This is a genomic window from Paraburkholderia denitrificans (assembly GCF_042655705.1).
In the GTDB taxonomy this organism is placed as follows: Bacteria; Pseudomonadota; Gammaproteobacteria; order Burkholderiales; family Burkholderiaceae; genus Paraburkholderia; species Paraburkholderia denitrificans.
Window position 1 is genome coordinate 114,203 of sequence record NZ_JBHSMP010000007.1, and the last position, 53,291, is coordinate 167,493.

General features: G+C 63.1%; 64 protein-coding genes, 1 tRNA gene and 2 pseudogenes (2 of these 67 running past the window's edge). 21 read left to right on the plus strand and 46 right to left on the minus strand.

Annotated features, from left to right (window positions below):
* Together ygfZ and ACFPTO_RS03735 are read left to right on the plus strand one after the other, a co-directional pair.
* Window positions 1-87, plus strand: partial view of a CAF17-like 4Fe-4S cluster assembly/insertion protein YgfZ gene (gene ygfZ / locus ACFPTO_RS03730; protein WP_377709549.1) — the 3' portion only. Its footprint begins 945 nt before the window's first position; only the last 87 of its 1,032 coding nucleotides appear in the window; its start codon lies beyond the left edge, outside the window; the stop codon is at window positions 85-87.
* A 141-nt stretch (window positions 88-228) separates the two neighbouring features.
* Window positions 229-1,089, plus strand: a complete 861-nt coding sequence (locus ACFPTO_RS03735) for an NRDE family protein (RefSeq protein WP_377709550.1) — start codon at window positions 229-231, stop codon at window positions 1,087-1,089.
* A 54-nt stretch (window positions 1,090-1,143) separates the two neighbouring features.
* Here ACFPTO_RS03735 and ACFPTO_RS03740 read toward each other — a convergent pair whose 3' ends face one another.
* The 9 genes from ACFPTO_RS03740 to ACFPTO_RS03780 all read right to left on the minus strand — a co-directional run bounded on the left by ACFPTO_RS03740 (window position 1,144) and on the right by ACFPTO_RS03780 (window position 11,174).
* Entirely contained in the window at window positions 1,144-2,106 is a 963-nt protein-coding gene (locus ACFPTO_RS03740; protein WP_377709551.1) for an alpha/beta hydrolase, read from the minus strand.
* An 11-nt stretch (window positions 2,107-2,117) separates the two neighbouring features.
* A complete protein-coding gene (locus ACFPTO_RS03745) occupies window positions 2,118-2,996 on the minus strand; it encodes an SDR family oxidoreductase (RefSeq protein WP_377709552.1) in 879 nt (292 codons plus the stop codon).
* Window positions 2,997-3,103: 107 nt separating this feature from the next.
* Window positions 3,104-4,102, minus strand: a complete 999-nt coding sequence (locus tag ACFPTO_RS03750) for an NADP-dependent oxidoreductase (protein WP_377709553.1) — start codon at window positions 4,100-4,102, stop codon at window positions 3,104-3,106.
* Window positions 4,103-4,165: 63 nt separating this feature from the next.
* Entirely contained in the window at window positions 4,166-4,642 is a 477-nt protein-coding gene (locus tag ACFPTO_RS03755) for a PaaI family thioesterase (RefSeq protein WP_377709554.1), read from the minus strand.
* A gap of 8 nt (window positions 4,643-4,650) precedes the next feature.
* Window positions 4,651-4,953, minus strand: a complete 303-nt coding sequence (locus ACFPTO_RS03760) for a Dabb family protein (RefSeq protein ID WP_363928546.1) — start codon at window positions 4,951-4,953, stop codon at window positions 4,651-4,653.
* Between the two features lie 169 nt (window positions 4,954-5,122).
* Window positions 5,123-6,301 (minus strand): acetyl-CoA C-acyltransferase, encoded by a 1,179-nt coding sequence (locus ACFPTO_RS03765; protein WP_377709555.1) that lies wholly within the window; start codon window positions 6,299-6,301, stop codon window positions 5,123-5,125.
* A 151-nt stretch (window positions 6,302-6,452) separates the two neighbouring features.
* Window positions 6,453-7,088 carry a bifunctional nicotinamidase/pyrazinamidase gene (gene pncA / locus ACFPTO_RS03770; RefSeq protein ID WP_377709557.1) on the minus strand — a complete coding sequence of 212 codons (636 nt, stop codon included), beginning with the start codon at window positions 7,086-7,088 and terminating at the stop codon, window positions 6,453-6,455.
* A 38-nt stretch (window positions 7,089-7,126) separates the two neighbouring features.
* The gene (locus ACFPTO_RS03775; protein ID WP_377709558.1) at window positions 7,127-9,208 is read right to left on the minus strand and encodes a 3-hydroxyacyl-CoA dehydrogenase NAD-binding domain-containing protein; all 2,082 of its coding nucleotides are present in this window, start codon (window positions 9,206-9,208) and stop codon (window positions 7,127-7,129) included.
* Between the two features lie 286 nt (window positions 9,209-9,494).
* Window positions 9,495-11,174, minus strand: a complete 1,680-nt coding sequence (locus tag ACFPTO_RS03780) for a 3-(methylthio)propionyl-CoA ligase (protein ID WP_377709560.1) — start codon at window positions 11,172-11,174, stop codon at window positions 9,495-9,497.
* Between the two features lie 160 nt (window positions 11,175-11,334).
* Here ACFPTO_RS03780 and ACFPTO_RS03785 point away from each other — a divergent pair, with 160 nt between their 5' ends.
* From ACFPTO_RS03785 to ACFPTO_RS03805, 5 genes are all read left to right on the plus strand, one after another.
* Window positions 11,335-12,957 carry a protein adenylyltransferase SelO gene (locus ACFPTO_RS03785; RefSeq protein WP_377709562.1) on the plus strand — a complete coding sequence of 541 codons (1,623 nt, stop codon included), beginning with the start codon at window positions 11,335-11,337 and terminating at the stop codon, window positions 12,955-12,957.
* Window positions 12,958-13,070: 113 nt separating this feature from the next.
* Complete coding sequence (gene msrB, locus ACFPTO_RS03790) at window positions 13,071-13,490, plus strand: peptide-methionine (R)-S-oxide reductase MsrB (RefSeq protein WP_377709564.1); 420 nt, start codon at window positions 13,071-13,073, stop codon at window positions 13,488-13,490.
* A gap of 132 nt (window positions 13,491-13,622) precedes the next feature.
* Window positions 13,623-14,159, plus strand: a complete 537-nt coding sequence (locus ACFPTO_RS03795) for a septation protein A (protein WP_377709565.1) — start codon at window positions 13,623-13,625, stop codon at window positions 14,157-14,159.
* A complete protein-coding gene (locus ACFPTO_RS03800; RefSeq protein ID WP_377709567.1) occupies window positions 14,156-14,467 on the plus strand; it encodes a BolA family protein in 312 nt (103 codons plus the stop codon). The genes ACFPTO_RS03795 and ACFPTO_RS03800 overlap by 4 nt, the downstream gene beginning before the upstream one ends.
* A gap of 51 nt (window positions 14,468-14,518) precedes the next feature.
* The gene (locus tag ACFPTO_RS03805) at window positions 14,519-15,298 is read left to right on the plus strand and encodes a peptidylprolyl isomerase (RefSeq protein ID WP_377709569.1); all 780 of its coding nucleotides are present in this window, start codon (window positions 14,519-14,521) and stop codon (window positions 15,296-15,298) included.
* 166 nt (window positions 15,299-15,464) lie between these two features.
* On the opposite strand, the gene purL is transcribed toward ACFPTO_RS03805, so the two are convergent.
* Window positions 15,465-19,553, minus strand: coding sequence for a phosphoribosylformylglycinamidine synthase (gene purL, locus ACFPTO_RS03810; protein ID WP_377709570.1), 4,089 nt, complete (start codon window positions 19,551-19,553; stop codon window positions 15,465-15,467).
* A gap of 305 nt (window positions 19,554-19,858) precedes the next feature.
* Between purL and ACFPTO_RS03815 the strand changes: the two genes are divergently transcribed.
* From ACFPTO_RS03815 to pgi, 3 genes are all read left to right on the plus strand, one after another.
* Window positions 19,859-21,154: an FAD-dependent oxidoreductase gene (locus tag ACFPTO_RS03815; RefSeq protein ID WP_377709572.1), complete on the plus strand. Its 1,296-nt coding sequence runs from the start codon at window positions 19,859-19,861 to the stop codon at window positions 21,152-21,154.
* 144 nt (window positions 21,155-21,298) lie between these two features.
* Entirely contained in the window at window positions 21,299-22,870 is a 1,572-nt protein-coding gene (locus ACFPTO_RS03820) for an NAD(P)H-hydrate dehydratase (protein WP_377709574.1), read from the plus strand.
* Between the two features lie 268 nt (window positions 22,871-23,138).
* Window positions 23,139-24,764 carry a glucose-6-phosphate isomerase gene (pgi, locus tag ACFPTO_RS03825; protein WP_377709575.1) on the plus strand — a complete coding sequence of 542 codons (1,626 nt, stop codon included), beginning with the start codon at window positions 23,139-23,141 and terminating at the stop codon, window positions 24,762-24,764.
* Window positions 24,765-24,843: 79 nt separating this feature from the next.
* On the opposite strand, the gene ACFPTO_RS03830 is transcribed toward pgi, so the two are convergent.
* A complete protein-coding gene (locus ACFPTO_RS03830; protein WP_377709576.1) occupies window positions 24,844-25,578 on the minus strand; it encodes an ABC transporter ATP-binding protein in 735 nt (244 codons plus the stop codon).
* Window positions 25,579-25,698: 120 nt separating this feature from the next.
* Between ACFPTO_RS03830 and ACFPTO_RS03835 the strand changes: the two genes are divergently transcribed.
* Window positions 25,699-26,355: an arylesterase gene (locus ACFPTO_RS03835; protein WP_377709577.1), complete on the plus strand. Its 657-nt coding sequence runs from the start codon at window positions 25,699-25,701 to the stop codon at window positions 26,353-26,355.
* A gap of 157 nt (window positions 26,356-26,512) precedes the next feature.
* The gene (locus ACFPTO_RS03840; protein WP_377709579.1) at window positions 26,513-26,872 is read left to right on the plus strand and encodes a hypothetical protein; all 360 of its coding nucleotides are present in this window, start codon (window positions 26,513-26,515) and stop codon (window positions 26,870-26,872) included.
* Between the two features lie 149 nt (window positions 26,873-27,021).
* On the opposite strand, the gene ACFPTO_RS03845 is transcribed toward ACFPTO_RS03840, so the two are convergent.
* The 4 genes from ACFPTO_RS03845 to ACFPTO_RS03860 all read right to left on the minus strand — a co-directional run bounded on the left by ACFPTO_RS03845 (window position 27,022) and on the right by ACFPTO_RS03860 (window position 31,213).
* A complete protein-coding gene (locus tag ACFPTO_RS03845) occupies window positions 27,022-28,959 on the minus strand; it encodes a SurA N-terminal domain-containing protein (RefSeq protein WP_377709581.1) in 1,938 nt (645 codons plus the stop codon).
* A 111-nt stretch (window positions 28,960-29,070) separates the two neighbouring features.
* Window positions 29,071-29,147 (minus strand) — tRNA-Asp (locus ACFPTO_RS03850).
* 656 nt (window positions 29,148-29,803) lie between these two features.
* Window positions 29,804-30,934 carry a hypothetical protein gene (locus ACFPTO_RS03855; protein ID WP_377709583.1) on the minus strand — a complete coding sequence of 377 codons (1,131 nt, stop codon included), beginning with the start codon at window positions 30,932-30,934 and terminating at the stop codon, window positions 29,804-29,806.
* Between the two features lie 129 nt (window positions 30,935-31,063).
* Entirely contained in the window at window positions 31,064-31,213 is a 150-nt protein-coding gene (locus ACFPTO_RS03860; protein ID WP_377709585.1) for a hypothetical protein, read from the minus strand.
* 183 nt (window positions 31,214-31,396) lie between these two features.
* Between ACFPTO_RS03860 and ACFPTO_RS03865 the strand changes: the two genes are divergently transcribed.
* Window positions 31,397-32,350, plus strand: coding sequence for an IS5 family transposase (locus ACFPTO_RS03865; protein ID WP_377709587.1), 954 nt, complete (start codon window positions 31,397-31,399; stop codon window positions 32,348-32,350).
* A gap of 84 nt (window positions 32,351-32,434) precedes the next feature.
* On the opposite strand, the gene ACFPTO_RS03870 is transcribed toward ACFPTO_RS03865, so the two are convergent.
* The 23 genes from ACFPTO_RS03870 to ACFPTO_RS03980 all read right to left on the minus strand — a co-directional run bounded on the left by ACFPTO_RS03870 (window position 32,435) and on the right by ACFPTO_RS03980 (window position 43,489).
* Window positions 32,435-32,791, minus strand: coding sequence for a hypothetical protein (locus ACFPTO_RS03870; RefSeq protein ID WP_377709588.1), 357 nt, complete (start codon window positions 32,789-32,791; stop codon window positions 32,435-32,437).
* Between the two features lie 21 nt (window positions 32,792-32,812).
* A complete protein-coding gene (locus ACFPTO_RS03875; protein WP_377709590.1) occupies window positions 32,813-33,067 on the minus strand; it encodes a hypothetical protein in 255 nt (84 codons plus the stop codon).
* A 14-nt stretch (window positions 33,068-33,081) separates the two neighbouring features.
* Window positions 33,082-33,432: a hypothetical protein gene (locus ACFPTO_RS03880; RefSeq protein WP_377709592.1), complete on the minus strand. Its 351-nt coding sequence runs from the start codon at window positions 33,430-33,432 to the stop codon at window positions 33,082-33,084.
* A 227-nt stretch (window positions 33,433-33,659) separates the two neighbouring features.
* Window positions 33,660-34,424, minus strand: coding sequence for a DUF4145 domain-containing protein (locus ACFPTO_RS03885; protein WP_377709593.1), 765 nt, complete (start codon window positions 34,422-34,424; stop codon window positions 33,660-33,662).
* Between the two features lie 194 nt (window positions 34,425-34,618).
* On the minus strand, window positions 34,619-35,365 hold the full coding sequence (locus tag ACFPTO_RS03890; protein ID WP_377709595.1) for a hypothetical protein: 747 nt from the start codon (window positions 35,363-35,365) through the stop codon (window positions 34,619-34,621).
* Between the two features lie 17 nt (window positions 35,366-35,382).
* Window positions 35,383-35,742: a hypothetical protein gene (locus ACFPTO_RS03895; RefSeq protein ID WP_377709597.1), complete on the minus strand. Its 360-nt coding sequence runs from the start codon at window positions 35,740-35,742 to the stop codon at window positions 35,383-35,385.
* Between the two features lie 43 nt (window positions 35,743-35,785).
* Complete coding sequence (locus tag ACFPTO_RS03900; protein WP_377709598.1) at window positions 35,786-36,151, minus strand: hypothetical protein; 366 nt, start codon at window positions 36,149-36,151, stop codon at window positions 35,786-35,788.
* Between the two features lie 264 nt (window positions 36,152-36,415).
* Window positions 36,416-36,655 carry a hypothetical protein gene (locus ACFPTO_RS03905; protein WP_377709600.1) on the minus strand — a complete coding sequence of 80 codons (240 nt, stop codon included), beginning with the start codon at window positions 36,653-36,655 and terminating at the stop codon, window positions 36,416-36,418.
* Between the two features lie 188 nt (window positions 36,656-36,843).
* Complete coding sequence (locus tag ACFPTO_RS03910; protein ID WP_377709602.1) at window positions 36,844-36,987, minus strand: hypothetical protein; 144 nt, start codon at window positions 36,985-36,987, stop codon at window positions 36,844-36,846.
* A 12-nt stretch (window positions 36,988-36,999) separates the two neighbouring features.
* Window positions 37,000-37,215 carry a hypothetical protein gene (locus tag ACFPTO_RS03915; RefSeq protein WP_377709604.1) on the minus strand — a complete coding sequence of 72 codons (216 nt, stop codon included), beginning with the start codon at window positions 37,213-37,215 and terminating at the stop codon, window positions 37,000-37,002.
* Window positions 37,216-37,353: 138 nt separating this feature from the next.
* Window positions 37,354-37,884, minus strand: coding sequence for a hypothetical protein (locus ACFPTO_RS03920; protein ID WP_377709606.1), 531 nt, complete (start codon window positions 37,882-37,884; stop codon window positions 37,354-37,356).
* 22 nt (window positions 37,885-37,906) lie between these two features.
* The gene (locus ACFPTO_RS03925; protein WP_377709608.1) at window positions 37,907-38,077 is read right to left on the minus strand and encodes a hypothetical protein; all 171 of its coding nucleotides are present in this window, start codon (window positions 38,075-38,077) and stop codon (window positions 37,907-37,909) included.
* A 56-nt stretch (window positions 38,078-38,133) separates the two neighbouring features.
* Window positions 38,134-38,328 (minus strand): hypothetical protein, encoded by a 195-nt coding sequence (locus tag ACFPTO_RS03930; RefSeq protein WP_377709610.1) that lies wholly within the window; start codon window positions 38,326-38,328, stop codon window positions 38,134-38,136.
* A gap of 14 nt (window positions 38,329-38,342) precedes the next feature.
* Window positions 38,343-38,633 (minus strand): DUF2471 family protein, encoded by a 291-nt coding sequence (locus ACFPTO_RS03935; RefSeq protein ID WP_377709612.1) that lies wholly within the window; start codon window positions 38,631-38,633, stop codon window positions 38,343-38,345.
* A gap of 41 nt (window positions 38,634-38,674) precedes the next feature.
* On the minus strand, window positions 38,675-39,073 hold the full coding sequence (locus ACFPTO_RS03940) for a PIN domain-containing protein (RefSeq protein WP_377709614.1): 399 nt from the start codon (window positions 39,071-39,073) through the stop codon (window positions 38,675-38,677).
* Entirely contained in the window at window positions 39,070-39,315 is a 246-nt protein-coding gene (locus ACFPTO_RS03945; RefSeq protein WP_028224935.1) for an AbrB/MazE/SpoVT family DNA-binding domain-containing protein, read from the minus strand. The genes ACFPTO_RS03940 and ACFPTO_RS03945 overlap by 4 nt, the downstream gene beginning before the upstream one ends.
* A gap of 414 nt (window positions 39,316-39,729) precedes the next feature.
* A complete protein-coding gene (locus ACFPTO_RS03950) occupies window positions 39,730-40,386 on the minus strand; it encodes a tyrosine-type recombinase/integrase (protein WP_377709617.1) in 657 nt (218 codons plus the stop codon).
* Window positions 40,387-40,798: 412 nt separating this feature from the next.
* Window positions 40,799-41,299, minus strand: a complete 501-nt coding sequence (locus tag ACFPTO_RS03955) for a hypothetical protein (RefSeq protein WP_377709618.1) — start codon at window positions 41,297-41,299, stop codon at window positions 40,799-40,801.
* Between the two features lie 108 nt (window positions 41,300-41,407).
* On the minus strand, window positions 41,408-41,650 hold the full coding sequence (locus ACFPTO_RS03960; RefSeq protein WP_377709620.1) for a hypothetical protein: 243 nt from the start codon (window positions 41,648-41,650) through the stop codon (window positions 41,408-41,410).
* Window positions 41,651-41,785: 135 nt separating this feature from the next.
* Entirely contained in the window at window positions 41,786-42,097 is a 312-nt protein-coding gene (locus ACFPTO_RS03965) for a hypothetical protein (protein WP_377709622.1), read from the minus strand.
* A gap of 105 nt (window positions 42,098-42,202) precedes the next feature.
* On the minus strand, window positions 42,203-42,487 hold the full coding sequence (locus ACFPTO_RS03970) for a hypothetical protein (RefSeq protein ID WP_377709623.1): 285 nt from the start codon (window positions 42,485-42,487) through the stop codon (window positions 42,203-42,205).
* 80 nt (window positions 42,488-42,567) lie between these two features.
* Entirely contained in the window at window positions 42,568-42,999 is a 432-nt protein-coding gene (locus ACFPTO_RS03975; protein WP_377709624.1) for an Hsp20/alpha crystallin family protein, read from the minus strand.
* A 49-nt stretch (window positions 43,000-43,048) separates the two neighbouring features.
* Window positions 43,049-43,489 carry an Hsp20/alpha crystallin family protein gene (locus ACFPTO_RS03980; RefSeq protein WP_377709626.1) on the minus strand — a complete coding sequence of 147 codons (441 nt, stop codon included), beginning with the start codon at window positions 43,487-43,489 and terminating at the stop codon, window positions 43,049-43,051.
* A gap of 196 nt (window positions 43,490-43,685) precedes the next feature.
* Here ACFPTO_RS03980 and ACFPTO_RS03985 point away from each other — a divergent pair.
* The 4 genes and pseudogenes from ACFPTO_RS03985 to ACFPTO_RS04000 all read left to right on the plus strand — a co-directional run bounded on the left by ACFPTO_RS03985 (window position 43,686) and on the right by ACFPTO_RS04000 (window position 46,121).
* Window positions 43,686-44,309 (plus strand): annotated as a pseudogene (locus tag ACFPTO_RS03985) (diguanylate cyclase).
* Between the two features lie 172 nt (window positions 44,310-44,481).
* Window positions 44,482-44,808 carry a co-chaperone GroES gene (locus ACFPTO_RS03990; RefSeq protein WP_377709627.1) on the plus strand — a complete coding sequence of 109 codons (327 nt, stop codon included), beginning with the start codon at window positions 44,482-44,484 and terminating at the stop codon, window positions 44,806-44,808.
* Between the two features lie 75 nt (window positions 44,809-44,883).
* A pseudogene (locus ACFPTO_RS03995) lies at window positions 44,884-45,877 on the plus strand (TCP-1/cpn60 chaperonin family protein).
* Window positions 45,867-46,121: a hypothetical protein gene (locus ACFPTO_RS04000; RefSeq protein WP_377709628.1), complete on the plus strand. Its 255-nt coding sequence runs from the start codon at window positions 45,867-45,869 to the stop codon at window positions 46,119-46,121. The pseudogene ACFPTO_RS03995 and the gene ACFPTO_RS04000 overlap by 11 nt, the downstream one beginning before the upstream one ends.
* A gap of 185 nt (window positions 46,122-46,306) precedes the next feature.
* Here the strand turns inward: ACFPTO_RS04000 and ACFPTO_RS04005 are convergent, their stop codons facing one another.
* The gene (locus ACFPTO_RS04005; protein ID WP_377709629.1) at window positions 46,307-46,639 is read right to left on the minus strand and encodes a hypothetical protein; all 333 of its coding nucleotides are present in this window, start codon (window positions 46,637-46,639) and stop codon (window positions 46,307-46,309) included.
* A 56-nt stretch (window positions 46,640-46,695) separates the two neighbouring features.
* Here ACFPTO_RS04005 and ACFPTO_RS04010 point away from each other — a divergent pair, with 56 nt between their 5' ends.
* Entirely contained in the window at window positions 46,696-46,899 is a 204-nt protein-coding gene (locus tag ACFPTO_RS04010; RefSeq protein ID WP_377709630.1) for a cold-shock protein, read from the plus strand.
* A gap of 72 nt (window positions 46,900-46,971) precedes the next feature.
* On the opposite strand, the gene rpoD is transcribed toward ACFPTO_RS04010, so the two are convergent.
* The 7 genes from rpoD to infA form a co-directional block, all read right to left on the minus strand.
* Window positions 46,972-48,957 (minus strand): RNA polymerase sigma factor RpoD, encoded by a 1,986-nt coding sequence (gene rpoD / locus ACFPTO_RS04015; protein WP_377709631.1) that lies wholly within the window; start codon window positions 48,955-48,957, stop codon window positions 46,972-46,974.
* A gap of 427 nt (window positions 48,958-49,384) precedes the next feature.
* Window positions 49,385-49,624, minus strand: a complete 240-nt coding sequence (locus ACFPTO_RS04020) for a hypothetical protein (RefSeq protein WP_238466266.1) — start codon at window positions 49,622-49,624, stop codon at window positions 49,385-49,387.
* A 32-nt stretch (window positions 49,625-49,656) separates the two neighbouring features.
* On the minus strand, window positions 49,657-49,926 hold the full coding sequence (locus tag ACFPTO_RS04025) for a hypothetical protein (protein ID WP_377709632.1): 270 nt from the start codon (window positions 49,924-49,926) through the stop codon (window positions 49,657-49,659).
* Window positions 49,927-50,103: 177 nt separating this feature from the next.
* Complete coding sequence (locus tag ACFPTO_RS04030) at window positions 50,104-50,319, minus strand: hypothetical protein (RefSeq protein ID WP_377709634.1); 216 nt, start codon at window positions 50,317-50,319, stop codon at window positions 50,104-50,106.
* A 57-nt stretch (window positions 50,320-50,376) separates the two neighbouring features.
* On the minus strand, window positions 50,377-50,625 hold the full coding sequence (locus tag ACFPTO_RS04035; protein WP_238466261.1) for a hypothetical protein: 249 nt from the start codon (window positions 50,623-50,625) through the stop codon (window positions 50,377-50,379).
* 71 nt (window positions 50,626-50,696) lie between these two features.
* Window positions 50,697-50,987, minus strand: a complete 291-nt coding sequence (locus ACFPTO_RS04040) for a hypothetical protein (protein WP_238466259.1) — start codon at window positions 50,985-50,987, stop codon at window positions 50,697-50,699.
* Window positions 50,988-51,299: 312 nt separating this feature from the next.
* Window positions 51,300-51,566, minus strand: coding sequence for a translation initiation factor IF-1 (gene infA / locus ACFPTO_RS04045; protein WP_377709636.1), 267 nt, complete (start codon window positions 51,564-51,566; stop codon window positions 51,300-51,302).
* 878 nt (window positions 51,567-52,444) lie between these two features.
* Here infA and ACFPTO_RS04050 point away from each other — a divergent pair.
* The 3 genes from ACFPTO_RS04050 to ACFPTO_RS04060 all read left to right on the plus strand — a co-directional run.
* A complete protein-coding gene (locus ACFPTO_RS04050; RefSeq protein WP_377709637.1) occupies window positions 52,445-52,672 on the plus strand; it encodes a hypothetical protein in 228 nt (75 codons plus the stop codon).
* A 49-nt stretch (window positions 52,673-52,721) separates the two neighbouring features.
* On the plus strand, window positions 52,722-52,973 hold the full coding sequence (locus ACFPTO_RS04055) for a hypothetical protein (protein ID WP_238466254.1): 252 nt from the start codon (window positions 52,722-52,724) through the stop codon (window positions 52,971-52,973).
* An 83-nt stretch (window positions 52,974-53,056) separates the two neighbouring features.
* Window positions 53,057-53,291, plus strand: partial view of a hypothetical protein gene (locus ACFPTO_RS04060; protein WP_377709639.1) — the 5' portion only. The gene runs 236 nt beyond the window's last position; the window shows 235 of its 471 coding nt (coding positions 1-235); its start codon is at window positions 53,057-53,059; the stop codon falls past the right edge of the window.

A 53,291-nucleotide genomic window follows, 5' to 3' on the forward strand; every position in this document is an offset into this window, starting at 1 on the left:
GAATCGGGCAGCGTGCATCTGGGCGCCGCGGACGGTCCTGCGCTGCGCTTCCTGCCGCTGCCGTACGCCCTGCCCGACGAGGCCTGACGCGTTGGCGCCGCTCCGTCAGCTTGCGCGTGGCGTGACGGGTGCGTCAGCGGTTGCGCCAGCGTATGTGCCAGCGTATGTGCCAGCGCCTTTACCAGCGCTTGTGTCAAATAAGCCGGCACACGCGCGGGATGTGACGCCGTGTGCCTGATCGTCTTCGACTGGCGTCCTCACGCGCGCGACGGCGCGCTCTTCACGCTCGCCGCGAATCGCGACGAATTCCTGCGCCGCACCGCCGATCCGCTGCACTGGTGGCAAGCGGCACCCGGCGTGCTCGCGGGACGTGATCTGGTGGGCGGCGGAACGTGGCTCGGCATGACGCGCGGCGGCCGCTTCGCCGCGCTCACGAATTACCGCGCGCCGCATGAGATGCGCCCCGACGCGCCCACACGCGGCACGCTCGTTTCGTCCTGGCTCACGGATGCCGAGGGACAGCCGGACACACCGCTCGGCTATCTCACCGAGGTTGCGCGCAACGGCAGCCTGTATAACGGCTTCAATCTGGTGGTGGGCGACTGGACGCGGCGCGAACTGGCCTGGTACTGCAATCGCGGCGATCTCGCGCCCGCGCTGCTGCCGGAGGGCACGCACGGCATTTCGAACGCCGTGCTCGATACGCCGTGGCCCAAGCTTGTCAGGAAGCGCACCGAACTCGCGCAGATCATCAATGGCGCGATGGATGTAACGGACACGACGGAAACTGGCGCCGCAAAGCCCGCACCGCTCGAACGGCTCATCGAGATGATGCGCGACCCGCAAGTCGCCCGCGACGACGAACTGCCCGCCACCGGCATCCCGCTCGCACGCGAACGCGCGCTCTCGGCGGCCTTCATCGACACGCCCGATTACGGCACGCGCGGCACGACCGCACTACGCGTGAGCGTAGAGGGCGAGCACATCAAGGTCGAAGCACTCGAACGCAGCGACGACAACGGCTCGCACCGCATCGAGCGGCCTGGGCACTTCGAGCGCCACGAAGCGTTCGCGATCGTTCTGCTCTGACGGTCCTAACGGCCTTATCGCCGTTCTCATCACCGCCCTCGCCGCCAGGCGCGCTCAGTCGCCAGTCCCGAACGCCTCGCGCAGCGCCTGTGCCGCCTCTGCGTGTGCGCGCCGCGCATCCTCCACGAAACCGCCCATCTTGAAGAACTCGTGGATCATGCCCGGGTAGTGCGCGAGCGTTACTGCGTTGCCCGCATCGCGCAGTTTCTGCGCATAGGCTTCGCCTTCATCGACGAGCGGATCGTATTGCGCAACCGCAATCCACGCGGGCGCGAGTCTTGCGAAACTGGGCGCCTCACGCGTGCCGTCGAGCGGCGCGAAACGCCAGTCGTCGCGATCGTTTGCATCGCGCACATAGTGATTGAAGAACCACTGGATCGTTTCGGCCGTGAGCAGATGGCCATCGGCCAGACGCGCGTGCGAATCCGTGTCCTGATACCCGCTCGTGCCCGGATAGATCAGCAGTTGCAGCACGGGCGCCCTGCCCGCGTCGCGCGCGAGCACCGTGCAGACCGCGGCGAGCGTGCCGCCTGCGCTGTCGCCGCCCACCGCGAGGCGCGCCGGATCGATAGCGTATTCAGCCGCGTGCGCGTGCAGCCAGCTATAGGCGTCGAAGCTGTCGTGGACAGCAGTCGGAAACAGATGCTCCGGCGCAAGCCGGTAATCGACCGACAAGACCGCGCAGTGCGCGTCGCGCGCGAACATGCGGCACAGCGCGTCGTGCGTATCGACACTGCCCACCGTAAAACCGCCGCCGTGCAGATACACGAGCGCGGGCAGCGGTTCGGCCCAGTGCGGCTCGACCGGGTAATACAGACGTGCCCGGATCGTTGCGCCGTCGCGCACCGGCACATCGAGGTCTTCTACCGAATGCATCGGCGCGGAAGGAATCTCCAGCACCGAGGCACTCTTCTCATACGACGCACGTGCCTCGTGCGGCGCGAGCGTGTGATACGGCGCCCGTCGTGCGCGGGCCACCATTTCAAGTACCAACGCAATTTTCGCGTTCAACGTCATGGCTATTCAAATCAGGAAGCGTGCTTCACTTCCGGTTTTAGCGAAAGCGGATCGATGGGGTTGCGCAATGTTTCGATATCCTCATGGCGCATCTTCACCGATGGGAGTATCCCCGGATGCGTGAGGATATAGAAGCGCCCTTCGCGCACGGCCTCGAACGTCTGCGCCGCGACGTCCGCGGGCGTCAGGCGGCCCGAGCGCACCGCGCGCTGCAGTTGCAGATCGGCAGCCTGCTGGGAGCGCGTGAGCGGCGCGTCGTTGCGCAGATCGCCGGGGCGGGAGCGCTCGGCGTTGGCGATGCCGGTGGGCACGAACGCGGGACACAAGAGCGAGCAGCCGACCATCGCGCCAACGCTCTTCAGGTCGTGATAAAGCGTCTCGGTGAGCGAGACGACGGCGTGCTTCGACGCGTTATAGACGCCCATCGCGGGCGGCGACAGGAGTCCCGCTACCGACGCCGTATTGACGATATGCGCCGGTTCGCCCTGCGCGAGCATGATCGGCGTGAAGGCGCGCACGCCGTTGGCGACGCCCATCACGTTGACGCCGAACACCCAATCCCAGTCCTTCGCACTGCTCTCCCACACGAAGCCGCCGGTGCCGACGCCCGCGTTGTTGAAGAGCAGATGCACCTTGCCAAAAGCGTCGAGCGCGGCCCTTGCGAGTGCATCGACTGCTGCCGGGTCGCGCACGTCGGTTGGCACGCCGATCGCTTCGGCGCCCGCCGCACGCATTGCAGCGACGGTTTCATCGAGCGCTGTCTTGTCGACATCGGCGAGCACGAGCTTCATGCCGAGCGTGGCGGCCTGTTCGGCGAACGCGCGGCCGAAGCCGCTCGCCGCGCCGGTGATGACGGCCACGCGGCCGTCGAACTGGAACGGATCAGGCATTGCGTATCCTGCGGTAGGGAGCGTCAATGAAACGGGCCGGCGCGCCTCGCGCCAGCCCGGTCAGGTCAGGTCAGGTCAGGCGATGAATCAGGCTACAAATCAGCGCGTTAGATCAGCTTGACGAGCTGCTTGCCGAAATTCTGGCCCTTGAGCATGCCGAGGAACGCGGCGGGCGCGTTTTCGAGTCCGTCCGCCACCGTCTCGCGATACACAAGCTGCTTCTGCGCGACGAGCGTGCCGAGTTCCTTGAGCGCCTGCGGCCACAGCTCCATGTGCTCGCTGACGATGAAACCCTGCACGAGGAGCCGCTGCGTGAGCAGCAGCGCGGGATACTTCAGGGGTTGCGGCTGGCCGTCGTAGCCCGAGATAAAGCCGCACAGCGCGATGCGGCCGAATGCGTTCATGCGCGCGAGCGTCGTGTCGAGCACCTCGCCGCCGACATTCTCGAAGTAGCCGTCGACGCCGTTGGGCGTCGCCGCCTTGAGCGCTTCATAGAGATTGCCGGCCTTGTAGTCGACGCACGCATCGAAGCCCAGCGTTTCGACCACATAGCGGCACTTCTGCTCGCCGCCCGCGATGCCGACCGCGCGGCACCCCGCGCGCTTCGCGAGCTGGCCGACCACGCTGCCGACCGCGCCGCTCGCCGCGCTCACGACGACCGTTTCACCGGCCTTCGGCGCGATGATGCGGTTCAGCCCGTACCAGGCGGTGACGCCCGGCATGCCGACGGGACCGAGATACGCGGAAAGCGGAACGTGGGTCGTGTCGACGATATTCAGGCCCGAGCCGTCCGACGTGCCGAATTCCTGCCAGCCGAACATGCCGATGACCTTGTCGCCCGCCTTGAACTTCGGATTGAGCGATTCGACAACCTCGCCGACGGTGCCGCCGATCATCACTTCATTGAGCGGCTGCGGCGTCGCATACGATTTCGCATCGTTCATGCGGCCACGCATGTACGGATCGAGCGACAGGTAATGATTGCGCACGCGCACCTGGCCTTGTGCAAGCGGTGCGAGCGGCGTTTCGACGAGACGGAAGTTATCGACGCCCGCCGCGCCTTGCGGGCGTGACGCGAGCAGAATCTGACGATTGGTCTGGGTCATGGCGTTCGCTTTGCGGCGCGGAGCCGCGTAGGGTGGATGCGATGGAGGACAACGTGCGCGGCGTCAGCCATCGCTCGGTCCCGGTTTCGCAGTGGGATCGCTGCGCAGCCGCTGGCGTGTCACCTCACGCCCCACGGCAAGCCTGCGCATGTATTTGAAGGTGCCGAGCGCCTTCGCGACGAAGTGGCCCGCGCTGTCGCGGATCTCGCCTTCGCAATAGGCCATCGTCGTCGAACGGTGCAGTACGCGGCCGTACGCGCGCAACTCGCCGCGCCCGGGCTGCATGAAATTCACTTTCATCTCGACGGTGACGACGCCGACACCGTCCCCCGCGACGCTGCGCGCAGCCATCGCGAGTGCGATGTCGGCCAGCGTCATCGTCACGCCGCCGTGTGCGATATCCCAGGTGTTGAGATGCCACTCTGCCAGCGGCAGCACCACTTCGCTCGCGCCGTCGGTCGCACTGACGAGCTGGGCGCCCAGGTGATCGACAAACGGGCTTTCGAGGATGGCTGGCGGCGTCTGCGCCTGATCGGTCATGGACGAACTCACAGTACGTAATCGACGCACTGGCGGCCTTCCGACACCGCCCCGGCGAACTTCTTCACGACGACGTGATCGGGGTGATCCTGGTAGGCATCGAGTGCGGCTTTGTCGGTGAAATCGGAGACGAGCGCGATGTCGAACGTCGAAGCGAGGCCCGGCTGAGCAAGACCCACTTCGAGATGCAGCGTGCCCGGCACGAGATTGCGGCAGCCTTCGAGCAAAGCCTTGAATTTCACGAGGTTTTCTTCGCGCGTTGCGCCCTCGGCCGACTCTTTGAGCTTCCACATCACGATATGACGAATCACCGTTTTCACCTTTTCAGTCTGCATTGAACGGGTGCCGCACCGGGTGCGCACCGACAGGCGTCATGATACCTGTCCTGCATCCGGCGCGAGCGGCGCTTCTCTCGACGCGTCACGTACATCAGGCGGGGCGATGGCACATTTACCGCACCATCGCACCACCGCGCAAGGGTCAGACGACCTCGAACAGACCCGCTGCACCCTGTCCGCCGCCGATGCACATCGTCACCACGACGAACTTCGCGCCGCGGCGCTTGCCTTCGATGAGCGCGTGGCCGGTCAGGCGCGCACCCGACACGCCGTACGGGTGGCCGACGGCAATGGCGCCGCCGTTCACGTTCAGACGGTCGTTGGGAATGCCGAGCTTGTCGCGGCAGTACAGCACCTGCACCGCGAATGCTTCGTTCAGCTCCCACAGGCCGATATCCTCGACCTTCAGGCCGGCCTGCTTCAGCAGCTTCGGCACGGCGAACACCGGGCCGATGCCCATCTCATCCGGCTCGCAACCCGCCACCGCAAAGCCGCGGAAAATGCCGAGCGGTGCGAGCCCTTCGCGTTCCGCGACCTTTGCGTTCATCACGACGCAGGCGCTCGCGCCATCCGAAAACTGGCTCGCATTGCCCGCCGTGACAACGCCGCCCGGCATCGCTGTGCGGATCTTCGACACGCCTTCGAGCGTCGTGTCGGCGCGAATGCCTTCGTCGGCGGCGATCGTGACTTCGCGCGTGACGAGCTGGCCGCTCGCTTTGTCGGCGATGCCCGCGAGCACCGTGATCGGTACGATTTCCGCATTGAAAAGACCGGCCGCCTGCGCCGCCGCCGCGCGTTGCTGCGACTGCACGCCGTATTCGTCCTGGCGGTCCTTCGCGATTTCGTAGCGCTTCGCAACGTTCTCGGCGGTTTGCAGCATGCTCCAGTAAATCTCGGGCTTGTTCTGCGAGAGCCAGCCTTCCATCATCATGTGGCGGTTCATCTCGTTTTGCACGCACGAGATCGACTCCACGCCTCCCGCGACGAACACGTCGCCCTCACCGGCGATCACGCGTTGCGCGGCGAGCGCAATGGTCTGCAGTCCGGAGGAACAGAACCGGTTCACGGTCATGCCCGGCACCGTGACGGGCAGTCCGGCGCGCAGGGCGATCTGGCGCGCGATGTTGCCGCCCGTCGCACCTTCGGGGTTGGCGCAGCCCATCATTACGTCCTCGACGCGCGCCGGGTCGATGTTGGCGCGCTCGACGGCGGCTTTCGTCACATGGCCGCCGAGCGTGGCGCCATGGGTCATGTTGAAGGCGCCTTTCCACGATTTGGCGAGGCCCGTGCGGGCGGTCGAAACGATTACGGCATCGGTCATGCGTGTCTCCTGAGTGTCGATCGCTGCCGGTGCTTCAGCGCTGGCTGCGATCCCAAGCAAATGCGTTGATCCTGCAAAAATTTCCCGAATAAAACGGATGGTTCGCGGGTGCTGCTCAACGTGTCGTGCAGTGTGCTGCTCAGTGTGCAGATCACACCGCGCCGCGCTCGACATCGGCCGACTGCGCGCGCGTCACGCCCGCGGCGGCCAGTTGCGTCCACGCGGCGGCAAGCGAACCTTGCAGATCGATCGCGCGCGAAGCGTCCTCGATCAGCACGACCTCGAACCCCGCCGCGCGCGCATCGAGCGCGGACCACGCGACGCAGTAGTCGGTCGCAAGGCCGCAGCAATACACGCGCTTCACGCCGGTATCCCGCAGATAGCCTGCGAGGCCCGTGGGCGTCGTGCGGTCGGCTTCGAGAAACGCCGAATAGCTGTCGACGTCCGTGTGATGACCCTTGCGGATGATCGCGCGCGCATGCGGCACATCGAGCCCGCGATGCAGCGTGGCGCCCTCGGTGCCCTGCACGCAATGCGTCGGCCACAGCACCTGCTCGCCGTACGGCAGCGCGATCGTCTCGAACGGCTGACGACCCGCGTGATTGGCTGCAAACGACACGTGCTGCGCGGGGTGCCAGTCCTGCGTGAGTACCACATGGCCGAAGCCCTTCGCGAGCAGGTTCACCACCGGCACGACTTCATCGCCGTGCGCGACGGCCAGCGCCCCGCCCGGCATGAAGTCGTACTGCAGGTCGACCAGCAGCAGCACGTCGTCTGCGCTTCTCATGATGTCCGTCCGTTTGTCCTTCCGATTGCGTGTGCGGCTCAGTTGAACGTGCCGCCCTTCCCGGCCAGCGCGCTCACCAGCGGCGCGATCTGCCACGCGTCGCCATTGGTCTGCTGCGCGTAGCCGCGAATGGCGCGGGCCACGTTGTAGAGCCCGACCTTGTCCGCGTAGAGCATCGGGCCGCCGCGCCACAGCGGGAAGCCGTAGCCGGTGAGGTAGACCATGTCGATGTCCGACGCCTTCGAGGCGATGCCCTCTTCGAGAATCTTTGCGCCTTCGTTCACGAGCGCGAACACAAGACGCTCGACGATCTCCTCGTCGGTGATCTTGCGGCGCACGATGCCGGCTTCCTTCGAATAGCCGATCACCATCTCGTCGACGAGCGCGGAAGGCAGCGCGTTGCGCTCGCCCGCCTTGTAGTCGTACCAGCCCGCGCCGGTCTTCTGGCCGAAGCGGCCGAGTTCGCAGAGGTGGTCGGCGATCTTCGAGTATTTGAGGTCCGGCTTTTCCTGATAGCGGCGCTTGCGGATCGCCCAGCCGATGTCGTTACCGGCGAGATCGCTCATGCGGAACGGCCCCATCGCGAAACCGAATTTCTCGATGGCGCGGTCGATCTGCGCGGGCAGCGCGCCCTCTTCGAGCATATACAGCGCCTGGCGGATGTATTGCTCGATCATGCGATTGCCGATGAAGCCGTCGCACACGCCCGACACCACGGCGGTCTTGCGGATCTTCTTCGCGATCTGCATGACCGTGGCGAGCACGTCCCTGGCCGTGTCCCTGCCGCGCACGACTTCGAGCAGCTTCATGACGTTGGCCGGGCTGAAGAAGTGCATGCCGACCACGTCCTGCGGGCGCTTCGTGAACGCGGCGATCTTGTTGAGATCGAGCGTCGACGTGTTCGATGCGAGGATCGCACCGGGCTTCGCGACTTCGTCGAGACGCTTGAAGACCTGCTCCTTCACGCCCAGTTCTTCGAACACAGCTTCGATGATGAGATCGGCCGACTTGAGGTCGTCATAGGAGAGCGTCGGGCGGATCAGTGCCATGCGCGCTTCGAGCTTCTCGATCGTCAGCTTGCCCTTCTTGACCTGCACTTCGTAATTCTTGCGGATCGTCGCGAGGCCGCGGTCGAGCGCGTCCTGCTTCATTTCGAGCAGCGTGACGGCGATGCCTGCGTTCAGGAAGTTCATGGTGATGCCGCCGCCCATCGTGCCCGCGCCGATCACGGCGACCTGGGCGATCTCGCGCACAGGCGTGCTCGACGGCACGTCGGGAATCTTGCTCGCCGCGCGCTCGCCGAAGAACGCATGACGCAGTGCGTGGCTTTCCGGCGTCTGCACGAGTTCGACGAAGCACGCGCGCTCGAATGCGAGGCCGCGCTCGAAGCCCTGCTTCACGCCCGCCGCAACCGCATCGACGCACTTCACCGGCGCCGGATAGTTCTTCGACATCGCCGCGACGGTATTGCGCGAGAACTGCAGGAAGCCTTCGGCATTCGGATGCGCGATCTTGCGGTTGCGCACGAGCGGATGCGGCCCGGCCTTGTCGCCGACCTTGCGTGCGAACGCAATCGCTTCTTCGAGCAGATCGCCTTGCGCCATCGCATCGAAGAGGCCTGAATTCGCGAGCTTGTCTGAGAGGACCGGCGCGCCGCTCACGATCATGTTGAGCGCGGCCTCGAGGCCGATTGCACGCGGCAGACGCTGCGTGCCGCCCGCACCCGGCAGCAGGCCGAGCTTCACTTCGGGCAGCGCTATCTGCGCGCCGGACGCGGCGATGCGGTAATGCGCGCCAAGCGCGAGTTCGAGACCGCCGCCCATGGCGACGCTATGAATCGCCACCACGACGGGCTTGGCGCTCTTCTCGACTTCCGCGATGACGGTGTGGAGCGTGGGCTCCTGCAACGCTGCAGGCGTGTTGAATTCCGTGATGTCCGCGCCGCCCGAGAACGCCTTGCCGGCGCCCGTGATCACGATGGCCGTGACGGCCGGATCCTGCGCCGCGCGCGCGATGCCTTCGACGATGCCGGTCCGGGTCGACAGCCCGAGGCCATTGACGGGCGGGTTGTTGAGCGTGATGACGGCGACGCCGTCGCGAGTCGTGTAATCCACTGCCATTGGGCTGCCTCCATGCGTGCGGGCCGCGTTGTGCGACGTCGGTTTGATTGTCCGACATTCCCGGTCAGAAGGCAGAATACCCAAAAAAGAACGTTCGTTCAATTTTTTATTGCTGCGCGTATATCAGGGTTTTACCGAGGACCGCCGCGCCAAACACGCTGCACGTACGGTCCGCGCACGGTCCACACACGGCGTCGCGCAAAGAAAAAGGCGCAACCCGGCCGTTGCGCCTTTGGACCCTTGATGATGGATGAAACCGCGCGCTATCAGCCGCTATCAGCTGCTGTCAGCGATCCGTGCCAGGTTCGCCGAGCGGACAATTTTCGATGGCGAGCGCCGTGGGCAACACGTGATCGCGGAACCGCTCGCGCAGTTTGAGCTTTTGCAGCTTGCCGGTCGCCGTGTGCGGCAACTCTTTGACGAACACGACGTCGTCGGGCAGCCACCACTTCGCCACCTTGCCCTCATAGAAGGCGAGCAGCGCTTCGCGCGTGAGCGTCGCACCGGGCTTCAGCACCGCCACGATCAACGGCCGCTCGGTCCAGCGTGGATGCGCGCAGGCGATGCACGCCGCTTCCGCCACAGCGGGGTGCGCCACGGCGATGTTCTCGAGGTCGATCGAACTGATCCATTCCCCGCCCGATTTGATGACGTCCTTGCTGCGGTCGGTGATCTGCATGAAACCGTCGGGGTCGATGGTGGCGACGTCACCGGTCGGAAACCACCCGTCGACGAGCGGCGAGCCGTTTTCCTGACGAAAATACCGGTCGATCACCCATGGTCCGCGCACGTGCAGGTCGCCGAACGCGACGCCGTCCCACGGCAGTTCCTCACCCTCCGATCCGACAATTTTCATGTCGACGCCGAAGACCACGCGCCCCTGCTTTTCAAGCAGCGCGCGTTGCGCTTCGAGCGGCCGCTGCGACTGCTCCCAGTTGAGCGTCGCGAGCGTTCCGAGCGGCGACATCTCGGTCATGCCCCACGCGTGGATCACCTGCACGCCGTACTCGTCCTCGAACGCGCGCAACATCGCGGGCGGGCACGCCGACCCGCCGATCACGGTGCGCTTGAACGTGGTGAAACGCACGTCCGCCTCGCGCATATACGCGAGCAGGCCAAGCCACACGGTGGGCACGCCCGCCGAGCACGTCACGCCCTCGGCCTCCATGAGTTCATAGAGCGACTTGCCGTCGAGATCCTTGCCCGGCAGCACGAGCTTCGCGCCGTTGAGCGGCGCGGCGTAGGGAACGCCCCAGGCGTTCACATGGAACATCGGCACGACGGGCAGTATCGCATCGCGCGAGGACAGCCCCATGGCGTCGGGCAGCGATGCGCCATAGGCGTGCAGCACCGACGACCGGTGCGCGTACAGCGCACCTTTCGGATTGCCGGTCGTGCCGGACGTGTAGCAGAGGTTCGAGGCGCTGCGCTCGTCGAGCAGCGGCCATTCGTATTCGCCGTCCTCAGCTTCGATCAGCGTCTCGTAGCTCAGTACCGGCGTGCGCATGTCGGGAAGATGCGCTTCGTCGGTGAGCGCGATCCAGCCGCGCACGTCCGGACATTGCGGAGCGAGCTTGTCGACGAGCGGCGCGAACGTGATATCGAATAGAACGTACTGATCCTGCGCGTGGTTGATGATGTACGCGATCTGCTCGGGAAAGAGCCGCGGGTTGATCGTGTGGCACACGGCGCCGAAGCCCGGCACGCCGAAGTACGCCTCGAGATGCCGGTAACCGTTCCATGCGAGCGTGCCGATGCGCTCGCCGGGCGCGACGCCGAGCGCGATCAGCGCCTGCGCGAGCTGCTTCGAGCGCTTCTCGCAGTCGCGATACGTGTAGCGATGCACATCGCCCTCGATACGGCGCGATACGATCTGCGTGCCGCCGTGATGCCGCGCCGCGTGCGCGATCAGCGACGATACGGTCAGCGGCACATCCATCATCTGTCCCAACAGCGGCGCAGTCATCGTTACAGTCTCCTCGCCTTGAATGTCTGATATCTGCTTGTATCCGATCGGATGTTCGAGCCGTCGCGGCCCGCCAGGCGGGCTCCGGTGGGTTCAGGCGGGCGGCCAGCACGCCCGCTGGCGCGGATTTACAATATCGGCTATTCATCAGGCGCTCAATATGTCGTTTTCACCAGGCCCCATTACTCCCCTGGCGGGCTGCGCCGCGATGCGCGATGTCCGCGACGGTCCGCTCGCCCAGGTCGAATGCGCGCTCACCACAGCGCGCGACGACGCATTCGGCGCACTCGGCACCACCTTTTTCACCCGACTGCCGGCAGATCCGCTGCCCGCGCCGTATCTCGTCGGCTTTTCGGCGGACATGGCGTCGCGGCTCGGTCTCGACGCCGCTATCGCCGACGATCCCGCATTCGCGGCGTACTTCGCAGGCAATGGCACACGCGAACGCACGCCGCAGTCGATGTCGTATGCGTCGGTCTATTCGGGGCACCAGTTCGGCGTGTGGGCCGGTCAGCTCGGCGACGGGCGCGCGCTCGGCCTGGGCGAGATCGAGCACGCCGGCCAGCGCTACGAGCTACAGCTCAAGGGCACGGGCCGCACGCCGTACTCCCGCATGGGCGATGGCCGCGCCGTGCTGCGCTCGTCGATCCGCGAGTTCCTGTGCTCGGAGGCGATGCATCACCTCGGCATTCCGACCACGCGCGCGCTCGCGGTAGTCGGCTCCGATCAGCCGGTGCGGCGCGAGACGATCGAAACGTCGGCGGTCGTCACGCGCGTCTCGCCGAGTTTCGTGCGCTTTGGCCACTTCGAGCACTTCTACGCGAACGATAATTTCGCCGCGCTGCAAACGCTCGCGGATCATGTGATCGCACGCTTTTACCCGCATCTGCGCGAAGCCGACGATCCGTATCTCGCGCTGCTCGACGAAGCCGTGCGCAGCACGGCGGCGCTGATGGTCGAATGGCAGGCGGTAGGGTTCTGCCATGGCGTGATGAACACGGACAACATGTCGATTCTCGGCCTCACGATCGACTACGGTCCGTTCGGTTTCATGGACGGCTTCAACGCGAACCACATCTGCAATCACTCGGATTCGCAGGGCCGTTACGCCTACAGCATGCAGCCGCAGATCGGCTACTGGAATCTCTTCTGCCTCGCGCAGGCGCTGCTGCCGCTCTTCGGCCAGAAGCGCAATGAAGGCGGCGACGCAACTGACGTCGCAGCTAACGACAAGGCGCGCGGCGAGCGCGCGGTGGCCGACGCTCAAGGCGTGCTCGAACGCTTCAAGGGCTATTTCGGGCCCGCGCTCGAAGCGCGCATGCGCGCGAAGCTCGGCCTTGAAACGGAACACGACAGCGACGACGCGCTGGCCAACCGTCTCTTCGAGATCATGCATGCGAACCGGGCCGACTTCACGCTGACGTTTCGCCATCTCGCGCGCGTATCAAAGCACGGCGCGGAGAACGATGCGCCGGTGCGCGATCTCTTTCTCGACCGCGCTGCCTTCGACGCATGGGCGAACGACTATCGCGCGCGCCTCGCGCTCGAGCCGCGCGACGATGCCGCGCGTGCCACGGCGATGAACGGCGTGAACCCGAAGTTCGTGCTGCGCAATCACCTCGCGCAGACCGCGATCGAACGCGCCGCGCAGAAGGACTTCAGCGAAGTGGAGCGGCTCTTGCGCGTGCTCTCGCGTCCGTTCGACGAACAGCCGGAGCACGCCGCTTATGCGGCAGAGCCACCCGAGTGGGCTCAATCGCTCGAACTCAGTTGCTCCTCGTGAGTCGTGCGCTAGATCTGTGCACATTAACCGTCCGCATTAGCCGTGCGTTTTAGCCGCACCCTCGCGTTTTTTTCGCACTGGCGCTGCCCAAATCGACAGACAGGAACCCAGACATGAGCCACGACGATCACAACTCCGGCGCCTATCCCGGCCACAAGGACGATGCCGCCTGGCGCGAGCAGCTTTCGGACATGGAATACGAGGTCGCGCGCCATGCGGCGACGGAGCGGCCATTCACGGGCCGTTACTGGGATCACTGGGACCGCGGCGTCTACGACTGTGTATGCTGCGGCACGCCCCTCTTCGAATCCGATACGAAATTCGACGCCGGATGCGGCTGGCCGAGCTATTTCCGCCCGATCAACGGCGAGGTGATCGAGGAGCGCACCGACCGCTCGCACGGCATGCTGCGCATCGAAGTGCGCTGCAAGCATTGCGGCGCGCATCTCGGGCACGTATTCGAAGATGGCCCCGCGCCGACTGGCCTTCGGTATTGCATCAATTCGGCTGCGCTACAATTCGAGCCCAAGTGAGCGCCGAGTGTGGCGTGAGCGGCGAGTGCGCCGGATGCGGCATGCGCGCCGCAGCGGCCGTCACGACGCTCAAGCAAAACGCGACGCCGCGCATGGCGTTGTGCCCTGTTTTTACGGACTTCCAGGCCGATAATGAAATTCCTGTTTGATCTGTTTCCGATCATCCTGTTCTTCGTTGCCTTCAAGGTGTGGGGCATCTTTACGGCAACCGCCGTGGCGATCGTCGCGACACTCGTGCAGATTGCATGGGTCGCATTCCGTCACCGCAAGGTCGATCCGATGCTCTGGCTGTCCCTCGGGATCGTCACCGTGTTCGGCGGCGCAACGCTCGTGCTGCACGACGAAACCTTTATCAAGTGGAAACCCACCGTCCTCTACTGGGCGTTCGCCGTGGCGCTGCTCGTCTCGCAGATCGGCTTCGGCAAGAACCTGATCGAAGCGATGATGGGCAAGCAGATCACGCTGCCGCACCGGATCTGGACGCAGCTCAACTTCATCTGGTCTATCTTCTTCGTGCTGCTCGGCCTCGTGAACCTCTTCGTGGCGTTCCACTTCTCGACGGACGCATGGGTCGATTTCAAGCTGTTCGGCGCCACGGGCATACTCGTCGTGTTTATCGTCGGACAGAGTCTGTGGCTCTCGCGTTACATCAAGGAGGAGGAAGAATGAGCGCGGTTTTCATCAACGCAAGCCCGGCTGAGCGTGTGGCGCTGATCGAGTCGCGCCTCTCGGCGGCGCTCGCACCGGTCGTGTCGATCGACGTGCGCGACGATAGCGCACAGCATGCCGGCCACGTCGGCGCAGCCGCGGGCGGGCACTACAGCGTCACGATCGTTGCGGCCGCATTCGCCGGGAAAGCCCGCCTGGCAAGGCATCGCATGGTGTATGATGCGCTGGCCGATGCGATGCAGCGCGGCATTCACGCACTCGTAATCACGGCGCTCACGCCGGAAGAAGCTGCAGCGCTGCCCCGGTAGCCTATCTTTTAGTTCGTTCTTTTAGTTCGTTCGCCCTGTTAGGACTTTTCGATGACCTTGAAAAAAACCCGCTTCTGGGTGTTGCTGGCTGCGTGCGCCGCTGCGCCCGTCTTCGCGCAAAACATTGCCGTCGTCAACGGCACGCCGGTTCCCAAGTCGCGCGCCGATGCGCTGATCAACCAGCTCGTGCAACAAGGCCAGCAGGATACGCCGCAGCTGCAAATGCAGGTGCGCGAAGAACTCGTGCGACGCGAAATCCTGATGCAGGAAGCGTTGCGCCAGGGCATCCCGAACCGGCCGGACGTGAAGGCGCAGATCGCCATGGCGCAGCAGACCGTCGTGCTGCGCGCGCTGATCGAAAACTTCGCGAAGAACAATCAGCCGAGCGACGCCGATATCAAGGCGCGCTACGATCAGTTGACGCAGCAAGCAGGCGGCAGCGAATTTCACCTGCACCACATCCTCGTGGACAACGAGCAGCAGGCGAAGGACCTGATCGCGAAGATCAAGGCCGGCGCGAGCTTCGAAGACCTGGCCAAACAATACTCGAAGGACCCGGGTTCGGCGAAGAACGGCGGCGATCTGGACTGGTCGGATCCGAAGGCCTACGTGCCTGAATTCGCCGAAGCGGCCACGCATCTGCAAAAAGGCCAGATGACCGACACGCCGGTTCACACGCAGTTCGGCTGGCACATCATCCGCCTCGACGACACGCGCCCGATCGCGCCGCCGCCGCTGGAACAGGTGCGCGACCAGATCAAGCAGCAACTGCAACAGGAAAAGCTGCAGGCGTTCGAAGAGAAGCTGGCCAAGCAGGCAAAGATTCAGTAACGCGTATTGCACGCGGCTGTGCCGAAGAACCCCGCGCTTTGCGAAAAGCGCGGGGTTTTGTTTTTGATTCCGCGCGCGCCGTAGCGGACTAGCGATTAAAAGTGCGTAAAAAAGCCGGCTCGAAGGCCGGCTCGCTCATGTGGGCGTCAAGCGCGCGGCGCGCGGCTTAACCGACCCACTTGCGCGCGTTGCGGAATGCGCGCATCCACGGGCTCGCCTCGCCCCATGCCTGCGGATGCCAGCTCATCGTCACGGTGCGCTGCACGCGCTCGGTGTGCGGCATCAGGACGGTGAAGCGGCCATCGGGCGTCGTCACCGACGTGATGCCCTGCGGCGAGCCGTTCGGATTGAACGGATAGCGCTCGGTCGCCTGACCATGGTGATCGACGTAGCGCATCGCCACGGCAACCTTCGACAGATCGCCTTGCTGCGAGAAGTCCGCGAACCCTTCGCCGTGCGCGACCGCCACCGGAATGCGCGAGCCTTCCATGCCGGCGAAGAAGATCGACGGCGAGTCTTGCACCTCGACCAGCGAGAAGCGCGCCTCGAACTGCTCCGACTTGTTGCGCGTGAACTTCGGCCACGCATCCGCGCCCGGAATCATCGAGGCGAGGCTCGACATCATCTGGCAGCCGTTGCAGATGCCGAGTGCGAATGTATCCTCGCGCGAGAAGAAGGCCGCGAACATGTCCGCGAGCTTCGCGTTGAAGCGGATCGTCTTCGCCCAGCCCTCGCCCGCACCCAGCACGTCGCCGTACGAGAAACCGCCGCAGGCGACTGCGCCCGCGAAATCGGCGAGCGTCGCGCGGCCTTCGAGCAGGTCGCTCATATGAACGTCATGCGCGTCGAAGCCCGCACGGTCGAACGCGTACGCGGTTTCGAGGTGCGAGTTCACGCCCTGCTCGCGCAGGATCGCCACACGCGGACGCGCGCCCGTGGCGACGAACGGTGCTGCGATGTCGTCGGACGGATCGAACGTCAGATGCGGCGTCATGCCCGGATCGGCGGCGTCGAGGAGCGCATCGTATTCGGCATCGGCGCAGGCCGGATTGTCGCGCAGGCGCGCAATGCGCCAGCTCACTTCGCTCCACGCGCGCTGCAGTTCGGCGCGCGGCGTCTGGTAGATGCGCTTCGCGTCGCGATAGATCTCGATGGCGTCGCGGTCGTTCAGATGGCCGATCACGTGCGAACAAGCCGACAGGCTGTGCTGGCGCAGCACCGCGAACACGGCGTCGCGCTGCTGGGCGGGCACCTGGATCACGGCGCCGAGTTCTTCCGCGAACAGCGCACGCAGCGTGCGGTCTTCGCGACGGCCGCTCGTCTGTTGCGTCCAGTCTTTTGCATCGCCGTAATCGGATTCGTGCTCGGAGTCCAGCGTGAGCATGTCGACGTTGAGCGACACGCCCACGTGACCCGCGAACGCCATTTCGCACACCGTCGCCCACAGGCCGCCGTCCGAGCGGTCGTGATAGGCAAGCAACTGCTCGTTCGCGTTGAGTTGCTGGATTGCCGTGAAGAACTGCTTGAGGTCGTCTGCGCTGTCGACGTCCGGCACCGCGTGACCCACCTGCTGCGTGACCTGCGCGAAGACGCTGCCGCCGAGGCGGTTTTTGCCGCGGCCGAGGTCGATCACGATCAGCACCGATTCGCCGGCCTCGTCGACACGGCGCAGTTGCGGCGTGAGATGGCGGCGCACGTCGTCGACTTGCGCGAATGCCGAGATGATCAGCGACACCGGCGCGACCACTTCCTTCGCGACGCCCTGCTCGTTCCACTTGGTGCGCATCGACAACGAATCCTTGCCGACCGGAATGCCGATGCCGAGCGCCGGGCACAGCTCCATGCCGATCGCCTTCACGGTGTCGTAGAGCGCGGCGTCTTCGCCGGGCGCGCCGCACGCGGCCATCCAGTTCGCCGAGAGCTTGAGCTTGTCGAGCGAGGCGATGGGTGCGCACGCAATGTTCGTGATGGCCTCGCCGATGGCCATGCGGCCCGACGCGGGCGCGTCGATGACGGCGAGCGGCGTGCGCTCGGCCATCGTCATCGCTTCGCCCTTGTAGCCCGCGTAATCGAGCGTCGTAATCGCGCAGTCGGCGACCGGCACCTGCCACGGGCCGACCATCTGGTCGCGCACGCTCGTGCCGCCCACCGAGCGGTCGCCGATCGTGATGAGGAAGGACTTGCTGCCGACAGTCGGATGACGCAGCACGCTCTTGGCGACTTCGTCAAATGCCACGCCGGTCACGTCGACCGGCACGAGCGGCGTGCTCGCGTGCTCGACGTCGCGGTGCATGCGCGGCGGCTTGCCGAGCAGAATGTCCATCGGCATGTCCACCGGCTGGTGGTTGCCGTTCGCGGCCAGCGCCTTTTCGTCGGTGTCGATGAGCTTCAGTTCGCGCTCGGCGCTCGCCACGCCGACCACGGCGAACGGACAGCGCTCGCGCGTGCAGATCGCTTCGAACATGGGCAGATCGGCGGGCGAAATCGCGAGCACGTAGCGCTCCTGCGCTTCGTTCGACCAGATTTCGCGCGGCGACAGCCCCGACTCTTCGAGCTGGACCTTGCGCAGTTCGAAGCGCGCGCCCTTGTCCGCGCCATCGACGAGTTCGGGGAACGCGTTCGAAAGACCGCCCGCGCCGACGTCATGAATGCTCAGGATCGGGTTGTGCTCGCCCAGTTGCCAGCACGAGTTGATGACTTCCTGCGCGCGGCGCTCGATTTCCGGGTTGCCGCGCTGGACCGAATCGAAGTCGAGCTGGGCGGTGTTCGTGCCGGTGGCCATCGAGCTGGCCGCGCCGCCGCCCATGCCGATGCGCATGCCCGGGCCGCCGATCTGGATCAGCAGCGAGCCTTCAGGCAAGTCGTGCTTGTGCGTGTGCTGCGCGCTGATGTTGCCGATGCCGCCCGCGATCATGATCGGCTTGTGATAGCCGCGCACGGTGCCCGCAACGTTCTGCTCGTAGACGCGGAAGTAGCCGCCGAGATTCGGGCGGCCGAATTCGTTGTTGAACGCCGCGCCGCCAAGCGGGCCGTCGATCATGATCTGCAGCGGCGATGCGATGCGGTCCGGACGGCCATAGGCCGTGGCTTCGTCGGCGGGATTGCGGTGCGCGAGCGGCGTGGCGGCGTCGCGCGCGTTCTCCCAGGATTCGCATGCATCGGGCAGTTCGAGGTTCGAGACCGTGAAGCCCGTGAGACCGGCCTTCGGACGCGCGCCGCGCCCCGTCGCGCCCTCGTCGCGGATTTCGCCGCCCGCGCCCGTTGCGGCGCCCGGGAACGGCGAGATCGCGGTCGGGTGGTTGTGCGTCTCCACCTTCATCAGCGTGTGCGTGAGTTCGGTGTGGCGGCCGTACTGCTCGGCGGGCGCGCCCGCGCTACCCGCCTTGCGCGGGAACCAGCGCTCCGCGACCGCGCCTTCCATGATCGAGGAATTGTCCGAATACGCGACGATCGTGCCCTGCGGACTCATTTTTTCGGTGTTGCGGATCATCGCGAAGAGCGACAGATCCTGGTCCTGGCCGTCGATGGTCCAGCTCGCGTTGAAGATCTTGTGGCGGCAGTGCTCGCTGTTGGCCTGCGCGAACATCATCAGTTCGACGTCGGTGGGATTGCGTTCGAGCTTCATGAACGCATCGACGAGATAGTCGATTTCGTCATCGGCGAGCGCGAGGCCCAGTTCGCCGTTCGCGAGTTCAAGCGCCTTGCGGCCGTGGCCGAGCACGTCCACGGTCTGCATCGGCTTCGCGGGCAGTTCGTCGAAGAGGTGCAACGCCGCGTCGCGCGAGGCCGCCACGCTTTCGGTCATGCGATCGTGCAGCGCTGCCGCAACCGCTTCGCGCGCTTCGTCGGAGAGCGTTTTCTTGCCGCCGAGGATGCCCGACTTCAGCACCACCGTGTACTCGACGCCGCGCTCGATGCGGCGCACCTGTTCGAGACCGCAGTGGTGCGCGATGTCGGTGGCCTTGCTCGCCCACGGCGAAACCGTGCCAAAACGCGGCACGACGAGGAACGTCACCGTGCTGCCGCGTTCCTGCGGCGCCGCGAACGGCGCGCCGTAGTGCATCAGCGCCTCGATCTTCGCGCTGTCCTCAGGGACGAGCGGCACAGCCGAATTGACGAAATGCAGATACTGCCCGTACGCGCCGACGATGTTGGCGTCGAAGTTCGCACCGATACGCTGGAGCGTTTCGAGCAGGCGGGTTTGACGGAAGTCGGAGAGGGCCGAAGCACCGGGGAAACACGAGAAGTGGGCCATGGACTGGGACGTTGCGTCGAGGTTGCGTCGAAATTGCGTCGCGGAATTCGCCTCGCACGGCGGCGATGAGTCGCCAAGGCGGCGACGGCAGGCGAAAGGGAGTCCGCAATTATAGCGCGGAAGGCCCGTCACGGCCCGGCAGACGCAGCGCTGACCCTTTGGGCGCATGGCGAGGCGGCCCGTTTGGCTGCTATGATTGCGCGTTTCACCCGATCGGCTCGCAAAAAAACGCGCGCCGCACGCCCCACCCCTGGCACGGCGCCCCATTCCCGTCGGCGCGCCGTCTGCCTGCAGATCGTATTGTCATGGATGTCATCGTCATTGGCGGCGGAATCGCCGGCGTCGCCACAGCCTACCAGTTGCGCGCGGCGGGTCACCGCGTCTGCGTGGTCGAACGCCATGCGACGGTTGCGCAAGGCGCCACATATGGCCACAGCGGCATCGTGCTGCCCACTCCGCTCGACGTCTGGTTCGGCCCCACCTTTTTGCGCGATGGACGGCACGGCGCGGGCGGCGTGATCTGCCGGACGGGATTCGGGGGCCCGGCACGCGCGTTCGTCAAGCGGCTGCGCACGCTGCACGGCTCCGAAGCCTTCGCGGCCCGCTACGCGCAGCTGCGCCCGCTGATCGAAGCCGCCGAAAGCGCGCTCGGCGACGCCGAAAACCGCTTCCAGCTCGAATACGAACAGCGCAAGGGCCTGCTCTATCTCGTGCGCAGCACCGGCGAATGGGCGCTCACGCAACCTGCGCTCGAACTGCTGCGCCGCTTCGAGGTGCCGCATTACGCACTGAGCGCGGCCGAATGCGTCGCGTTCGAGCACAACATTCCCGCCGATCCGCCGTTTGCGGGCGGCGTGCACTTCGATTCGGGGCGCGTGGCGAACTGCCCGCTCTTCGTGAAGCAGCTCAAGCAGCTGCTCGACAACAACGGCGGCGTGCAATTCCAGACCGGCCGCGAAGTCAGCGCGATCCGGCTCGAGAGCGGCCGCGCCGCCGTCGAACTCGCGCCGCGCCTGCCCGAGGACGCCCGCACGCGCGACGTCGAAGTCATCTCCGGCGACGCCGTGGTCGTGGCGGCGGGCGCGCAGACGCCGCGCCTCGTGGCGCCATTCGGCGTCAAGCTGCCGCTTTATCCGTTGCGCGTGCACACATTGAACGCGCCGGTCGCGCATGAGGAATGCGTGCCGCACACGACGATCGTCGACACCGCCAGGCGCGTGGCGGTCACGCGTATGAATCACCGTCTGCGGATTTCGGGCGGCGGCGTGCTGCTGCGCGCGCGCCAGGCCGACGAGCCGCTCACCGAAGCACTCACCGAGCAGGCCCAGGCGCTGCTCGGCGAAGCTTCGCGCGACTGGGCGCCGGGCGCAGCGCGGATTTCCGCCGCACTGGCCTGGGAAGGCATGAAGCTGCTGTCGGCGGACGGCCTGCCTGCTGTTGGCAACGCCGGTCATCCGCGGCTCTTCGTCAACGCCGGACACGGCCCGGCAGGCTGGGCGCTCGCGCTCGGCTCGGCACAGCTCATCGCGCAGCAGATCACGGGCATCAAGCCCGATCTTCCGGACGACACCGTCGCCGCCCTGCGGCCGGATCGCGGGTAAGCCGCTCTACCTGCGCCGCGCCCGGCGAAGCTGCCTGAGGCAGTCCGGGTGCGCGGCAAGCCCCGGTTTCGACAAGAACCCGGAGCCCCACGACGCGATGGCTCGGGTATCGTTGCACTGTCGATATCACGATCCGCCCTCGCCATGTCCGCCACGCCGCTGCCCGCCCCCACCGCACCGACGCTCTTCACGCCGCACGACCGGCCCGTCCCGCTCCTGACCGTCGAGGAATTGCGCGTCTGCGAAACCGCCGCGCAGGCTGGTCTGCCCGAACACACGCTCATGGCCCGCGCCGGAGCCGCCGCCGCGCGCTTCCTGAACGAGCAGATCGCACATGCGCCCTCGCCCGCAGGCGGCAAACCCGTCTGGTTCGCGGCCGGGCCGGGCAATAACGGCGGCGATGCGCTCGTCGTCGCGACGGAACTGCATCGGGCGGGCGTGGCCGTCGAAGTCTGCATGCCGGTCGAGGTCAAACCCGACGACGCGCGCTGGGCGCTGAGCGTTGCGCGCGCCGCGGGCGCTCCCATCACGGCTGCGCCGCCTGCCTCGTTCGACGCATATGGCTGGCTTGTCGACGGGATGTTCGGCATCGGACTCGCGCGCGGGCTCGACGGCGTTTTCGCGGATCTCGCTGCGCGGCTCTCCGCACGCGCGAGGAGCCACGGCCACGTGCTCGCACTCGACGTGCCGAGCGGCCTCGACAGCGACACGGGCAACGTCGTCGGCAGCGGGCCTGCCGTGCGCGCAACCCACACCGTCACGTTCATCGCGGCCAAGCCCGGCCTCTACACCGGCGCGGGCCGCGACCACGCGGGCGCCGTGAGCGTCGCACCGATCGGCATCGACACGGAAGCTCACCCATCGGCCGCCCGCCTCAATGCACCTGCTCTCTTCGCCGCCTGGCTGCCCGCGCGCGATTACGCGACGCACAAGGGCACGTTCGGCACACTGGCCGTTATCGGCGGCGACACCGGCATGTGCGGTGCACCCATTCTGGCGGCGCGCGCCGCACTGCTCTCAGGTGCGGGCAAGGTCCATGTGGGATTCGTCGGCAGCGATGCGCCGCCCTACGATCCGCCGCATCCCGAACTGATGCTGCACGCGGCAGACAGGCTCGACACCGATGCCATGGATGCCATTGCCGCCGGCTGCGGCATGGGCGGCAGCGTCGCGGCACGCGATCTCGTCGACTCGATCCTGCAGTTGAACGTCCCCGTGCTGCTCGATGCCGATGCGCTCAATCTCGTCGCGGGCGACGGCGCGCTCGGCGCCCGTATCGCCGCGCGCGGCACGCCGTGCGTGATCACGCCGCATCCGCTGGAAGCGGCCCGCCTGCTGGCCGCGGATACGGCTTTCGTGCAACGAGACCGCGTCGCGGCTGCGCGCGCGCTCGCGGCGCGCTTCTCCGCGGTGGCCGTGCTCAAGGGCAGCGGCACCATCATCGCAGCGCCCGACGGACGCATCGCCATCAATCCAACCGGCAACGCGGCACTCGCGACGGGCGGCACGGGCGACGTGCTCGGCGGCCTGATCGGCGCGCTGCTCGCACAACGGCTGCCGCCGTTCGAAGCGGCCCTCGCGGGCGTCTGGCTGCACGGCCTCGCCGCCGAGGCGCTCTGCGCGGAAGGCGGCGGACCGGCCGGCCTCGCGGCAGGCGAACTCGCACCGATGGTGCGGCGGCTCATGAACCGGCTGTTTTATCCGTCGCGCGACTAGAGCGACGCGTAACGGCGTGAGGCGGCACGCCGCTTGCTGGACATGCGTTATGCGCGGTAGCTCGCAAACGCACGAACGTGCGTCCCTGGAGCACCGCCTTCGCGCCCCACCATGACTGCGCAGGTTCACGCGAGCCCGCTATACTGACTCACCACGCCACCGGCATTCATCGAGCGCGGGCGCGCAACCGCACCGCGCGCGAAACGCCTCCGCCAAACCGGCGGACGGTATCCGCCGCCTTCCCACCGTGCTTCCTTGCCAGACGAACATGACGAATCCGCTTCCTGCATGGTCCGCGCTTCAGACGCACTACGAACAAATCCGCGATGAGCGCCTGCGCGACTGGTTCGCGCCCGCCAACGACACCGTACCGACCCGCGCCGAGCGTTTCACGTTCACGGGCGGAGGTCTTGCGGCCGACTTCTCCAAAAATCGCATCACCGACGCCACGCTGAATCTGCTCGTGCAGCTCGCGCGTGACGCGGGCGTCGAAGCCCGCCGCGACGCGATGTTCGCAGGCGAGATCGTCAACCCGACCGAAGGCCGCGCGGCGCTGCACACCGCGTTGCGCGCGACCGGGCTCGACGCGCCGTTCCACGCCCAGATCGTCGCCGAGCGCGCGAAGATGGCGAAGTTCGCCGACGCCGTGCGCAGCGGCGCCTGGACCGGCTACACGGGCAAGCGCATCCGTCATGTCGTGAATATCGGCATCGGCGGTTCGGATCTCGGGCCGAAGATGGTCGTGCACGCCCTGCATCACCTGGCGGCGCCGGAAATCAGCTCGCACTTCGTTTCGAATGTCGACGGCGCAGATCTGTGGCGCGTGATCGAGCATATCGATCCCGAAGAGACGCTGGCCATCATCGTCTCGAAGACGTTCACCACGCTCGAGACGATGACCAACGCGCGCTCGATGCGCGACTGGTTCGTGCAGAACGGCTGCCCGGAAAGCGCACTTGCGAAGCATTTCGTGGGCGTGTCGGCGAATCCGGCCGAAGTCGTGAAGTTCGGCATCGCCGCCACGAACGTATTCGAGATGTGGGACTGGGTGGGCGGCCGCTATTCGCTGTGGTCGGCGGTGGGCCTCTCGATCATGATCGCGATCGGATCCGCGCAATTCGACGAACTGCTCGCGGGCGCGCACGACATGGACCAGCACTTCCGCGAGGCGCCGCTCGAACGCAACCTGCCGGTGCTCCTCGGGATGATCGGCGTCTGGTATCGCAACTTCTTCGGCTCGCAGAGCTATCTGGTCGCGCCGTACTCGGAGGCGCTGCACTACCTGCCCGCCTATCTCCAGCAACTCGAAATGGAGAGCAACGGCAAGTCGGCGCGGCTCGACGGACGGTTCGTCGATTACCCCACCGCCGCCGTCACCTGGGGCGAACCCGGCACCAACGGCCAGCACGCGTTCTTCCAGATGCTGCACCAGGGGCCGACGATCGTGCCGATCGACTTCATTGCGGTGCTCACGCCGGAACATCCGCTTGGCGACCATCATCCGAAGCTGCTCGCCAACTGCTTCGCGCAAAGCGAAGCGCTGATGCTCGGCCGTACCGAAGAGGAAGCGCGCAAGGTGGCCGGACCCGACAAGCCCGAACTCGTGCCGCACCTGGTGTTCCCCGGCAACCGGCCGACCACGACACTGCTTGTCGATGCGATCAACGCACGCACGCTCGGCGCGCTGATCGCGCTCTACGAGCACAAGGTGCTCGTGCAGGCGTCCGTGTGGAACATCAATCCGTTCGACCAGTGGGGCGTGGAACTCGGCAAGATTCTCGGCAAGGTGGTCGAGGCCGATCTCACCGCCGCTGCCGGCGACGCGAAGCAGCACGACTCGTCGACAGCCACGCTGATCGCGCGAGCGCGCGCCGCACTCAAGCGTGCGGAATAAGGCGGAATCAGCGGGAATCCGATGATGCGAAGGGCGTGCGCCGCGGCGCACGCCCTTCGTTTGTAAAGCAGCATGTAATTCAGCGTCCGGCTTCTTCGATCTTGCCGGAATCGAGCACTTCGCCATGCATCACGCGCCGCCCCGCTTCGATCGTCACGGTCGTGTCGCAGCGGCGTGCAAGATCGATGTCGTGTGTGACCAGCACGAGCGTCGCCCCGTTCGCACGATTCATCTCGAACATCAGGTCGATGACTGCGTGACCCGTAGCGGCGTCGAGACTGCCCGTGGGTTCGTCGGCGAAGAGGACGGCGGGATGCGTCACGAATGCGCGCGCAAGCGCCACGCGTTGCTGTTCGCCACCCGAGAGGAGTTTGGGATAGTGCCCCGTTCGCTGTCCGAGGCCGACGCGTTCGAGCAGTGCGCGCGAGCGCGCGAATGCCTCGCGTGTGGACATGCCGCCCTGCAGTTCAAGCGGCAGCGCGACATTTTCAAGTGCGGTGAGATGCGGCATCAACTGGAACGACTGGAACACGAAGCCGACGGAACCGTTGCGCAGCGCCGCGCGTTGATCCTCGGCCATGCCGGTCAACTCCTCGCCAAGCAACCGGACGGAACCCGCGCTCGCGCTATCCAGCCCCGCTAGCAGTCCGAGCAGCGTAGACTTGCCCGAACCCGAAGCGCCGACGATCGCCACACTGCTGCCAGCGTGGACGGTGAGATCGATACCGTCGAGTATCGTCAACTCACCGGTGGCATCGATGACCCGCTTGCACAATCCGCGCACTTCGATGACTGGATCACTATTCATTCGCATATGATCAAGCACAGGTTAGCCATCAAGGCGCAGCCCGGCGCGCCGTTTGCCGCAGGTTTCAGCAATGCCTGGACGGCTGCTTGCGCGATTGCCTGCGCCAGACTCGTCACCGCGTTCGCCATGATCGCAATGCTATTTGCGCTATTTGCGATCACCGGCGCGCAGCCCGCAATCGCGGCCACGCCGCCCGCCACTGCTGCGGCCGACACGGCGAAGCCCGTGATCGTGGTGCTCGGCGACAGTCTCTCCGCCGAATACGGCCTGCCGCGCGACACGGGCTGGGTCGCACTGATGCGCGAGCGGCTCGCGAACAAGCGAATCGATTATACCGTTGCGAATGCGAGCATCAGCGGGGACACGACGAGCGGCGGCCTTGCCCGCCTGCCGCTCGTGATGCAGCGCCTCAAGCCCTCGATCGTCATCGTCGAACTCGGCGCCAACGATGCGCTGCGCGGCGTCCCGCTCACCACGACCGAGAGCAATCTGCGCGCCATCATCGCCCAGATCCGCAAGGGCAACGCGAAACCGATGCTCGTCGGCATGTATGTGCCGCCCAACTATGGACTCGACTATACGCAGCAATTCCATGGCCTCTATGGCCGTTTGTCCAAGGAATTGCACGTGCCGCTCGTTCCGTTCCTGCTTGCCGGTCTCACAGACAAACCCGAGTTGTTCCAGTCGGACCAGATTCATCCGACGCAGCAGGCACAGCCTTTGCTGCTCGACAACGTGTGGCCGACGCTCAAACCGCTCCTCGCTGGCGGCGCACAGCGCTAGCCTGTACGGCTCGCCGATCGCTGACGCACGGGCGTCGCAGTGCTGCGTGCGACGCAGGGCCGTTTGCGCCATGCGCGTTCCGGGCCATCGGCCACGAAGCCTGGGGGGATCGGCGGCTTTCGCCAGAACCCATCCGTCCCTGGCGGGAGAGAGAAGTGTGAAGTACGTGTGCGTTATTTTCGTCGCGGCGACGCTCGGCGCCTGTGCCAGCCAGCCGCTGCCGATGGGTGCGGAATCGGTCGGCACGAGCCTGCATCCGTCTGCTGCCGTTGCACAGTGCATCGCGCAGAAGTGGGCCGATCGGTCGCAACAGCAGGTCGTCTCGCAGATGATGACGGCCAACAACCAGGCGATCGATGTCTATATGCCGGGCCAGCGGCCGCCCGATGGCGCTGCCGCAACGGTGCGCCCGTCCTGGTCGCCCAATAACAAAACCTGGGTTGGCTACCGCGCCGGTAGCGGCGTCGATGCCGCAAACGGTAGCGACGCCACCAGCGCCATTACGGCCTGCCTCTGATCGCACCGGCTGCGCGTGCCGCAAGCCCTGAAAAGTCAAAAGCCCCGCAATCCCGGACCGCGCCGCAAAGCTGGATCGACATCCAGCCTGGCGGCACAGCCCGTTGCGGGGCTTTATTGCTGCTGGCACGGCGGGCCGTGCCGTCTGTCTTACTGCCCGTCGCCGGACTGGCCAGCCGGACCGAGCGAGCCGTAGTACTTCACCTTCGAGCGATCACGCAGCGCATCGAGATAGGCCTGCACCTGCGATTGCCCGCTCACCTGCGCGAGCTGCTGCTGCGCACCGGCGAGACGCGGGCCTTCGGCGGCCGGGCCGTTCGTGACGGCATTGATGCGATAGATCGCAAAACCGTCGCTGCCGAGATCGACGCCGACATAGGCCGGCAGACTCTGCGCATCGGCCTTGAAAACCGCCGACAGCGCCGCAGCGGACAGACCCTGCGCCTCGTTACGCGAAACCTTCACCGCTGCAGAGAATCCGGCGGTCGCCTTGGACTTCTGCAGATCGGCGAGCCTGGCCTGACCGTCCTTGCGCGCGAGGTCGGCGGCCTGCTGCGCGATGACGCGCTGGCGCACCGCATCCTTGACCGCGGCGAATTCGGGCGTTGCCGCCGGCTTGAAGTTCGTGACGTGCGCCGAGATCAACGTGCTGTTGCCGACGTCGATCGCCTGCGTGTTGTTGTGCTGGTTCACCGAGTCGTTCGCGAACACCGCGTCGAGGAACTTTTGATTGTTCAACGGGCTGTCCGGCGGCAGCGCCGGGTTCGGCTTCGACGTGACCGTTGCGGTCTGGATGGTCAGCTTGAACTTGTCGGCGGCCGGTTGCAGGCTCTTCGGCTGCTCATAGACCAGTGAGGTGAAGCCTTCGGTAGCGTCGCCGAGCAGCTTCGTGGCCTGTTGCGCCTTGACGTCGCTCAGGATCGAGGCCTTCACCTCTTCGAACGGCTTCGTCGCCGACGGCTTGACGTCCGTGACCTTGACAATGTGATAGCCGAAGTCCGACTGGATCACGTCGCTGATTTCGTCCTTTTTGAGCTTGAAGACGGCATCGTCGAACGCTTCGCCGCCCGCGATCATGCCGCGGCCGAAGAAGCCGAGATCGCCGCCCTTCGCTGCCGAACCCGGATCCTGCGAATCCTTCTGCGCGATCTGCGCGAACTGGTCGGGATGGGCCCGCACTTCGGCGAGGATCGATTCCGCCTTCTGCTTCGCAGCGCTCCGGTCGGCCGCGCTCGCATCCTTCGGCACGGCGATCAGGATGTGGCTTGCGCGCACCTGTTCGTCGGTGCGGTAGTGGGCGATGTTGTCGTTGTAGAACTGCTTGAGATCGGCGTCGGACGGATGAACCGTGGCCGCCACCGCCGCCGCCGACAGCACCAGATACTGGATCTGGGCCGTTGCCGGCGTGGCGAAATCGCTCTTGTGCGCGTCGTAGTAGGCCTGCAGTTCCGCGTCGGTCGGCTGCACCTTGGGCGCATAGTCGGCGGCGTGGAATGCAAGCGCCTGGACTTCGCGCTGCTGTTCGGAGAGCGCCGTGAGCTGCTGCGCGAGCGACTTCGGCGTGAACGCGCTGCTGATGACCGCGGCCGGCAACTGCTCCATCGCGAGGCTGTAGCGCACGCGCTCGTCGTACTGCTCGGGCGTCATGCCCTGCATGGCGAGCATTTCCTTGTAACGGTCGAGGTCCATCGAGCCGTCGGGCTTCTTGAGCGACGCAATGATCGGATCGGACAACAACGCGCGGCGCACGGCCTCGTCCGAAGCGCTGAGGTGCAGGCGCTGCGTCTCGGCGGCGAGCACACGCTGCTGGATCATGCCGTCGAGAATGTCCTTGCGATGCTGCGGCGTGTCGAACAGTGCCTGGTCGAAGCTCGCGCCCATGACCTGGCGAGCCTGATCGAGTTGCTGACGCGCGGCGTTGTCGTACTCGACACGCGTAATGTTGTGTCCATCGACGCTTGCGACATTTGCGCTTTCGTCGAAGAAGCCGCGGAAACCTTGAATGCCGACGAAGCCGAGCCCTGGCAGGATCACCAGGAGCAGCAGGAACATCATCAGCCGTTTGTGATTGCGGAAAAAGTCGAGCATGCGTGACAGAGCGAAGGGAGGGCCCAAAAACAGAACGCCCGATATTACCTCAGAGGACAATAAAAAAGGCGAACCGCAGTTTGCCTTCGGTTCGCCTTCTTTAGAAAGATCTGGCGGAGCGGACGGGGCTCGAACCCGCGACCCCCGGCGTGACAGGCCGGTATTCTGACCAACTGAACTACCGCTCCGTGCGGTTGCATTCTGCAACTATCCGGCAACTACCGATGCAGATGCCTGAGGAACCGAAAACTGGTGGGTGCTGAGGGGTTCCAAGAAACCCTCGCTTGCCTTGATGGATAAGGCTTCGCTCCAGTTCGATCCTGCGGATACAACGAAAAATACAACGAGGCAGAATTTTGCCCTAAATGTGGCCAGCCCGCAACAGAAATTTGCAGACTGCACCGACCCTCAAGCCGTGGCGCGTCCGGGCAAACAATGTCGGCGTCGATGCTGATGCCAGCGATAAAGCGTCATTGAAATAGCTGTAGCTATATAGCGGTCGCGGTCACCTTCTCATGCCGCCTGATATCGAAAAATTCGGCAACTGCCACATTCGGCGCTCCAATCCAATATTGCAGACGGCCGGAACCTTACATGGGATTACCGAATTAGCTACGAAGACAGTCTCAGAAGCGAGCCCAACACCCACATCGTTTGAGCCACATCGTAACTCGACGAAGGAACTCCTTCCAACCTTCCTTGAGCACCGCTGCCCGAGTACGTCACCGACTTGATCATCAGCGCTCGCCAATGGTCCGGCGATTCTGGAATCTTTGTGGACTTTGACATTGGTCAACCTACAGACTGGCTGGATACGTGGCAAGCGTGCAGACAACGACGTTACCTAGTCGTACGCCAGCTGCCGGCGCTTCGCTACTTCACGCTCGACATCCTCCAGTGCGTAGAGTTTCTGGTTCCCGTAGGGAGTGAGCCAGGAACGCGCCTCCTCCCGAATCGTCCTCGCGATGACGTTGCTTCCGCTAACCAGTTGCGAGACTTCCCCCGCGAAAATCAGCTTTAGTCCCGTGCGGCCTTCAAACTCCGCCCGTGTTTTTTCACGCTGCTGAAGCGGCGGCACCTTCGCGAGCATCATGCTGATCTTATGGCGGCACTTCTCATCGAAAGCTACCTGAGCCGCCACGCAGGCGGCGGGGACACCATCTGGATCTGCCGCAGCCGTGGCAACAAAGCTCGGGAAGTGTTTTTCGGTGATCCGCTTGACGTAGCCTTCGTACTCGAGCTGGAGACCGAACGGTGAAAAAGTGGCAGCGTGCGGGGCTAGCGCCGCCATGGCGGCCGCCTCATCGAAGATAGTGCCCAACTCGAGCAGGCGAGCTTCATTTGCTCGCCGCGTCTTCTTTTCGCATTTCTTGATCGCCCGCGCCTCCGAATCGACACGGCGCTGCTGTGCGACCTTCTCCACCTGGGCGATTCGCTCCGAAGTCGGCACAACGCTGACATCGATTCTCAACGGTGTGACAACGAGCGTTTCCTCAACCCAGTACGCCTCCTCCGGGGCCTCATCTTGGTCACATTCAAAGACCGTGAGATTGCCATCGCTGATCTCGAACGGGCGACCGTACAACTCGTTGAGCTGGTCCCGTGGTCGGCGCGTTTCTACCGATCCCACAAGTTGCCCCCCGTACCAGAACACGACCTTCTTTCGCGAACGAGCCAATGCGACCATCACTTCGTCTGTGAATTCTGGCCGCCGGACCTCAACATAAGCGGCGACGCTTCTCGGGTCGATCCTCGCCATGCCGAACGCGCCCGAAGCATCACACTCCGCGAAAAGGCCGGAGCGACCAGCGCCCGAAGCCTTGAGCACGACGCCGTTGTCGAGAGCGCCGTCCGTGTAGCACAGCAGGTAGTAGTCGCAGTTCTGGCCATCGAAGACTTCGAGGCCGTCTTTATCGAAGTCGTAGAGCGTCCAGGGGTCTTCGCCCGCGATTGCGACGTTGCTGTTCGTGTTCATTCGTAGGCCGTCTGAGCCCTCTCCCGCTTCGGTTTATCTTGACGAGGTGATGCGCGCGGGAATCGTGGGGTCCACCACGTGCTCTTTTACGCAGCCAGATAGCGGTCTGCGCTCACTCGTTTTCCTATGTCAATCGCGCAAGCGGAAGCGATGCTTTTCAAGTTCGTTCCCTGCCAAACAACCCGTCGTGCTCGCTTTATCGGCACCATTTTCCTTTTCTGGCCTGAAGGTGTGCCGTTGTGCCGTCGATTGCTGGAACAAGCGCCATAGCTTTTTCATGGTCGACCGGCTGATTCGACAGCCACTCTGTCTTTAGCCGCGCCAACAGGTCGCAAGTGAGAGCGCCGTACTCGGGAAAATTCCGAAGCTCGTGAATGTAAGCTAGGGAAGGTCTGCAAAAGTCCTGGCGTTGAAGTCTGGTTGGACTATCCTGGGAGATAGGCAAATTTAAGGGGTTCCTCGATGACGCAGCTTGGTCTTGGTCTGGATCTTTCAACGAAACGCACGCGCAAGCGGGAATTTCTCGATGAGATGCGGCGCGTTGTGCCGTGGTCGAGGTTGATTGCGTTGATCGAACCGCACTATCCGAGAGGCAAGACTGGAAGGCCGCCGTTTCCGATTGCGACGATGCTGCAGATCCACTTCATGCAGCAGTGGTTTGGTCTGTCAGACCCAGCGATGGAAGAGGCACTCTATGATGTGCCGCTGTATCGTGAGTTTGCTGGGTTGGACGAGGGCATGACGCGTTTGCCGGACGAGAGCACGATTCTCCGGTTCCGGCACCTTCTCGAAACGCATGGCCTGGCCGTGCAGATGCTCACGCTGGTCAATGAGATCCTGAGCGAGAAAGGCTTGATGTTGAAGGCAGGGTCGGCGGTCGATGCAACCTTGATTTCGGCACCCAGTTCGACGAAGAACGGCTCCGGTACACGGGACCCGGAGATGCACCAGACGAAGAAGGGAAATCAATGGTATTTCGGGATGAAAGCGCACATCGGCGTGGACGCAGAGTCGGGTCTGGTCCACACCGTCATTGGTACAGCGGCCAACGTTCACGACATCAATGCGGCCGAAGCGTTGTTGCACGGCCAGGAAGCGGATGTGTACGCTGACGCGGGATATCAGGGTATTGAAAAGCGCTGCCAGGCGAACCCGGTTCGCTGGCATGTCGCGATGCGACCAGGCAAGCGTCGACAACTGGACCTGAACAATCGTCTGGACGCGATATTCAACCAGATTGAGCGCCTAAAGGCTGGCATCCGCGCCAAGGTTGAACATCCATTCCGCGTGATCAAGCAGCAGTTTGGCTATACGAAGACCCGGTACCGAGGGTTGATGAAGAACACCGCGCAGATCACGACACTGTTTGCGCTGTGCAATCTTTGGATGGCACGCAAGGCTTTGCGCAAAGCGTGAAACGCCCAGAGGTAAAGGCCGTGAGTCTCGGCAACGGAGGTCGTCATGCTTCAAAAACCGGACGACCAACTTGCCAACAGACGCTTACGGCTGATGTGCCCCAAGTGTCAAAAAATCAGCGCTCTGAAAACGAGTTGTGCAGACCTTCCCTAGCTGACTGACAAGCTTGTGCTGCACGCCGCCGTCGTCCGTCCCGCGACTAATCTCGGCAATTATTCGGTGATAAAGCTGAAACTGCTCTCTCGCAGAGGTCTCCCGTCGCTCCGAAAGATAGCGCCACGCGGAAAAACAAATCGCGAGAAGCGGGATAAGTAGGCCGAGAATTGCAAGAACGAGCGCAACAACAGCTACAAGCAGGCTGATCACAGTTGCAGCAGACGCCTGGTCCGCGAGCGATGCAGATCGCAAGCTTACCCAAAGCCCGAGTAGAAACGACATCATCGCTGGTTACTCTCCGATTTCCTATGCGTTAAGTTGCAGCGCTCGGCTCGCCTCTCGAATCCGCCTAGCCGCGTCGCGCGGTGTGTCGGATACCTCTGTCCAGTCGTGATGCCACCATTCGATCACCGCCGCCGCATCACTCAACGAGCGTGCGGCTATTACGTCACGAACTTCGTCTGCAACCTCATCCCACCATGCCGCACCTTCGCCGTCACTTGCGCGCGAGTCAATCGCCTTGCGATAGATCGCCTTGGCACTGTCGAGCGTGATTCGCATTGCGTTTTCCGTCGTCAGTACAAAACTTTGATTGCTGCGGTTATCGCCAGAAAGACCACGACCCAGAGAATGATTGGACCCGAAGCGCCTTTGAAGTGGAATCCGAAGCCTTCGAACTCGATCGGCCCCGACGAGCTCTCCAAAAATACCACTATGCACATGGCCGCGAGTGCGGCGGCTGGTAGACCTATAGCAGCAGGAAAGTGCTCCAGTGCGATGCGGTAAAGCGCAGGATCTTGCATCATGGAAAAAGCGCCGCCCACAAAGAATGTACCCCCGAAGATGATGCCCACGACCAGAACAAGCCAATGTGCAACGCGACGGATTGTTGGTTCACCTTTATTGCTCGCGGTTTGGTCGCTCATTGGCAGCTCCTGTTTTCCTAGTTCACGCTCGTGCTGGTTGGAACCGCCGATCCGGTCCCATTGCACGGCTTGCAAGCGACGAAGCCGGCAAAGCCTGGCCATCCTCCAGTTCCGCCACACAAGGCGCATTCAGTGCCGGCTTCTGCAAGGCTCTCGGCTTGCTTCAACCGTGTCTGCCATTCGGTTTCGCTGATCTTTCTCACCTGTATTTCCCTCTATACATTTTCCTATTCGTCGTCAGCCTTGCCGACTGCAACGCCTTTGATCGAACCATCGTCAACGACACCAATTTGTAACGACTTCCCCTGACGCGGATGCCGCGGGGGGATGCGTGCCGCGATTTCAAGAACGGATTTGCCGCTGACTACCGTGCGCTTGATGAAATGTTCCAACGCTTCAAGCAATTTTCGGAATTCGGTCTCATCTGGAGACCACCCACGGTGAGCTGCTGCGTTCCCCGCGTTCGCCACTGTTGCCAGGACGTTCGCCTCTGTTTCTCCAACAAAGCCACGGTGCCTCAAGCCGTCTACCTTCTTCTCAAGTGACAGCCCGGGGTCGATCTTAAGAAACTCTGTCGTTCTATCAAGAGCCGTCCGGAGTCCCACCGCCGCCAAGATGAGTGCGCCAGCTTCTTTCGCGTCATACGTTTGGGTCAAAATCGTCGCGAGTTGCGGGTCTATACTCGACAAATCCCAAATCCAGTCTGGCCGGCTAGCGGTTTTCTCAGGCATCGGGTAGGTTGTCACGGTGATCGGATGATAATACCCTTGGGCACCATCGACACCCACTCGAACGTCCCAGTCTTCAGAGTCCCAACTACCGCGCCAGTAGAAAACGGTTTCACAGCCCAAGCACTTCAATAGTCGATGATCGACCTGTCCGCTGGTCGCGTTACGCCCGTCTGTCCACTCCCACGGCTCATCAAGCGCACCATGTACGCCGCAGTTCCGTTCACCATCGCATCGCGGACAAACGGCTTTGAAAATCTCCATCGATCTTCACCTTGTAGGGCGGGTTCGGATTTTTTAGCTTGAACGTCCCTTACCGCAGCGGCCGCATTCGTAAAAATGAATGCCGCTATCGTTAAGTATGTAGTGGTAGTGGGTTCCCGGCGCCCATTGATGCCACCCGATGAGGCACGCGAGCCGTCCGATCCATCGCTGCAGCATGCAGCCCTCCTGTTTTCCTAACTTCCTGAGCGTGTCTGTAACCTGAAGCGCTCCTTAGCGGCCTCCCGTATACCGGCGAGTTCCCAGTCGTACAGATCTCGACAGGCAGCTCTGAGAGGGCCCGCATCTTGTTCGCTGATTACCTGTTCTTCTGCCGCCGCGGACAATGTGCCACCGTCAACTTGAACGTAGGCCACAAATTCGCCGAAATAGATCATGATGAATTTCGCATCACCGAGTGTATATACACAAGGTTGTAATGCGACTGGACCGAACGGAAACCGCAGTTTGTAGATGATGATTCGCGGGTCAGTCGATGTACCCGGGTCGGAATCAAGAAGCCGCTGGCGATATTCATCTTCGCGCTCGTCAAGGCGCACGCGAGCAAAATATTCGTGTCCGCACACGGACGCGCGCCACACCATCGACATGACGAATAGTTTCAACTTTTGATAGTTGAAGGTACCGTCACCGACAAGCAGTACGTCTGGGCCCTGCGCCACGCGAGATTCCTGCAGAAACAGTTCCGTGCCGTAGTCGTCCCACGGCTGCATAAGCTTCTCGCATTCTGGGCAGAGAAATCGGCCATAAACCCCGGTCCACACATTCTTCGCGCGACCGTCTGTCGGATACATGCGCACCGTTGCGTCCTCACCATCAGGCCGCAACGGGCTCACGAAGGCACTTGGCACGATATGCGATTTTACAAATGGACCGACAGTGGGACACATTCGACATTCGCCAGCATTGACTTGCACGTTCACGTTTTTTCCCGAGCCGTTCAAAACTTTAGCTGCACCGACGGTAGATAGGCGTCAGTTACAGGGTTCCAGCATTCCAGCGTCGCAGTTTTGCGGATGCAGTCCACAAGGATCGTTTGCGCATGTTGGCGTGGGCACCATATCACCTGCGGAAGACCGAAACCCATGTCCTGAAGTTTGGCGAGGACATACTTCCGCTTTCGAACTGCGTCTTCGGGAAGCTCACTATCGTCGCCACCCGCGACGATCGGGTTAATGGATGAGCGCTCCTCCTGCGGAATCACCTGGTCGACGGCTTCGCAGAAGTCGCCAAAAGTGGGGACATCATCCGCGCCTGCTGTGTGGATCAGACTGACCTGACTCTGGTAGATGATCGCCACACCGATACACGGCCCCAGACCGGACGTCTCAACCACCTCGTCGCTATGATCGACAACATAATGTTCCTGCCCAACGTCCACAGTCTCTGCCCCTCGTTTGCGGCATCGGCATAGCCGGCGCCTGTTGTTTTTCTATGCCTCGCGTCGGGCGATGGAGAGCCCATTTCAAAAGATATGCGAGCGAGCCGTCCTTGCTCGGCGTCCAACGACCGCCTTGCGCTTCGTGAAGAATGCCCTCGAACTCGGTAGCGTCAACTTCGCCGTCCGTGAGCTTTTTCACCAAAGTGTCGGCGATGATGAGTTGTCGCTGCGGCACCGTTTCAATCATTATGGACCACGATCCCACCACCGCCCATGCACTGGCGCCAAAGGCAGCATCCACCGCTATCAAAATCTCATCGCGTGTCATTGTTCCGCTCCTCGTTTTCCGTTGAGTGAAACTCAACCGCGGAGCACATACCACGGCGTCGAGGAACTACCGCTCGGATGACCGAGAGCGGGACATACGTCACCGCCGCGAATCACGAAATGTGGCACCGACGACGTTCCGCCGGGATGGCCACGAGCGGGACATAACTCGTCCCCGCGTAATTCGTAGTGCGGCACCGATGAGCTTCCGTTAGGATGGCCGCGCGCAGGGAAAAGCTCCTTCATTGCTGTTTTCCGATAGGGTTCACTGCGGACTCTGAGCAAGCTCAATAGCTTTTGCCAAAACCTCGATGGGCGGTCCGCCGGCAACTGCGACGAGCATTCGACCAGCACCCGCCCGCGCGGTGGGAAGGCCGAGTAGCTGTGCGGGATCAAGCTCGAGATGAACCATCGAATGCCGCCTTTGAGCAGCCGCTGCCATAAAAGGCGCTAGCGCGATAGCAAGCGCTTTTAGCTCATCCTGACCAGGCGTAATTTTGTCCATTCGCTTTCCTTCCTGAAATGTTGATTACCCGCTGATCGGCCTATCCGCCGGCCTTGCAGAGCGGGCGGTTTGTGCCAACAGGTGGCGGAGCGACTTCTTGGTTGGCGTTTGCGCCGGAGTCGGCCACGACCTCAAGCGCCGACACGAGAAAGCCCTTGCTGCGCAGCGCGCCCTTCGACGTAAGCCACTCACACACCACCTTGTGGGCAACGTTTACTGCTTCCAAAACGATGCGCTACGGCCCCGAGGCCGGCTTGTCCTTTGACGGTCATTACCTGCCGTTTGTCGCGTTCGCGGACCTTGGTACCCGGTTTAAGCTCGATGTCAGTCATTCTCGTTTTCCGTTATAGCGGCAACAGCCCGACGATGGTTGAAGAGGTCGTCAACACGACCGCAATCGCCGTCAAGATCGCGGCAGTACAATTCAATGCGCCCGACTTCTGAGCCGCTTCGATGAAAGCAACGTTCCACCCCAGTTGCTCGAGTTCAGGAATAACCGGTGCCAAGCACCTTCCCAATCTGGAACCGGCGATACGCGACTCGCTTTCCACCAGAAACATGCGGCTGCAATTCCGGATGCAAACACGATAGCGGCCAGTGCGAGCGCGAAAAGATGCATTCAATGATCCCTTGTTTTCCTTGTTGCCGAGCGCGATCGCGGCGGCCGTAGCGATGGGGATCTTCCGTGGCGAACCTTATCAGTCGGTCCAAGACTTATCATCGTCCGTCAGCGCGCGCCAATTATGGTCCCCATCCAGATCGGACAAATCGTCCGCCGTGGTGATGGCTTCAACAAGCGGTGCCTCGAGACGCGAATACGCCAGCAGATAGCAGTCCCCACTAGAACGCGTGACCGTAACGCCGACCGGAACAGGAAGATTGCGCGTCAATTCAACAGCGCCGGCCTTCAGTTGCGCTTTAATCCAACCGATCATCTCATTGCGGAACCGCACCCGCTGCCGGTAGAACGCCTCACCAGACGGAGCACCGATATCGGGACGATTCGTAAGTGTGACGTATTCACGTTGATTAACCGCGTCGCCGCTGCGTTTCGGCATCACTTCCAACAAGCGCACGAAGTAGCCGTCGTGTGAGGAGCGCAACAACACATTGAAGACACGGTCTCTGCCAGCGACGGGCTGGTGCAAACGCCAGCACAGGATACGAGAGTACGTCGGCCCCTCTGCGGCTTGCGCGATGTAACCAGTGGTTTGAGCAATCTGATGCATGTACTTTCCCCGTCTTCCGTAGTTAAAGACGCTCGCCGTCGATGGTGACGATCGCCTTCGTGCCGTCGCGCTCGATCGACACCGTTCCGATGCCGTGATCGTGCATGAGGAGAAAAAGCGGCTTGATTGCGGCATGCATCTGCGCTTGCTTGATTCCGAAGCGCGTGATTAACCTTTGTTCAAGCTCGCTCATTTCCCATTCCGGCCGGAGGGGGACGACATTGTTCATGTTGGCGTCTTCCGTGGTTGCTAGAACACAACTCGAATATCGGCAGGCACGCGATAGCGTTTGCCGCAGTCGTCGCATTCGTGATCTTTGCCGCGCGGGTCAGCGAGCCATCCATCTTGCGATGCGCGGCAATGGGGGCAATCTATCGAGACCGACCAAACCCTCAGGATTTCGGCTTCGACAATCGCAGCGTCGTTGGTGGTTTCGGTCGTCATTCTGCTTTCCCTGATCAGTGAACCCTTCGCCACACGTCATCAATCGCGCCGAAGACAATGGGAACAAAATCATGGCCTTCGAACGACACCGGTCGATCGTCCTTCGGGTATTCAAGCGCGGCAGGCGCACGAAGCATGTCGAGAATGCGTGTGCTGTGCTTGCCGGTTGCTGCCACCTGCGCGAGCACTTCCGCCTCAATCCTGTGCAGGAGCGCCCACGTGAGCACACCCGCGACGCGGTGACGCTGCACCACCGCCGGCACCGCTTCCTGTACCGCCGCATTGGCGGAAAACAGCACATCCATTTTCTGGTCCTCGCATTCCCTGATATCGGCCTGAGCCGCGATTACTTGACCAACTGCATTCCTGCGACTTTCGACGCAGTCACATCGAAGGTTGCCGTGTACTCACATTCGGCCGCGTGCCCGGAGCGCTCGATCAGGCAATCCGCAAAATCCGCCTTGTCGGACGCCGCAAAAACCCGCAGCGCCTTGCGCACCGTATCCGCCCCTTCGACAAGCAGTTCCTTTGTCCCGGCCATGGATTCGAGGATGTCCTTCAACTGTCCGCGCTCGACGCCGTAGCAACGCGCGAGCACCCACACGAGTTCGACCAGCGCGACCTGCGAGACGTAACCGGGGCGCTCGGCCGACAGGGACTCCATGAGCGCCGTCGCCCGCTTCGACTGCACGGCGTCGTCCTGAGCGAAGTAGCGGACCAGTACGTTCGTATCCAGTCCGATCATCGTGCGGACGCTCCCTGCTCGGCGATGGCGCGATTCATGTCCTCAATCGATACTGGCTTGGCGGGCTTCTTCACAATGCCCTTGAGCGACGCGAGAGCGCGCGTGGCCGGATAAACCTCGTACCGGCCTGATTCTTCGTTGAAGCTGAATTCGATCCGGTCGCCGGATTCCAGGCCAAGCTGGTTGCGTACGTCCACCGGGATCGTGACCTGGCCCTTCGATGTAATGGTTGCTGACGGCATGATTGGCCCTCCAATACGCCTTACTTTAAGGTAAGGATGTTGAAAAGACAAGGAAACTCGTCCCGTCGGCGCGGCTGGTCGCCACGCAGTCGAGCCGAACTGGGAGGTGGCAGCCCGGCTGGCGCCGGTGTGGCCTCGCCAGCGGCGGCCCGTTCGCCGCGACAGGGCGCTGGAAACGCTACGAGCCGCCTCAAGAGGCCCTGCCCGGCGTCAAGATGCTGACAACCAACGCCGAGGGCTACGCCGTGTCGGACGCATGCACTGCTCCAGACACGAAAATCGCTCGTCGACATCCTGTGGTCCGCGGGTCATGACGAGTGGCTTCATCCGAAGAACATGACGCGGTCCACTCGATGCTGCAACTGCTTTAGCGAACAAGATGATGGTCAAACCGATACCGGTGTGAGATGCCGCTTATACCACCCCGGACACGAGGTCACCCAGCTTGACTGGGTCGCTGTCGACGAGCCTACGTACTGCCGTGAGCGTCCGGTGACCGGTTAACGCCGCTATATGACGCAGGTCGTAGCCCTTGCGATAAAGCCTGACGGCAAACGTGCGCCGCCCGGCCAATGCGTGCCCCTCCACACCCGCTTGCGAATGCAGCCGACGGAATACCTGGCTCAGGGAATCACACGAATAGTTGACGACACCACTCGCCGACCGCCGTGCGGTCAACCCATAAGGCTCCCCGTCGGCCCGGAGAAAAAGATAGCTCTCCGGATCGAGTGAGCGATACGCCGCCTTGCGTGTCGTCACTCCCTGGCCGCTCGATGCCCTAAAGGCAAGGTATGCATCCACAGCCGCTACGACCTTGGCGTTGACCCAGAACACTGGTCGCTCCACGTTGTTGTGCGCGATCTCCGCACGGATAACGCTGTCGCGTCGCACCCGGCCGGCTTCCGTCAAATAGTCCGTCACTTTCAGTTGGGCCAGTTGGGTCAGCATCGCGCCGGTCCCGTAAAGGACGTATAACAGGGCGACGTCGCGAAGCGGCGACTCCCCCGTTACGGCCGCGATCTTTAGCATGCGGCGCAAATCATGTTCTTCAACGACTGGTGCTTTGGCCATCCGTGAAAATTCCGCTTCGTGGACTACTCAGATAGTACTTCGCATAACAGATGATCACAATGAACCTCAAAGCCGCACGAAACCTGCCAACCTCGGAAAGTTTGCGCGCCCCGGGGCCCTCATCTTCCGGCGGACCACTCTCGCGAACGTCAGCATGGTGCCAGCGGCGCATGTCAATAAAAATTGCGGCTGCTGGTTGACAGATTTCCCGGCAGACCGGGGAAATCAGCAGACCTCGCCATCGCGCTGCTACACAGCATATCCCGGGGCAGCGGTGCACGGATTACCTCTGCGTGTGTCAGCAGGCGTCGAACAAGCCGAAGCGGCACCGGTCACGCGTGCTTCGGTCCACCGGACCTCCTCGACCGGGTGCAGCCAGGCCGTCTACCCGTGCCAGAACCACTGGGCGGTTTCAGTCGCGCTGAAGTGAACGACCTGGCACCGCCCGTGCGCGGTTGCCAACCGGCAGGCCGACTGCGGCGAGAAGGCGCCGGCCCTGTGCGAAGCCCCGCTCGGGGTAGCGCTCAAAAATGCGATTGAACTCCGCGACCAGCGGACGGCACCGCTCCGGCACCGGTGCGTCAGGACCGAGCATCAAGGCGGTTTGGCCGAACCGGACCGGGCCGGCCTTGATCAGCGCACGTAGCCCGGAATTCGCACTCCCGCGACCGAAAAGTTCGACACCGTATGTCCGGATCATGGCGCGCACAATCGCCTCGGCGGCGGGCGTGAGCGGCGGCATCGCCTCAATGAGGCGCAGGTGCGGTGAACGCACGTCCGGCGCGGTGAAGCGTCCGATACCGTCGATGTCATTCTCCAGACGCTGTACCGGCAGATCGGCGGCAAAAAGCAGCAGCCGGATGCGCTCATGCAGCGCATCTTCGGCTGGATCGATGGTTGCCGGGTGTGTCATCTGTTCTTCCTTCTGTTGAGTCAAGCCCCGAACGGGCGGGAAACCGGCACGCAGCCCCACGCGGACCGAAGCCGCGTTGCCGGCGGCCGGGCGTGAGCGGCGGACACGTCAGGTCCGCCGGACATGCCGGTCCGAAATGACCGGGCGCTGCTGGATCCACGCGATGGCGAGCTCCATGGCCCCGTCGCGCGCCTCCTGCGGACCGGCGAAATCTCCCTCGACGCCCAGCGTACGCGTTTCGCCATCGCGGTCGGTGACAAGGACGGCCGCCGAATAACGTCCACTGGCGGTCGGGGTCACAGTCGGCCGGATTTCGCAGCCGCGATACTCCAAGACTTCGTTCGTTTGCATTTGGCACCTCCGGAATCAGGTCATGCCTTGCCTGTGCATGGCGCCAGGATCTCCCGACTGCTCGTTACCGCATGCGACGTTCCGCGCGGCAGGCCACGCTGCCTGACGGCGCCCTCGTCGCGATCGGGAAGCCATTCAGCCGGCGCTTCCCGATACCACGATGTCCGTCGTATTGCCGCCCGGCGCAGCGGGCATGTCGCCCGTGTCGGCGCTCCGCTTCGCCGCGCGCGTCCAGGAGGGCCGGCGCCATGCGCCGTCCGGATGAAGCGTATCGAGAATCGACCGGCCCTTCTCTGTCAGGTGCGCTCGCCGCCGCCCCGCGGCGCCATGCTCCAGCATGACCAGCTGGCGCTCGAGCAGCGCGTCGAGCTCGGCGCGGTTCATGTCGAGCTGGTCCGGCGCCTGGCGGACCAGCATCAGCGTCGCAAATTCGTGTGGGCTGAGCATTTTCCTCTCCTGTCAGCAATGGAACCGTGAGCAGGGACGCGATGCAGAAGAATGCCACGTGCTGCAGGCCGCACGCGGGCCGCGGCACCACGCAGCGGCGCACCGTCATGCGGCCACGGCCATCGGTGGCGGTCCCGTGTTTTCGAAACAACCCGTGTTGATGGCGCGTATGGCGTACTCGAGCGTTTCGCGGTGCGCCTCGTCCGCGCTGGCCCATCGCTGTGCGTAGCGCGGAAGATGCCAGTCCGCGAGGATCCCGCCTGCACGCCGGATGCGCACGACGGCCACGTACGTCTGCAGGCCTGGCCCAGGCAGCGCGCAGTGCCGTACCGGAAACACGAGGGTCTCGATCGTGAAGCCCTTCCAGCTTTCGCTTCGTGGGTCGTCCATGATTGCCTCCGCGTGAAGGGTGAAGCGGCGCGGGCCCTGCGGGCCGCGCCGCACGTCTGCATCCCTCCCTGCGCATGCGCCTATTCAACGCTTACCTGGATGCGTCGCGGCTTCGCCTCCTCGCGGCGCGGGATGGTGAGCCTGAGCACCCCGTCGCGCAGTTGCGCGTCGATGCGCGAGATGTCGAAATCCGGGCTGAGCGTGAACGCGCGCCAGAAGTGCGGATGGCGCACTTCACCGTGCTGCAGGCGCAGTCCGGATGGCGTCGGAATCACTGCCTCCGCCTCGATGTGCAGGCTGCCGTCCTGCACGCGCACGTCGAGCTTCTCGCGCGGCACGCCCGGCAGATCGGCGTACAGCGTGATGCCATGGCTGTCCTCAAACACGTCGACCGCAGGTGCGATGCGGGTGCCCTGCCTTGCCACTTCCGCCCCCTCACGGGCGGCGATGCCGGTGCCCGATGGACGCGATGGACGCGATGGACTGTTAGCCAGTTCTGTGCTGTCGTTCATGATGTCCTCCGTAGTTATCCTCAATAATTTTCATGCCGGGTCGAGGGCCTTACTGGACGGTGATGGCGCGCGGCTTCGACGCCTCGGAACGTCCGACGCTGATGGTCAGGCAGCCGTTCACGTAACGCGCGTTGACCTTGTCGGGATCGGCATGTTGCGGCAGTTCGATGACGCGCCGGAATGCGCCCATGAAACGCTCCCGGGCATAGACGCGTGCCTCCTCGCCCGCTTCCGGTTCGCGCGGCTTGCGTTCGCCGCTGATGGTGAGCAGTCCCTTGTCGATCGAGACGTCGATCGCGGCCGGATCGAGTCCGGGCGCGAACGCGACAATCTCGACGCTGTCGTCGGTACTGCCGATGTTGACGGGAGGAAAGGTCTCGCTGCGCATCGCGCGCAGGCTTGCGGGAAAGCCCGGAAAGAGGCTGGCCATCTGCCGTTGCAGGCGGTCGAATTCGGCCGGCAGATCGGGGCTGAAGAAAAGATCGCTCATGACTGGCTCCTTCAAACCGGGGCCTCTCACGAAAGACGAACGGAACCACGCGCTCCAGTCCGCCTGCCCGTGGGAACCCCCGCTGACAAACAAATCGAAACACGCAGCGCTTGTCGCGACTGCCTGAGCGATGCATAAAATAGCGCAACGGATGGAAATTTCAAGAGGCCCTGCAACATGTCAACCGGGAGGCTTCATGGACCTTTTCGATACGCTTCGGGAACAGGTGGAAAGCGTGCGCCTGCCGCTCTTTGCCGTCACCGTCACGGCGGCTGCGCAGGTGACACACCCCTTGTCGCGATACTCCACTGGCATGGTTTCCGGCGCGCCACGCCACTCGTGCTGCCCGGTGTCGAAATACCGCCACGCCCTGTTCCGGGCACCGCGGTCCAGATCGATGCGCAATGGCATGACGTCGAAGCCGTGGACGCCATGCTGCTGGACGCGGCCTGGCAGTTCGGTGTGTGGGAGGTGGAGCGCGTCGAGCGGCGCGGCTGCAACGTGATAGGCGCGTCTGCCGCCGAAGCGCTGGCCTGCCGGCAGGCGTTCGGCCACTACGAAAGCAATGCGGCGCGCGACCCGCATCTCCTTGACGGTGCGATCGATCGCGATGACCTGATGCACCTGGCCGCGCGATGCGGCTACCTGCGCTGGCTCGTCAAGGGCGGACTGTGGCCAGGCACTGGACGAACCCGATGGCACCCTCGACGCGGATGGCGGTCGCGCCCCGCCCTGTCCCATCCGGCCGCAACGGCAGCGCTCGTGTATGCGCACCGTCTACCGGCTCGGCGCGGTCCATCGCATCCTGCTGCTGGATTGAAATATTTTGTTACACATTGGCATTTCCGTAGCCTCTTGAAGCTCGGGGGAGGCGCCTCTATTTCGCTTTCCGCCAGGCAATGGCCACGACTGCACCGCGGCAATTCGCATGCCGCGATACCCCGCAGCCGGGTTCCCTTTTTGGTGATCCTTTAATCGCTCAGGAGATGGAAATGCAGATTCGTCCCCTCTACGACCGGGTTATCGTCAAGCGAATCGAAACGCAGCGGACGGCGGCCTCGGGCATCGTGATTCCCGACTCAGCCGCGGAGAAGCCCGAGCAGGGCGAAGTCGTCGCGGTCGGCAATGGCCGGCTGCTGCAGGATGGAACGCTGCGCGCGCTCCAGCTGAAAGCCGGTGACCAGGTGCTCTTCGGGAAATACGCAAGCCAGACCGTCAAGGTCGATGGCGAGGAACTGCTCGTCATGCGCGAGGAAGACGTCATGGGCGTCCTTGACGCCGACGCGACCGACGCGAGCGCCGCCCGCAAGGCTGCCTGAAATCCCGTTCCGGTCGCGCACACCGCCCGGCCGTGCGCGACGCACCAGGTCAACGACTTTATCCGGAGCAACACCATGAGTGCAAAAGACGTCAAATTCCACGACAGCGCCCGCGCCCGTATCGTCAAGGGCGTGAACGTGCTCGCCGACGCCGTGAAGGTCACGCTCGGGCCGAAAGGCCGCAACGTACTGATCGAGCGCAGCTTCGGCGCGCCGACCATCACCAAGGATGGCGTGTCGGTGGCGAAGGAAATCGAACTGAAAGACCGCCTCGAGAACATGGGTGCACAGGTGGTCAGGCAGGTGGCTTCGAAGACGGCCGACGTCGCTGGCGACGGCACCACCACGGCCACCGTGCTGGCGCAGGCCATCGTGCAGGAAGGCATGAAGCACGTCGCCGCCGGCATGAACCCGATGGATCTGAAGCGCGGCATCGACAGGGCTGTGGCCGCCGTGCTCGACGAACTGCGCACGCTCTCGAAGCCGATTTCCACCAACCGCGAAATTGCCCAGGTCGGCTCGATCTCGGCCGATTCCGGCGAGGCGATTGGCAAGATCATTGCCGACGAGATGGAAAAAGTCGGCAAGGAAGGCGTGATCACCGTCGAGGATGGCAAGTCGATCCCGTGTCGACGACGCGCTGCACGCGACGCGCGCGGCCGTCAAGGAAGGCATCGTGCCGGGCGGCGGCGTGGCGCTCCTGCGCGCCCGTTCAGCGGTGTCGAACCTGAGAGGCGTCAACGCCGACCAGGATGCTGGCATCCGCATCGTGTTGCGCGCGTTTGAAGCCCCGCTACGCGTGATTGCGGCCAACGCGGGCGATGAGCCTTCCGTGGTGATTGCGAAAGTGCTCGAAAGCAACGGCAACTTCGGCTACAACGCCGCGACGGGCGAGTATGACGACCTGGTCGAGGCAGGCGTGGTCGATCCGACCAAGGTTACGCATACGGCGCTGCAGAACGCGGCGTCGATCGCCGGGCTCATCCTGACGACGGATGCGACCGTCGCCGAAGCGCCGCAGGACGAGAATCCGGCGCCGCTTTTTGCCGGACACAAACATGAAACTTGAACTTTGCATTGACTCAAGGCCGCTCGACATCGAGATCGACGACGTCGTGGCGGGACTGCTGGCCGCTCGGCTGAATCTGCCCGACAGCGAAGATCATCGCGAGGCCCTTGCGCGCTATCTCGGCGAGAAGGGCGCTCCCTGGTTGCTCGATGAGGAGCACATGCGCAGGCGCATACTTCGGCGGCTGATCCTGGATATCGCCGACCCGGCACTGGTCATCCGCCATCTAATGGCTGAAGAATGAACGGCCCCCCGGCCAGTCTGCCCAGCGGCCCCTGTTTGCCTGCCCGGTCATCAGGCAGGCTTCCAGCCGGCGTGCTCTGCCGGGACTATCTCAAGTTCCCGCTGCTCTCGGTTGATGATGAGCTTGCCTGCGAGGCATCGCCCGACGACGCGGCGCTGGAGGACGCACTGACCATCCGCTACGGTTCAATGCGCGCGGCACGGCTCGCCATGAAGGTAATTGTTGACGGCTGCCAGTTCTGTCTCGCCAGTCACTTTCACCGCTACGAAGCGGCCCGCCTTCGGACGATAGTTGAATTGATGAAGACGCTGAACCATGCCGCGCTGCAAGGCATCAACGCCGGGCGTGAAACACCCATCGCGGTCGACAGTCAGGTGCGTGCATTGAACGTCACCGTATTCGATCATGAAGATCCGTCCGCCCTGATCGAGTACCTGAGCTCCCGCGGCGATGTATACCTGTTCGAAAAATCTGGATTGCCGACGATGGGTTACCCGTGCTACAAGAGAGAGGCGCATCGGGCGCAGGCCTGCGGCATCATCGACAACTCACCTTCCCAGGGAACATCCGGAAAATGGCAACAGGTACCGTCAAATGGTTTAACGATTCGAAGGGTTTCGGGTTCATCACGCCGGACGATGGCGGTGAGGACCTGTTCGCACACTTCTCCGAGGTTCAGGGCGATGGCTTCAAATCCCTTCAGGAAGGCCAGAAGGTGAGTTTTGACGTCAAGCAGGGCCCCAAGGGGAAACAGGCGGCGAACATCAAACCGTTGTAGGTTTCCGGGCGGCGATCGGGCCGGCAGAATCACCGCCTGTGGGGCGCCGGTAGTGGGCGCCCCCGCTTTTGCTCAGCGCTCTAGAAACGGCCTCAGCCTGTCAGCGCGACCGGGATCTCTCAGCCTGCGCATCGCCTGGCTTTCAATCTGGCGGATCCGCTCGCGGGTCACGCCAAACTGCTCACCGACCTCTCCCAGCGTGTGATCAGAGACAGTATCGATCCCGAACCGCATCCGCAGGACTTTGGCCTCGCGCGACGACAACCCGCTGAGCGCCTCATCAATTGCACGCATGTCCGCATGCATCGTGGCCTCAACCGGTGACCCCGCAGAGACATCCTCGATCATGTCGCCAAGCGTCATATCGGCATCGTCGCCAGCAGGCGTTTCAAGCGACACAGGGTGCTTCGCGATCCTGAGAATACTGCGCACCTTATCCTCGGACATCTCCATGCGCTCGGCAAGGGCGGCGGGATGCGCTTCCCGTCCCGTTCGTTGCAGGATTTCCCGCGAAATCCGGGTCAGCCTGTTGATCGCCTCGATCACGTGCACCGGCACACGAATGGTCCGCGCCTGATCGGCAAGCGCGCGCGTAACCGCCTGCCGCACCCACCAGGTGGCATACGTCGAAAACTTCCAGCCGCGCCGGTATTCGAACTTGTCCACCGCCTTCATCAGGCCGATATTGCCTTCCTGGATCAGATCGAGGAACGGTATGCCGCGGTTCACGTATTTTTTGGCAATCGAGATGACAAGGCGAAGATTCGCCTCGATCATCTCCCGCTTCGCTTGCCGCATTTTCGACTCTGCGGCACTCATCCTGCGGTTGATCTCCTTGAGGAACTGGAGTGGCAGCGAAACCCTGACCTCAATGCCCGCGAGTTTTCTCTGCCCGGCCTGAATGGCCGGCAGATGTCGCTCGAGTGCTGCGCCAAACTGCCGTGAGGTCGCCGCGACACGGCTGGTCCAGCCAAGGTCGGTCTCGTGGCCACGGAACGATTCAACAAACAACTCGCGTGGCATGCCACAACGATCGACAGCGATATCAAGGATGCCGCGCTCGATCGCACGAACCTCCGCCATCTGCTCGTGCACACTGGCACACAGGCGGTCGATGGTTCTGGCCGTAAAACGAACCGGCGCCAGTTCGCGCTGGATCTCCGAGCGCAATCGCGCCACGGCTGCGCAACGAGCCCTCCCCGTTACGGGCATATCCGGCAACTGCCCGAACAGCACGCGCACACGCGCAAACACCGCAAGACTGTCGTTCGCAAGTTGTTCGAGACGGGCCGCGTTCGCTGTCTCCGGATCCCCGGCGTCCGTTTCGACGTCGTCACCGTCCGGACCATCGACGCCAGCGTGTGCTTCAGGCACATCTTCTTCGGAATCCAGCCTCATTTCGCTTTCGTTCGCGTCGTCACGAATGCCATCGACCAGCTCGTCAATACGCGCGTCGCCGGCAACGATGCGGTGCACTTCGGCGAGAATGGTGGCCACGACCGGCGGACATGCGGCGATCGCCTGAATCATCTCCTGCTGGCCGTCCTCGATGCGCTTCGCGATCTCGATTTCGCCGGCACGGGTCAGCAGTTCTCTGGCTCCCATTTCCCGCATGTACATCCGGACCGGATCAGTCGTGCGACCAAATTCGGAATCGACGGTCGACAGGGCAGCCTCTGCTTCCTCGTCCGCCTGATCGTCCGGTACCACGGCGGACGCGGCGCCGCCTAACAGGAGCGTGGCAGCGTCCGGCATCTGCTCGTACACGGTCACACCCATGTCGCCAAACGTGCCGACGATCGTCTCCATCGCAGCGGTTTGCGTAAAGCCGCCTGCCAGGTGGTCGTTGATATCCATGTGCGTGAGATAGCCACGCTCACGCCCAAGCGCGATTAGTGCGCGCATCTGACGTTGACGTTCCTCCTCCTGCCGTCCTGTCGACTCGATGTCCTGCGGTGTTTCGATGACCCGGGGCTTGTCCTTTGACGCGCGGCGGCCGCGCTTTGACGTAACCGCGATCATGCAGGATGCTGAGTCGCCGCGAACGGGATTTGCCATACATTCTCCTCGACAGGTTGGCCGACGATCGTCGCAGACACGAGATCAGTATTTGATCAGTCGGGTGTGAGCGGAATCGTGGAAGGACGAACGGACGATCGAGGCGGAGTAACTCCGGCGGAATCCGGTACGCACAGATTGGGAATCCTGAACGATACCAGATTGCATTGTGCGGCGGAACATTCAACAGATACGGCGTGGTCCCGTGCAGGCGCCTGCCGGACAGATCAGCCCGGGCAAACGGTCATACGCGCCATTACGAGGGCCCTGCCAGCCGCACCGGCGGTTGCTCCGGACCATTCGAAGAATATCGTGTTCCGCGCCGTTCGCTATCTTCGCGGCAATATCAACAGGACGAAACATCGTTCCGTTACTTCTGCGTTCTGCCAGGCTCGGGTGTTCGTCGTTTTCGGCCCGATCGGGATGGTTACGACGCGTCTTCTCCGATAACGGCATCAATGGTCACTTGACCAACTTCCTCTGCGATCTGCAAGGCTCTTTCAGGAGTGAAAGGCCCATTGCGAAGCCTTGTCTCGGCACCCAGTTCATCGACCACGCCGGCATTGTCGCCGCCGGTTATCCGGAAAGTGGCGTCGTACAGGCCACTGGAAGCCTCCGTCAGCTTCACATGAATTTCAAAATTGCGATGCGAGAAAACTCGATGCATGGTGGCCCCGCCAGAATGGCGCAGGAATGCAGTTAATTAAACTTCTGCACGTTCCGCGAACGTTCCGCCTGCTCGATCGCACGTCCACAGACATCGAAAGCAGCGCGGAACGCATCGTCGAGGTCATCGAACGTCCCCTCGATACATTGGGTGTTCGCTGGAATTTCCGGCACGCCTGTCGAAGATTCCTTGTATGTGGGTGGTTCTACGACGAAGTACGCAGCTTCCCCCGCCGGGGTAAGTCTGCTTGCTACGGTTGCCTTCATTTGCCAACCGTTGAACGTATCGAGCCGCGTTTCCATAGGCTTCCCATCAAATTCCGTGAGGTCCGTCACGTGAGGGCGGACATTATTCCGCAATCAGGCTGCGCGCGCGCTCGCGTCTGATGCAGGAAAAGACCGGTTGGTCCGATGGATATGATGTCGTGTGCGATGCAAGGCAGATATGACCGTCGATCCAGACACGGTGCCCTGGCATGTCTATCCGAACCGGGTGTCCAGCCATTGCTGTGCCCAGCTTTTCGCATAGGCAATGGCATCCTCTCGCGCGTCGAATCCGGCCAGGTCACCACTGAGATGAACGTCGTACTCGCTGCCATCCGCACGGCTGGTGCTGATGCGCGCGTGCGCCATATATTCCCCGTCCGCCCGGCGTGGTGTCGGATCGATCCGGAATCGGGTCGAATTGAAACGCATGTTGCCACCTTGTCAATCAGGGTGCGGCATCCGGTGCCGCAAAATACGCCGTCACCGTCAGGCTGGGCGACCGTTCAGAAGGGCCATGATCTGTCCCGCCTCGCAGTCCGATTCGCAACTCGGCATACCGCTCTCGCATAACAGCGCACGTACCGAGACGAACATCCGGTACGCTTGCGCGTCTACCTCGTGGCGACGGTCGCCAATCAGCGTATCCAGATCGTCGTTCGCATCCGATGGAAGAAACTCATCAATAATGTCGCGGCCGCAGACCTGAATGCGCCTGAGCAGGTCGTTTCTGTTCATACCGAACCTCCGGCGATACCCGAAAGCCGTTGTTCCAGCGCGGAACAACGGATAAGTGAAGAGAAAAGCGTTCAGGATTCCAAATCGAGAACCGTCGTGACCGGCGAGCAGGTATCGATGAGACGCTCTGCATATTCTATCGATGCACGGCGTGCATCGCCTGCACTACTGAAGGGGTTGCGGGCTACAACGCCAAACACCCGGCCCCGTTGCGTGCCATCGGGCTCCTGCGGCTCCAGGATTCGTACGGCAGCGTCAAACCCTTCGTCGTAGTTGTGACCAGATCCAGACGCGGTCGGTCGGTGCGGATAAACCAGTGGGCAAATTTCAAGTCCCCGGTAGAGACGGGCAGCGACAGTCATGGAGTCACCTTCTGGCCGCACGTGTTGCGGCAATAGCGCATAGGGACACGCACGACCGCTCCGATATCTGGACAGCGGCCGATCGCGTTTCGTGGTCTGCGATGGAGGGAAGCGGCTCGATCCCTGAGGAACACTGGAGGAGGAGGCTGGGATCGGTCGCAGGTCGACTGATATTTCCATGCTACGCCACTCCAGCCGTTTGTACAGCGAAAGTTTCAGACTTGCACTGCACCGCTGGGCCCATGGAGTCTGTCGAGCGCAGGCAGTCACGCCTTCGGACTGCGGAGGAATGCCCTCTTGCGTTGCTCCGGCTCAGCGCCGGCGGAAAGCGCTGCGGCGCGTCTGGCCGCCGCTTCGTTCGTCCTTGTGCCGAAAATTGATGCGTCCTTTGGTGAGATCGTAGACTGAGAGCTCAAGCGTGACCCGATCACCGGCAAGGATGCGAATGTGATTCTTGCGTATACGGCCAGAAGCGTACGCACCCACGATCACCCCGTTGTCCAGCGTGACACGGTAGCGGCTGTCAGGCAAAACTTCGCCGACAATGCCATCGAGTTCGAGAAGGTCTTCTTTTGCCAATCAATTCTCCTGAGTAAAGAGGGGCGAAGCCAGTGCGACGCTAACACAAAGGACGCGTAGGCATGCGGCTGCGCTTGCCAATGGATTTCGACAGCAATGATCGGGACAAACGCGGCTGCGCAAGGCGTACTCGCTGCACGCGAGCAGAATACAGGCGCTATCAAGAGAACGGCCCGTGCCGTCCGGAGGGAGTAGCGCCACGCCCTGCCAAGGGGGATGACGCATCATGTAGTCACGCTGAACGCGACAATGGAATGGAGCCGGAAGACAGGCTCATGCGGCAGGATCTCAGCGCGGACGCAGGAAGCATCTGCCTCAGGATGCCTGGGCGCTATTATGCACGCGTTTCACCTCATTGGCCATCGCCATGGTCCGCAGCCGGACGAATTTCATGTCGGCCGGAGACAGTAACGTGATGCACGCTTGTCCTGCCAGTGATTCAGCGCGGCCGAAGCGGCTTGACGGCCAGACCGGTAAAGCGTAGCTTGGGTTGCGTTGCTGTTTGATAGCGGTTCGTCATCGACCGTATGCTCCGGCACCCTCTTCTCCCGCCCTCCTTCGGTTTTTTTTGAGGCTGGTTCCCGAGACGCTGTGCGGCTGTAGTGCCGTTTTATCTGCCGGATCGGGACAGCGCACTTCCTTGCCATCCTGAGCATCCTGGACGCGAGTACGCTGGCACATGTCGCCAGCACTTGAGCTGTCCGAAGCGAGGCCCGTTCAGGAAAGGCCGGTCATCCCGGCAGTCAACCTTGTGCGAGTTCGACAGCGCTTTCGGGCCTTCAACTGCGCGGGACTCCGTTCGGCACATTGACAAAATGCGGTGCGGTTCGATGACGGATCGGCCGGCACATTGCCCCCGAACCCATGAGGAGATTGCGATGAACAAACCCTACATCAACGTGGAGGCGATTCTCGAAATGTTCCAGGAGATTGCACAGAAAGGCGTCGACCAGGCAAGCGCAGTTGATTCCCTGAACTGGCTAACCGAATACCTCGCCCGTGAGCACAGCACGATGAACACGAACGACTGGAACCGTCTCCTCCAGATCGGCGCGGTCCTCTATCGAGCCGGAGATCCTGGCGACGGCGCCCTGGGGACGCGTTGATTCCCGTCATGGCTAAAGTAACCGCACTATCAACCGGATGGAGCGACGCGTGTATCGGATGATCGAATATCGGGGGTTCGAGATCCATGTCGAACTCAGCCATTCCGCTGAAGACCTGTACGACGTAACGTTCCAGATCAAGGGCGGCGATAATCTTCGTGTTATGGGAGAACGTGGAGGCAGGATTCGTCTCCGTAACGGTCCCTACACACGCCGATGGGCATACCTGATCGCTGAAGTTGCAGGGCAGGCATCCATCGATGTGCTCCTTGGACCGCTCGCCACCGGCTCTGAACGCTGATATTGCGTTGGCGCAGTTGCCACGTGGCGCTGGACGTCCGGCTATTGCGGCTTGACGATACTGTTACAGGACGGAGATTCTTCGTGACTACCTACCGGGAGGAGCTGCTTCGCCTGCTGCGCGACGCGCATATATGTGGACAAGGTTCAGCGCGATTGCTCATGGTGCTCCTCGAACGCCATCCCGGTCGTGGCCCCTGCTCTGCCACGGTTGAAAATTTCCTGTCCCGGACACTTGAACATCAAGACATGTTGGCCGGGTGCGTTGCACGGATAGAGGAAAGTACCCGCATGCTGCTACCTGAACGAAGTGACCCTG

What these genes read in the sequence shown, in the direction of transcription:
- ACFPTO_RS03930 (WP_377709610.1), bottom strand. Translation starts at nt 38,328, where the DNA reads ATGACGACCGAAACCACCAACGACGCTGCGATTGTCGAAGCCGAAATC.
- ACFPTO_RS03815 (WP_377709572.1), top strand. Translation starts at nt 19,859, where the DNA reads ATGGATGTCATCGTCATTGGCGGCGGAATCGCCGGCGTCGCCACAGCC.
- ACFPTO_RS03940 (WP_377709614.1), bottom strand. Translation starts at nt 39,073, where the DNA reads ATGATCGGACTGGATACGAACGTACTGGTCCGCTACTTCGCTCAGGAC.
- pncA (WP_377709557.1), bottom strand. Translation starts at nt 7,088, where the DNA reads ATGAGAAGCGCAGACGACGTGCTGCTGCTGGTCGACCTGCAGTACGAC.
- rpoD (WP_377709631.1), bottom strand. Translation starts at nt 48,957, where the DNA reads ATGGCAAATCCCGTTCGCGGCGACTCAGCATCCTGCATGATCGCGGTT.
- ACFPTO_RS03865 (WP_377709587.1), top strand. Translation starts at nt 31,397, where the DNA reads ATGACGCAGCTTGGTCTTGGTCTGGATCTTTCAACGAAACGCACGCGC.
- ACFPTO_RS04050 (WP_377709637.1), top strand. Translation starts at nt 52,445, where the DNA reads ATGAACAAACCCTACATCAACGTGGAGGCGATTCTCGAAATGTTCCAG.
- ACFPTO_RS03910 (WP_377709602.1), bottom strand. Translation starts at nt 36,987, where the DNA reads ATGACTGACATCGAGCTTAAACCGGGTACCAAGGTCCGCGAACGCGAC.
- ACFPTO_RS04020 (WP_238466266.1), bottom strand. Translation starts at nt 49,624, where the DNA reads ATGCATCGAGTTTTCTCGCATCGCAATTTTGAAATTCATGTGAAGCTG.
- ACFPTO_RS03785 (WP_377709562.1), top strand. Translation starts at nt 11,335, where the DNA reads ATGTCGTTTTCACCAGGCCCCATTACTCCCCTGGCGGGCTGCGCCGCG.
- ACFPTO_RS03740 (WP_377709551.1), bottom strand. Translation starts at nt 2,106, where the DNA reads ATGACGTTGAACGCGAAAATTGCGTTGGTACTTGAAATGGTGGCCCGC.
- ACFPTO_RS03880 (WP_377709592.1), bottom strand. Translation starts at nt 33,432, where the DNA reads ATGAGCGACCAAACCGCGAGCAATAAAGGTGAACCAACAATCCGTCGC.
- ACFPTO_RS03935 (WP_377709612.1), bottom strand. Translation starts at nt 38,633, where the DNA reads ATGGATGTGCTGTTTTCCGCCAATGCGGCGGTACAGGAAGCGGTGCCG.
- ACFPTO_RS03970 (WP_377709623.1), bottom strand. Translation starts at nt 42,487, where the DNA reads ATGGACGACCCACGAAGCGAAAGCTGGAAGGGCTTCACGATCGAGACC.
- ACFPTO_RS03775 (WP_377709558.1), bottom strand. Translation starts at nt 9,208, where the DNA reads ATGGCAGTGGATTACACGACTCGCGACGGCGTCGCCGTCATCACGCTC.
- ACFPTO_RS03860 (WP_377709585.1), bottom strand. Translation starts at nt 31,213, where the DNA reads ATGAAAAAGCTATGGCGCTTGTTCCAGCAATCGACGGCACAACGGCAC.
- ACFPTO_RS03915 (WP_377709604.1), bottom strand. Translation starts at nt 37,215, where the DNA reads ATGTTTCTGGTGGAAAGCGAGTCGCGTATCGCCGGTTCCAGATTGGGA.
- ACFPTO_RS03870 (WP_377709588.1), bottom strand. Translation starts at nt 32,791, where the DNA reads ATGATGTCGTTTCTACTCGGGCTTTGGGTAAGCTTGCGATCTGCATCG.
- ACFPTO_RS03875 (WP_377709590.1), bottom strand. Translation starts at nt 33,067, where the DNA reads ATGCGAATCACGCTCGACAGTGCCAAGGCGATCTATCGCAAGGCGATT.
- ACFPTO_RS03795 (WP_377709565.1), top strand. Translation starts at nt 13,623, where the DNA reads ATGAAATTCCTGTTTGATCTGTTTCCGATCATCCTGTTCTTCGTTGCC.
- ACFPTO_RS03950 (WP_377709617.1), bottom strand. Translation starts at nt 40,386, where the DNA reads ATGGCCAAAGCACCAGTCGTTGAAGAACATGATTTGCGCCGCATGCTA.
- ACFPTO_RS03955 (WP_377709618.1), bottom strand. Translation starts at nt 41,299, where the DNA reads ATGACACACCCGGCAACCATCGATCCAGCCGAAGATGCGCTGCATGAG.
- ACFPTO_RS03975 (WP_377709624.1), bottom strand. Translation starts at nt 42,999, where the DNA reads ATGAACGACAGCACAGAACTGGCTAACAGTCCATCGCGTCCATCGCGT.
- ACFPTO_RS03900 (WP_377709598.1), bottom strand. Translation starts at nt 36,151, where the DNA reads ATGACACGCGATGAGATTTTGATAGCGGTGGATGCTGCCTTTGGCGCC.
- ACFPTO_RS03885 (WP_377709593.1), bottom strand. Translation starts at nt 34,424, where the DNA reads ATGGAGATTTTCAAAGCCGTTTGTCCGCGATGCGATGGTGAACGGAAC.
- ACFPTO_RS03800 (WP_377709567.1), top strand. Translation starts at nt 14,156, where the DNA reads ATGAGCGCGGTTTTCATCAACGCAAGCCCGGCTGAGCGTGTGGCGCTG.
- ACFPTO_RS03835 (WP_377709577.1), top strand. Translation starts at nt 25,699, where the DNA reads ATGATCGCAATGCTATTTGCGCTATTTGCGATCACCGGCGCGCAGCCC.
- ACFPTO_RS03755 (WP_377709554.1), bottom strand. Translation starts at nt 4,642, where the DNA reads ATGACCGATCAGGCGCAGACGCCGCCAGCCATCCTCGAAAGCCCGTTT.
- ACFPTO_RS03780 (WP_377709560.1), bottom strand. Translation starts at nt 11,174, where the DNA reads ATGACTGCGCCGCTGTTGGGACAGATGATGGATGTGCCGCTGACCGTA.
- purL (WP_377709570.1), bottom strand. Translation starts at nt 19,553, where the DNA reads ATGGCCCACTTCTCGTGTTTCCCCGGTGCTTCGGCCCTCTCCGACTTC.
- ACFPTO_RS04010 (WP_377709630.1), top strand. Translation starts at nt 46,696, where the DNA reads ATGGCAACAGGTACCGTCAAATGGTTTAACGATTCGAAGGGTTTCGGG.
- ACFPTO_RS03830 (WP_377709576.1), bottom strand. Translation starts at nt 25,578, where the DNA reads ATGCGAATGAATAGTGATCCAGTCATCGAAGTGCGCGGATTGTGCAAG.
- ACFPTO_RS04000 (WP_377709628.1), top strand. Translation starts at nt 45,867, where the DNA reads ATGAAACTTGAACTTTGCATTGACTCAAGGCCGCTCGACATCGAGATC.
- ACFPTO_RS03905 (WP_377709600.1), bottom strand. Translation starts at nt 36,655, where the DNA reads ATGGACAAAATTACGCCTGGTCAGGATGAGCTAAAAGCGCTTGCTATC.
- ACFPTO_RS04005 (WP_377709629.1), bottom strand. Translation starts at nt 46,639, where the DNA reads ATGCGCCTCTCTCTTGTAGCACGGGTAACCCATCGTCGGCAATCCAGA.
- ACFPTO_RS04025 (WP_377709632.1), bottom strand. Translation starts at nt 49,926, where the DNA reads ATGGAAACGCGGCTCGATACGTTCAACGGTTGGCAAATGAAGGCAACC.
- ACFPTO_RS03925 (WP_377709608.1), bottom strand. Translation starts at nt 38,077, where the DNA reads ATGAGCGAGCTTGAACAAAGGTTAATCACGCGCTTCGGAATCAAGCAA.
- ACFPTO_RS03805 (WP_377709569.1), top strand. Translation starts at nt 14,519, where the DNA reads ATGACCTTGAAAAAAACCCGCTTCTGGGTGTTGCTGGCTGCGTGCGCC.
- ACFPTO_RS03750 (WP_377709553.1), bottom strand. Translation starts at nt 4,102, where the DNA reads ATGACCCAGACCAATCGTCAGATTCTGCTCGCGTCACGCCCGCAAGGC.
- ACFPTO_RS03965 (WP_377709622.1), bottom strand. Translation starts at nt 42,097, where the DNA reads ATGCTCAGCCCACACGAATTTGCGACGCTGATGCTGGTCCGCCAGGCG.
- ACFPTO_RS03945 (WP_028224935.1), bottom strand. Translation starts at nt 39,315, where the DNA reads ATGCCGTCAGCAACCATTACATCGAAGGGCCAGGTCACGATCCCGGTG.
- ACFPTO_RS03765 (WP_377709555.1), bottom strand. Translation starts at nt 6,301, where the DNA reads ATGACCGATGCCGTAATCGTTTCGACCGCCCGCACGGGCCTCGCCAAA.
- pgi (WP_377709575.1), top strand. Translation starts at nt 23,139, where the DNA reads ATGACGAATCCGCTTCCTGCATGGTCCGCGCTTCAGACGCACTACGAA.
- ACFPTO_RS03960 (WP_377709620.1), bottom strand. Translation starts at nt 41,650, where the DNA reads ATGCAAACGAACGAAGTCTTGGAGTATCGCGGCTGCGAAATCCGGCCG.
- ACFPTO_RS03990 (WP_377709627.1), top strand. Translation starts at nt 44,482, where the DNA reads ATGCAGATTCGTCCCCTCTACGACCGGGTTATCGTCAAGCGAATCGAA.
- ACFPTO_RS03980 (WP_377709626.1), bottom strand. Translation starts at nt 43,489, where the DNA reads ATGAGCGATCTTTTCTTCAGCCCCGATCTGCCGGCCGAATTCGACCGC.
- ACFPTO_RS04040 (WP_238466259.1), bottom strand. Translation starts at nt 50,987, where the DNA reads ATGACTGTCGCTGCCCGTCTCTACCGGGGACTTGAAATTTGCCCACTG.
- ACFPTO_RS03745 (WP_377709552.1), bottom strand. Translation starts at nt 2,996, where the DNA reads ATGCCTGATCCGTTCCAGTTCGACGGCCGCGTGGCCGTCATCACCGGC.
- ACFPTO_RS03920 (WP_377709606.1), bottom strand. Translation starts at nt 37,884, where the DNA reads ATGCATCAGATTGCTCAAACCACTGGTTACATCGCGCAAGCCGCAGAG.
- ACFPTO_RS04030 (WP_377709634.1), bottom strand. Translation starts at nt 50,319, where the DNA reads ATGCGTTTCAATTCGACCCGATTCCGGATCGATCCGACACCACGCCGG.
- ACFPTO_RS03845 (WP_377709581.1), bottom strand. Translation starts at nt 28,959, where the DNA reads ATGCTCGACTTTTTCCGCAATCACAAACGGCTGATGATGTTCCTGCTG.
- msrB (WP_377709564.1), top strand. Translation starts at nt 13,071, where the DNA reads ATGAGCCACGACGATCACAACTCCGGCGCCTATCCCGGCCACAAGGAC.
- ACFPTO_RS03820 (WP_377709574.1), top strand. Translation starts at nt 21,299, where the DNA reads ATGTCCGCCACGCCGCTGCCCGCCCCCACCGCACCGACGCTCTTCACG.
- ACFPTO_RS03855 (WP_377709583.1), bottom strand. Translation starts at nt 30,934, where the DNA reads ATGAACACGAACAGCAACGTCGCAATCGCGGGCGAAGACCCCTGGACG.
- ACFPTO_RS04035 (WP_238466261.1), bottom strand. Translation starts at nt 50,625, where the DNA reads ATGAACAGAAACGACCTGCTCAGGCGCATTCAGGTCTGCGGCCGCGAC.